Origin of the sequence: Spiroplasma chrysopicola DF-1, from assembly GCF_000400935.1 — a bacterium.
GTDB classification, from domain to species: domain Bacteria; phylum Bacillota_I; class Bacilli_A; order Mycoplasmatales; family Mycoplasmataceae; genus Spiroplasma; species Spiroplasma chrysopicola.
Genome location: NC_021280.1, coordinates 115,343 through 173,013, shown reverse-complemented (window position 1 = coordinate 173,013; position 57,671 = coordinate 115,343). Strand labels below are relative to the sequence as shown.

Here is a 57,671-nt window from a genome sequence, read left to right as displayed (position 1 = left end):
TTTTGGCTTTCTTGCTTTATTGTCATCAACAATGACTTCAATAATTTCTTCTTCTATAATAACTTCTTGTTCAAAATCTTTGTTATTATCAATTTTTACCATTGCCGTTACCTCGTTTCCTTATGTTTCGTATGTTTACCACAGGTTTTACAAAATTTACTAATTTCTAATCTTTCTTTTTGAGTTGTTTTATTTTTAAATGTCGAATAGTTACGTTGTAAACAATCAGGACATACTAAAATAATTTTTTCGCGCATAATATCACCATAATTAATTATAGTATATTAATTATAATAATGGTAGTCAAAGATTAACAATTTTTTGAAATTTGTTTTACTTTCCGGATAATTCGTTGCATTGCATTATCAACTTGGCGATAATTAAGTTCTAGTATTTGACTAATTTTAGTAATGGAATAGTCAGCTAACCATAAATTAAAAATTTCGGTTTCTAAAACAGATAATCTTGCTTTAATTGCCATAATAAGACGTTCTTTTTCTTCTTGGTCAAGTAAATCTTGAACAAAATTATCAGGACTGGCAACATCAAATCCTTCTTGGGCCTGATAGTTGGCACAGTAATTAAGAACTTTATGTTTAGCACTTAATAATTTACGAATATGCTTATGGATATCTCAAACATAACGTTGAAAAATATAATCTTTTAATTTCTTTTTTACCCGCATATTGTAATTACGAGCACTTTCTAAAATTGATCAGTATTTTAAACTTTCTAAATCATCTAATTCCAATGGAATTAAAAAATACTTATAAAACGTTTGGCGTTTTACAATTTCTAATTCTTTTTGGTATTTTTGATACAAAGTAAAAATGGCTTTTTCATTCTGCTCTTCTTGATATAAATAAACTAATTCATATTCATTAATAGCTATCTCACTGCCTTTCTAATCTGCTATAATTCTTGCTGAAGCATTTTAATCTGGTAAATTAAAACTGCTGTTGCAACAGAAACATTTAAAGAATCTAAGTGACCAGTTGTTGGAACATAAACATTAAAATCAGCATGTTTTAGTAATTTTGGACTAACCCCTTTTCCTTCATTACCAACAATTAAACAAACCGGGGTATCATATTTTAAATCTCCCACTGGAACTGCTTTTGCCGATAACTCAGTCGCATAAATTCAAAAACCACATGTTTTTAAATACTCAATCGCATTTGTTAAATTATTAACTTCACTGATTGCAACATGAGCAAATCCCCCTGCTGAAGCTTTCACTGCACTCGGGGTTAGAGAAACTTGGCGTTTATTTAAAATAATAACCCCATCAACATTAAACATATCACAAGTTCGTAAAATTGCACCAAAGTTCTGGGGATCAACAATTTGATCTAAAACTAATAGAAATGGATGATCTTTTTTTAACGATTGTCCAACTAATTGTTCAATAGTAAGTGTCTTTGGCATTTTAATAGCTAACAAATAGTTTTGATGATTGCTGCTATTAGCCAATTTTGTTAATTGTTCTTTTGTACAATAGTTTATTTTCAAAAACCGTTTTTTTGCCAAGCTTAAAATTGTTTGGTTTTCATTACCATTTTGAACAACATATAATTCCGCAACAAAGATTTTATCATTTTGTAAACTTTCAACAACTGGATTGATTCCATAAATGTAAAGATATTCTTTCATACTTTTCCCTCTTTTATTCTGTTTTATTTACTAATAACATTTTTAACTCTTCCTAATTTTACACAATTAATTATTGTTTAAATGATATTTTACAACAATTTCTTTTATTCTTATAATTGCCCGTTCATAAATTGCTAAATTTTTTGTTTTTTTATCACTAAAATTACCATTAATTGTTGGTAATAATCCGATATTTGCTTTCATTGGTTTTAAAACTTTATGCTTTGGATTTGTTACATAATTTAATAACGCCCCTAAGACAGTTTCATTGGGGAATTGAATTAATGGCTGGTTTGTTAAATATTGATAAATATTTAATGCACAAGCTAATCCACAAGCCGCAGACTCTAAATAACCTTCAACACCAGTAATTTGCCCAGCAAAAAAGATATTACTATTAGCTTTATATTGTAAATAAGGATTTAGTAATTTTGGGGAATTAATATAATTATTTTTATGTAATACCCCATAACGATGAATCACAGCTTTTGATAAACCAGGAATATAGTTATTAATAATCCGTTTTTGTTCTGGCCAAGTTAAATTTGTTTGTCAACCGACTAAATTATACAATGAATCATGAACATCATCTTGGCGCAATTGCACAACAGCATATGGATCGGGGTGACCATCTTGGGCTAAGTGATTAGGGTTCATTGGGCCATTTAATAAAATCTTTGGGGAAGTTTTCGCCAGCACTTCAATTGGTTGGCATCCTTTAAAATATTTTTCAAAACTTGTTAACCCAACAGTCTCTGCTGTTACTAATTGTTGATGAAGTAATTCAAATTCTGTTTTGGTCATTGGACAAATCAAATAATCTTTTTCTTGATTATGGCGATTTTGATAATAAACTTTTGTAAAATCAATCCCAACTTTGTTAATAATTGGTGCTGAACCATCATAATAATAAAAATTTTTCTTCCCAATGATTGTTTCTAATTGTTGCTCTCAACTTGGTGAGGATAATGGCCCTGTTGCAATCACTGTAACTTCGCGCGGATTTATTGTTAAGAATTCTTCTTCATAAATAGTAATTAGCGGGTGGTTTTTTAAAAAGGTTGTAATATCGTTTGAAAAATTAACTCGATCAACTGCCAACGCATCATCAGCTGGTAATTGATTTTGTCTGGCCATTTTTAAAATAAAAGAATCTAATAATTCCAATTCATACTTTAAAATTCCCACAGCATTTTCTTTTGACTTACTACGAAAAGTATTCGAACAAACTAACTCAGCAAATGTAGCTAATTTTTGAACTGGATTTTGGCGAACTGTTTTTCCCTCGTATAAATTAACTTTGATTCCGCGCTTTGCTAATTGATATGCAATTTCACACCCCGCTAGCCCAGCACCAATTATATTAACCTCTTTTATTTTCATTTTAAAGAATATTCTTTTCTACTAATTGTGTTCGAATTTTATCAGCTTTAACAAAATCCTGCACAGCTTTGGCATGTTGTCATTCTTGTATTAATCCTTTAATTTCTGGGGTAATCACTGGTAAGGTAAAACTAAAATTTAACAGGTTAAAAATAATATTATAAAAATCACCAACAATTGTTAAATCAATTTTATTATTACGTAACTGTTGATTAATAATTTTTATCATATCATTAATAATTGATAAAACATTAGGAGTATTTAAATTATTATTTAATTGTTCTAAAGCTTTTCCAACAAATTCCCCTTTGATACTCAAATCACATTTTAAATCATTTGTTGCTAAGAAAAGATTAATGGTTTTTAAAATATTAAAAATTTTCGCAGTTTCTTTTTGTGCAAAAGCAATAACTGTTTGGGTTACATTTAGTGGTTGAGAAAAATTAGTAGAATAAAATAAATAACGTAAAGTTGCTGGGTCATATTTCGCAATAAAATCGCGGACTAAAATCGTATTGCCCAATGATTTACTCATTTTTTGCTCTTCTAAATTTAAATGGCCATTATGAAGTCAAATTTTAGTAATTTCACAATTATTTTTTGCTAAATATTGAATTCGTTCATTTTCATGGTGGGGAAAGACTAAATCAATTCCCCCTAAATGAAAGTCAATTGTCTGATGACTAAAAAACTTATCAATTAATAAAGCACACTCTGTATGTCAACCTGGGCGTCCTTGCCCTCATGGTGAATCAAATAAAATACCCACTATTGTTTTTTTTCAAAGCGTAAAATCATTAACATTACGTTTATTTGAATCAGCTTCAACTCGTTCTCCCGGGTTCAATTCGGCAATGGTCTTATTCCCTAATTTACCATATTCTAGTAAAAACTGGTCAATTGCAAAATAGACATTTCCATTACTTTCATATGCTGCTCCCCTTGCCATTAAATCAGCAATAAAAGCAATAATATCATCAATATAATTACTAATTGCTAGCATCTTATTTGGTTTACGAATATTTAATGCTGTAACGTCTTTTTCAAAGGCATCAATATAAAAAGCACTAATTTCTGCTTCTGTCTTGTTTTCAGCAAGCGCTTTGTTAATAATTTTGTCATCAATATCAGTATAATTTTGGATGTAATTAACTTCATACTGTTGAAATTCTAAAACGTTAACTAATAAATCAGCATTAATAAGTGCCCGTGCATTACCTAAATGAATATAATTATAAACTGTTGGACCACAAGCGTAAATATTAAATTTTGTTTGGTTAATTTCTTCATTTTTTCGCGTTAACGTATTATAAACTTTCATCTTAGTGCTCCTTAATTATTAAGTCCATACCCAATTTTTTTTAAATGAAATAATAACATTTGAATATCAGCCGGAGTAATCCCCGAAATTCGATTAGCTTGACCAATTGAAACTGGTTTAATTTTTTTAAATTTTTCCCTGGCTTCTAATGCTAAATTTTCAACTAAGTCATAGTTTAAATCCCCAGGAATCTTTTTATTTTCTAATTTGATTGCTTTAGCAACTAACTCTTTTTCTTTATTAATGTAACCTTCAAAACGAATATTGATTAATAAGTTTTGTTTTAAAAATGGTTTTAAATTTTTAAGCGCCTCAATTTCTGCTTCTAAATATTTTAAGTCAAGATCTGGACGTTTTAATAACTCATATGCCGTTACTTTTGTTGCCGTAATTTTAATTCCCTTTGCATTTAAATTTTTTACAAAATCAGAATTAATTGTATAAGTTGTTGCTTTTAAAATTTCAATAACCTCTTGCATTTCAGCTAAATTTTTCTGGTATTCTATTCATTGTGAATCAGAAAGTAAATTAAATTCTTTGGCATAATGTTTTAAACGTTCTTCGGCATTATCATTTCGTAACAATAAACGATGTTCAGCACGAGAAGTTAAAAGACGATACGGTTCATCTGTTCCTTTTGTTACTAAATCATCAATTAAAACACCAATGTAAGCTTCATCTCGACGTAAAATAAATGGTGGTCGTCCATCAATACTTAAACTAGCGTTAATTCCGGCCATTAAACCTTGACAAGCTGCTTCCTCATAACCACTTGTTCCATTAATTTGCCCAGCAGTATATAAGTTTTTAATTTTTTTAACCTCTAAAGTATGGTGCAGTTGTGTAGGAACAACAGCATCATATTCAATTGCATAAGCTCATTTTAAAACAACAACATTTTCAAAGCCAGGTAATGAACGGAGCATTTTATCTTGAACATCAATTGGCATTGAAGTTGAAAACCCCTGAACATAAATTGTATCTAACTGTTTTGATTCGGGTTCTAAGAAAATTTGGTGACGAGGTTTATCGGCAAAACGGGTAATTTTATCTTCAAAACTAGGGCAATAACGCGGTCCTGCCCCTTTAATGTTTCCAGAATACATTGCTGAAGCTGTTAAGTTTTCTGCCACAATTCGGTGTGTTAATGGGGTTGAATGAATTAACCAACACAATTCTTGTTCTGCTAACGGCTTAAATGTTTTTGTTGAATAAGAAAAAGCTAATTCCATCGGACTTCCTGGTTCTTCTGTTGCCTGGGAATAATCAATTGAAGTATTTAAAACTCGTGCTGGGGTTCCTGTTTTTAAACGGAATAAGTGAATCCCTAATGTTACTAATTGCCCTGACAAACCGGTTGTTGTTACTTCACCATCTGGACCTTCGGAAATCTTTTTTGATCCTTGTAATACTAATGATTGCATATAAGTTCCAGTTGTTAAAATTACTTTTTTTGCTTTAATGATAGTTCCATCAGCTAATTTAACACCACAACAAAAATTATTGTCTTCTATTACCAAAGCGCTAACAGTTCCTTCTTTTACTGTTAAACATGGTTGGCTTTCAACAACTTGTTGCATGTATTTTGAATATTCAATTTTATCAGATTGTGCTCGTAAAGCCCAAACAGCTGGGCCACGTGATGAATTTAATAGTTTTATTTGTAAAGCAGTTTGATCTGCTGCTTTGGCCATTTCGCCCCCAATTGCATCAATTTCGCGCACAGCAATTCCTTTTGCTGGTCCCCCAATTGAAGGATTACAAGGCATTAAAGCAATTTTATTTTTATTTAGCGTTATTAGTAAAGTTTCTTTCCCCATCCGAGCGGGCGCCAAAGCTGCTTCAACTCCCGCATGGCCAGCACCAATAACGATTACATCATATTCCATTTAAACTCCTCCCTATTTATTTAAATTGGTAATTTCATCTTCAATTTTAAGACGTTGAAAGAGAATTTCCCCTTTTGTGATTTTTTTATTAAACTGAATATTCTTAATATCATTAATATTATCAAATGATAATGTTGCTAAATCAACCCCAAATTGATTGGCAATTTTTTGACTTGTGTCAATTAAAATTGGTTGTAGTAAAAAAGCACTAACAACAATTGCATACGCTAAAGTATATAAGACCCCTTGTAATTCTGCTTGTTGACCGTTTTTTGCCAATTCTCATGGTTTACTAAATTCAATAAATCGATTAGCATTTTGGCATAATAACAATACTTTGCCAATTGCTCGTGAAACATTATATTTGTCCATATAAAATTTAAAGTTAGTAACTGTAATTTTTATTTCATGAATTAAAGCATTATCAAGATTTTCAATAGCTGGTAATTGTCCCTCAAAATATTTTTCAATCATATTAGTAACACGTGAAGATAGGTTTCCAATATTATTAGCTAAATTAGTATTATAAGATTCTAAATATAAATCATAAGAAAACTTCCCATCATTATCGGTTGGGATTTCAAATCCTAAATAAAACCTTAAAACATCCCGACCAAATTTATCAATTAATACTAACGGATCAATGACATTTCCTAATGATTTTGACATTTTTGCATCCTTAAATAAGATTCATCCATGTGATAAAATTTTGTCTGGCTGACGTAACCCTAAACTTTCTAACATGCTAGGTCAATAAATCGTATGAAATCTGGCAATTTCTTTCCCAATAATTTGTAAAATTTCAACATTATCATTATTTCAAAATTTATTAAATAATGTTTCATCATCTGATAAATAACCTAACGCTGTTAGATAATTTGACAATGCATCAATTCAAACATAAACAATATGTTTTGAGTCTTCAATTGTTGGAATCCCTCATGAAAAAGATGTTCTTGTGACTGATAAATCAGTTAAACCAGGGTAAATAAAATTATTAAGCATTTCATTCTTTGTTGTTTCTGGTTCAATAAAACCTTGATGACTATTATAATAATTAACTAAAAAACTACTATATTTTGAAACTTTAAAAAAGTAAGTTTCTTCTTGAACTTTTTTTGGCACATTTTGGCAAACTAAACATTGACTAGTTTCACTATTTAATTGACTTTCTGTTAAAAATTCTTCACAACTAACACAGTAAATTCCCTCATAATGGCCCTTATAAATATCACCTTTTTTATATAATTTTGAAAAGATTTTTTGAACCGCTTTTTCATGATCATGATCGGTTGTTCGAATAAATTTATTATATTCTACGCCTAATTTTTCTCATAAATGTTTAAAATTAGCAATAATCTTTGTTGTAAATTCATATGGAGTAATACCATCTGCTTTTGATTTTTTTTCAATTTTTTCGCCATGTTCATCACTACCAGTTAAAAAAAACGTTTCATAACCATCCAATTTCTTATAACGATTAATAATATCAGCTAAAACAGTTGTATATGAATGGCCAATGTGTAAATGAGCACTTGGATAATAAATTGGTGTTGTGACATAGAATAATTTTTCTGTTTTCGACATATGGTACTTCCTCCTTTGGAATTTACTGTTATTTTAAATTACAATTTCTATTATACCGAGAAATGATTAATTTAAAAAGAATGTTTTTAAAAAACAACAAATAGAAATTTGTTGTTTTTTAAACTGTCACTTCTGATAGTTTTCGTGATGAGATACTCATTAAAGCTTTTTGTAATAAAATTGTCATATGATATAAGATGAAAATAAAATCAATGTCTTTTAACTTATTTCCATATGTATCTTTTAAAAACTTTTTACTTTCTTCTTCTAAAATAACATAATAACTTTTTGTATCAACTTTTTCTTTAAAATAACTATACGCTAACTCACGAATCGAAGTTAATAATCCACTAATTCTTAATGATAATGTTTTATAAGAATCCGCCAAAATAATATTTAGCTTATTTGTAAAATCAGTTACATCAACAACTCGTCCTGAATAACGTAAATTTTGTAAATGTTCATAAACAATCATAATCGGATTTGTTGAATCAGTAATTTTTTCGTTATCAATAATTAGTTTTAGTTGACTTTTAATATCTTCATACATCTGTTTTATATTTTGCTGTGACATTGTTTAATATCCTCCAACTCTAATTTTTAATACTTACTTCCGTCATGTAATCATTTTAACATAAAAAAAGACCTTATTATCAAAGGTCTTTTAAAATATTTTTAGTTATTTCTTAAAGTGATGCAAAGTGAACGACTGTTCTTACTAATTGTGATACATATGACATTTCATTATCATATCATGCGTATACTTTAACTAATTGTTTTCCATTTACTTCAATAATTTTTGTTAATGTTGCATCAAAGATCGAACCATGTGATTCTCCAATAATATCTGTTGATACAATTTGTTGTGTGTTGTAACCAAATGTTTCATTAGCAGCCGCTTTCATTGCAGCGTTAATTTCTTCAACTGTTACATTTTTGTTTAATTCAACTGCTAAGTCAACAATTGATCCTGTAATTGTTGGAACACGTAATGCCATTCCATCAAATTTTCCTTTTAATTGAGGTAATACTAATGCAACTGCTGCTGCTGCTCCAGTTTTACTTGGAACAATATTAGCAAAAGCAGCACGAGCACGACGTAAGTCATCATGAGCTAAGTCTAATAATCTTTGGTCATTTGTTACAGCATGAACTGTTGTCATGTATCCTTTAACAATTCCAAATTTTTCATCTAAAACTTTTGCCATTGGTGCTAAACAGTTTGTTGTACAACTTGCCCCTGAAATAATTTTGTCATCTTTTGTTAAGATGCCATGGTTTACATTGTAAACAATTGTTTTAATTCCTTCACCTTTGGCTGGCGCTGAAATAGCTACTTTTTTTGCTCCGGCATTAATATGTAATTGCGCTGATGCTTGATCTGTGAATCTTCCTGTTGATTCAATTACAATATCAACTCCTAATTTCCCTCAAGGTAATTGTGTTGGGTCTTTTTCAGCACAAACAATAACTTTTTTCCCATCAACAATAATTGCACCTTCTTCAGCTGAGATTTTTCCTCTCATTCATGATCTTTGTGCTGAGTCTAATTCAAGTAATGTTGCTAATGTTTTAGCGTCTGTTAAATCATTAATTGCTACGATTTCAACATTTTTTTCTTCAAATAGTTTTCTAAATACTAAGCGACCAATACGCCCAAAACCATTAATTGCAATTTTAGTCATTTTAAAACTTCTCCTCTTTCTAAATTCCTATGATAAATAGTCTGTAATATTCATACCATTGCGAAAATGGTAATATTGCATACATATAATGATTTTACAACCTGTTATTTTATTTTGCAAGTTATTTGAATGCTTATCTAAAATTATTATTTTCTTTTTTGAAAAAATCCCCCTTAACGACGGCTTTCTCCCAATAGTTCAAATTCCGTTGCTAAGCCTTTAATCCGATCAACAATTCGCAAAGTTTTAATCTTATTAATATTTGGGTCCATATTTTCTCCTTTAATATTAGCATAAATTAACAATAACTGATTAATTGAAAAATTTGAAGTAAAGAAAACTGGTTTATGGCGACTAATGCGATCGTTTAAAACACGAAATAACAAATCATCACGAACTCATGGAGAAACTGCTTCCCCACCAATATCATCTAAAAATAAAACATCAGCCTTTAATAATGTTTGAACTAAAAAAGAGTCATCGTTATTAACATTATTAAAAGAATCCTTAATTTTATTAATTAAATTAATAACTGAAATAAAGGCAATTTTAAAATCTTTTTCCGCTAATTTGTTTGCAAAACTAATCATTAAATGTGTTTTACCAATGCCAGGATTACCATAAATATATAATCCTTTCTTGCGTTCTCCTTTAACAAATTTAACCATTTCGGGAATAATTGGTTGAACATTATGAAAATTATAATCCTTACTAATATCTTTTAGGCGTAATTTTAATAACTCGGGAGCAAAATCAAAATACAAATAATTATTTTGTACACGATTAAGTTCTTTAAAAGCTAGCATGTGATTACATTCTACACGGGTTAACATTAAAGCCCCATTAACAAAACTAAAATAATATTTGTAGCCTTTAAAGCTTTGCGGGCATAATTCTAAATTTGGATTTTTATCACAAAAATGATAATTATTTAAATACTCATTAAATAAATCTGCATACTTTTGATAATTATCATCTCCCTGAAATTTAATTATTGCCAAATTTTCTAACAATTCAGGGTTGTGATTAATTTGTTCTAACAATGCCGTTTTTTCCATAAAACTCTATTTTAATTCTTCCTCTCATTTATAAACTTTCTAATTCATTAATTAAAGTTTTTAAATCAACTTTATTATCAATTTTATTATTATTATCACTATTTTGATATAATTGTTCAAAATCTTGAACTGTTAATTTTACTTTTTCTTTACCAACTTTTTTATAATAATTGGCATTAGCACTTTCTTTAATTACTGCTTGTTTTACCCGACCTTTTTGTGTTTTATTATAAGCGTTACGTAAATGATGCATCGCACTTTCCACATTACTAATTTGTAATTGATTAAAAGTATTAGCAATTTTTTCACAATATTTTCGTTCGATCCGACAATTGTTTTTAAATCAAACATATTCAATTAAGCAATTAACAACCCCTGGTTGTAAGTGATATTGAATAATTAAATCACGAATTAAATCAATTTCTAATGGGGTTGGTTTAACATTATCACGCAATAGGGTTACGTACTCAATTGGATCAATTGATGTCATTTCACTAATTTTAACTTCCATCATATTAGATGGGGCAATAATATTATCCGTTGTCACAACTAAGTTTAGTTGTTCTCCTTCTAAATGTTTTTTTAAAACAATTTTTTGGTAAGCATCTGATAATAAATTAGTAAATTTATCATAATTAAAAATTCGTTGGTTTAACTGCACTTCAATACTTTTATAAATATAGTTAGCAATATCTTTTGTTAAAATACCATAATAATTTGCTAATTGAATAATTTTGTCACGATAAGGCAAATAAAGTTTATTATTAGCATTTTTTCCTAATAAATATTTATCAATATAAAGAAAATCTAAGGTAACATTTAAATTACTTTTAATAGTATTTGCGGTTGATGGAACGGTTAAAAATTTATTTTTTAACCGTTTAAATTTATCATCACCAATTTTATTAATTAAAAAATCAGATAAAACAGCATTTTCAAAAAAAGCTGATGCTGAAATTGGTAATTGCGGTTTTAAAATAATACTTTTTTCCTTACTTCGTCTACTAATTTTTAACAAGCCAATTGTTGATAATGTTTCTTTCGCTATTTCTAACTCTTGTTCACTTAACTGTAAAATTACTAAAAAATCCTCAATTTCATATTTTGTATTAAACTCTAATTTGATGCCGTTAGCTGAAAATAGCAAATACAAAGATAAAGCCTTGTGGCCAATAATCGGTTGATATAAATATAATAATATTAAACGATCATCATTACTTAAATTATAATCATATTTAACTAAATATCTTACTTCCTGCTCCATTGCTTTAATTCTCCCCAAATAAATTTTTTGCTATTTTTACTACGACTGTCCCCAATCTTCCTAATATTACAAGTAAACAACTCTAGAGTAAATAAAAAAAGAATAAATCAGATTATTCTTTCAGTTATCCACAAAATAATTTTATTTTTTGCCATTAATAGTAAGAATTTTAATAGTTTTCCACATATAAACAACTTTTTTTAATTTACTATCGGGTATTCTTTTTCGCCTGTTTGTTTAAAATAAAGCTCCCCATGCTTTGTACACCATAATAACATATTATTTTTTGCCATAATTAATTTATAAAGTAAACTAAAAGTTCCTAATGCTAAAGGAATATAGATTAACATTTCAATTGGAAACTTAATTAATTTAACAATAAAAGCACTTCCAACAACGACACTATTTCAACCAATAGAATATAGTCATAACGTATTTAGACCAAAAGAAATTACCATAAATGTTAAAATATAGAAAATAATCGCATTTAAATACCATAGTTTTTTTGCTTGGAATAAAAAAGCCAAACTACCAATAAAACCATATAATACTAAGTTTAATGTAAACCCACCATGATAGCTTCCAGCAATATTAATCATGCTTCCTAGTAAATCAGTTGCAATCCCACTTAAAACTCCTAAAAAAGGACCAAATAGCATTCCAACAACAAAGATTAGAAAATTCCCTAATGCTAACCGAATTCCTCCAAAACCAAAAAATGGCAGACTATAACTAATTAAATTAGTTAGTAAAACTGACAGGGCAACTAAAAAACTCGTTAGTGTAATTGCCAGAATACTAATTTTCTTAATATTTTTATAATCCATCCAAACAGCTAGACCCATTAAGAGCGCAATTCCTAATCATGCACCAATATTTGTTAATAAATATAACATCTTTTTACATCCTTTCTAGATAAAATTTATAAACTAATGGAATAAAATATAATGATCCACAAACCAAAATATTTTTATTCTTATTCTGTTTTAAAAATTGTTGTCATTTTTTAACCTTATTATTAAAAACGACATCATCTATTTCTCAAGCCAAGGGGTTTTTAAAATTAGTAATATATAATTTTGAACCAAAATGTTCTTTTAAAATTGCTAAAGTTCCATGAAAGTCTTTCTTTTTTGAAGCGGCATATAAAACAACGGTATTTTCTTTATCAAGATGCTCAAGTTCTTCAAAAGCCTGAATACATGCTTCAATCCCCTCAATGTTATGTGCACCATCAATAATAAAATAAGGACTTTTACTTAGAATTGTAAAGCGCCCTAGTAATGGTGGCGTTTTAAAAAGATCATAATTAATTGGTAAGTTATTATTTTTTAAAAAGGCAATAACTAACCCAACATTAAATCCTTGAAAATAATTAATGGCGTACTCATATTTTGTTGCCACAATAATTTTATCACTTGGGATAACTTCTTGAATTGTTGGCAGGTATTTTTGACAACTATTACTAATATAAACTGGGCATTCTCCCCGTCAAATTTTAATTTTTGATAATGTAATTTCTTCAACAGTTGGTCCTAAAATTTCTGTATGATCTAAACTAACTGAAGTTAATAATACCCCTCATTGATTAGCAAAGACATTAGTTGCATCTAATTCTCCCCCAATTCCAGCCTCAATTACAGCTACTTCTACTTTTTCCATAATAAAGTAACGAATTGCCATTAACACTCAGATTTCAAAAAAAGTCAACTGATATGCTTTTGCTTCGGCTTGAACTACTTTTCATAACTTCTTTAAATTACGATCAGAAATAAAATCATTATTAATTTTAATCCGTTCATTATGTTTTAAAAAAGCTGGCGAAGTTAATAGCCCAACTTTAGTAAAACTATTCATTAATTGTTTTTGCAAATAGTTAGAAACAGATCCCTTTCCATTTGTTCCAATCACATTAATTACCTTAATTTTATTTTGCTCGTTATTATATTTTTCTGCTAATAATTTTTTTAAATTATAACTTTTGCTAAATAAATTACTTTTAAATATTTTTTTCTTAACGTCCATTATTTTTCCTTTATTTGTTTAAAATTAGTTTTAAATACTGACCAGTAAAACTAATATCACTCTTTTTAACAATTTGCTCTGGCGTTCCAGTTGCAACAACAGTTCCCCCGCCGTTACCACCTTCTGGTCCTAAATCAATAATATAATCTGCTACCTTAATAACATCTAGATTATGTTCAATAACTAAAACACTATCCCCATTATCAACAATCCGATTTAACACGACTAATAAGCGTTTTACATCATCAACGTGTAATCCTGTTGTTGGCTCATCTAGTAAGAATAATGTTTTTCCTGTTGTTCGTTTTAATAAAAAAGTTGATAATTTTACCCGTTGGGCTTCACCCCCTGATAATTCAGTTGCTGATTGACCTAATTTAATATAACCTAGCCCAACTTCTTGCATTGTTAATAATTTTTGATAAATTTTTGGTTGTTTTTCAAAAAATAACGCCGCTTGATCAACGGTCATTTCCAAAACATCATAAATATTTTTTTCTTTAAATTTAACCATTAATGTTTCATCATTATAACGTTTCCCATCACAAACTTCACAATTAACAAAAACTGTTGGTAAGAAGTGCATTGAAATTTTAATAATTCCATCCCCTTGGCAGTTTTCACATCTTCCCCCTGGAACATTAAATGAGAAACGACCTTTCAAATAACCACGTGCCTTTGCTTCATTTGTTCCAGCAAATAAATCACGAATATCGTCAAAGACCGAAGTATATGTCGCCGGATTACTACGCGGTGTTTTACCAATTGGATCTTGGGAAATATTAATAACTTTATCGATGTTATCAATTCCAACTATTTTATCATATGCTCCTGGTCGTTCTGTTGCTAATCCTAAGTTCTTCTTAATTCCTTTTCAGATTATTTCATGCATTAAAGTTGATTTTCCACTTCCTGATACACCAGTTAAGCAAACCAATTTATTTAATGGAATTGTTACATTAATATTTTTTAAATTATTTTCCCGCGCACCTTTAACTTCTAATGTTAAACCATTACCTCCACGGTGGGTTTTTGGTATGGCAATCTCCAACTCTCCCGTTAAATATTTTCCAGTAATTGAATTAGGATTTTTCATAATATCTTCTAATTGCCCATAAGCAACAACTTCTCCACCATTAATTCCTGCTCGAGGACCAATATCAATAATATAATCACTTGCCCGAATTGTATCTTCATCATGTTCAACAACAATTAAAGTATTACCTAAATCTCGTAAACTTTTTAATGTTTCAATTAATTTATCATTATCACGTTGATGTAACCCAATTGATGGCTCATCTAAAACATATAAAACTCCTGTTAACTGACTACCAATTTGCGTAGCAAGACGAATCCGTTGCGCTTCACCCCCTGATAAAGTAGCGGCACTACGTGACAAAGTTAAATATCCTAAACCAACCCGCGATAAAAAATCAAGACGATTAACTAATTCATTGACAATTAGCTTAGCAATTTCTTGTTGATATTCTGTTAAGCGTAAATTTAATACTTGTGATAATTCTTCTTCCACAGATAAATTCGTAAAATCAGAAATACTTAAATCATTAACCTTAACTGCTAAAGGAATTTCATTTAACCGTTGGCCATGACAAGTTGTACATTTTCGGTCTGACATAAACTGCTTATAATATTCCCGTGCTGATTCACTTGTTGTTTCGGTATAACGGCGTTCAATTAACTGGCCAATCCCCTCAATATAATCATAACCACGCATAATATTACCACTAGCAGTTTTAAAATTATAATCTATTGTTTCATCACTTCCGCGTAGTAAATAATTTAACTGCGTTTTTGTTAAATCACTAATTGGTAAATCCAACGGAATATGATAATGATTAGCTAAAACAGTAAATTTCTGTCATTCAATATTAGTTGTATTAATAATATTTTTTAAATAGACTATCCCTCCTTGTAAAACACTCAGGTTTTGATTCGGGATTAAAAGTTCTTCATCAACTTCCAATTTAATTCCTAACCCCTTGCAATCAGGACATGCTCCATTTGGGGAATTAAACGAAAATAGTCGTGGTTCTAATTCTGGAATAACAAAACCACAAATACTACAAGCATAATTTGTTGAAAACAAGGCATCTTTTCCCTGTTCTTGAAACGCAATTTTAACTAAACCATTACCATATTTCAAGGCAATTTCAAGGGCATCATGAATCCGGCTAATAATTTCTTCATTGTTATGAAAAATAATTCGGTCAATGACAATATCAATATTTTGCCGTTTATTTTTATCTAATTCAATATCCTCATCTAAATTACGTAATTCACCATTAATATTTACCCGAATAAAACTTTCTTGGCGTAACTTCAAAAATAGTTCTTTAAAACTACCTTTTTTATCACGAATTACCGGCGATAAAATCATAAATTTTTCATCTTCGTTTAATTGCTGTTTTAAGTTATTAATAATTTCTTTAATTGAAACTGATTTAATAACCCCGTGACCATTAATGCAATAAGGAACTCCTACTCGCGCATATAATAACCGTAAATAATCGTAAATTTCTGTTACTGTCCCTACCGTACTACGAGGATTATTACTTGTTGTTTTTTGATCAATTGAAATTGCAGGGGATAATCCTTCAATTGCATCAACATCTGGTTTTTCATTGCCCCCTAAAAATTGACGAGCATAACTCGAAAGACTTTCAATATAACGACGACGACCCTCGGCATAAATTGTATTAAAAGCTAATGATGATTTACCACTTCCTGATAATCCAGTAAAAACTACTAATTTATCTTTTGGAATTTTAACATTAATATTTTTTAAATTATTTTCCCGCGCACCTTTAACAATAATTCAATCTTTTGCCATTTCTTACTCCTCATTTTTCTAGTTTTGCCTAACTATTATTATTGTATCTATAATTCTATCTTATATTAAAAAAAAGTCTAATACAAATGATTAGACTTAGATTAAATTAGTTTAGTTCAACAAAAAATTCACTTACCTTTGTATCGACATAATGGTTGTATTCTTTAACTAGCTTTTCGCAACCTTCTAGGAAGAACAGAATTTTCATAATTTTTGTCTTTAATTCTGCTAGTTCTTCATCTGAACTAAAACTTTCAATAAAATAAATTTCTACTAACTGCTCAGCAATTTCTTCATCTGCTACTGATTGCTCATAATAATTATTGTAATTTGCTTCATTAATAACTTCACCTAAGAAATCTCTGAAAATTACATCATCATTAATTTTTTCTTTAATTTGTAATAGCAATTCTTTTAATTCTGGTTTCATATGACCCTCCTACTTTATTACACTATATACATTTTACTATAAAAATCGAAATCTACCTAAAAATTTGATTATAATTTATTAAATACTCTTGGTGGGCTTTTTCTATCACAATTAATAACTTTATTAAATTATCAAATTTTAAATTATAAGGTTTTCTATCAGCAACAGTTATTTTTAATAACTGAATGGCAATTAATTGTAATCGAACAGCTAATTCTTGGTCATCTAAACATTCAAAGACGGTGAAATAAGTCTTTTGTAAATTTGAATTAGCTACTTTAGCAATAAAATCATCTCCACTTAACTTTGTTCGATATTTTGTTGCTAAATATTGTAATCTTTCATATTCTTCATCAAAAAAATTATGTTCAATATAGAAATCAAGTTCTTCTTCATATTCATCTTGGTTCCGTTTTTCCCCAAAATTAAACTTCTTTCGTTGATGACCCGTAGTATAGCCTTTCCCTAGTAAATTCCCAAAGTTTGTTGTTAAATCAATGTTTTCTTCTAACTTTGCTTTTAATACAAATAAAAATCGTAAAGCATAACTGGCAAAAATCATATTTTGTTTATCATCAAAATCATATTGTTTAAGAATTTCAAGACAACTCAAAATATGTTCTTGGAAGCTTTGTGAAGAATACTTATTATAAAGATGGTTTAATTCCTGGACTAATTCTGTTCTAATTTCCATTCTTAATTCTCCATTCTGATACTTTAATTTTATCTTTTTTTTATTTTATTATCATTAAAATAAACATTTTTTGTCACTAAAAATTTTTCCTTCTCTGGACGAGTTAATTGCTTAAAATGATATTCACGTTGCATTGCTAATGATTTTGTTGGGTAACTTTCTGAATAAATTAACCGAAGTGGTTGGCGCGTTTTAATTCTTGTGTATTTTGCTCCTTGACCATTATTATGAGCCAAAAGTCGTTTTTCTAAATCAACTGTATAACCAGCATATAATGTATTATCTGCACAATGCAAAACATAAAAATAAAATTTTTCGGCCATTACTAGATTAATTTTTCAAAATCTAACACACGATCCGCTCAATTTGTACTGAAATTAATATCATGGGTTGTAATTAAAACAGTTCCTGGAAAAGCTTTAATTGCTTCTAATAATGCTTCTTTTGCTAAAACATCAATGTGATTTGTTGGTTCATCTAAGATTAATAGACTACATGATTGTAATGATAAGGCAGCTAACCGAACTTTTGTTTGTTCCCCACCGGATAACTGGGTCATTTTATTTTGCATTAAGGTGTTTTTAACCCCAAAATTAGCAATTGTACTACGAACTTTGCCCTCTTCCATATCAGGATAAATATTTTTCAAATATTCAATTGGGGTAAAATCATTGACATTATCAATTTGATGAAAATATGCAATTGAAACATTATTTCCTAGTTCAAATTCTCCCGCGAGTGGTGGAATCACCCCTGCAATTGTATTTAAAAAGGTTGTTTTTCCAATTCCGTTATATCCACGCACAATACATTTTTCCCCATCCCGAATTTTAAATGTTAAAGGTTCAATTAAAGGGAAACTATAACCAATTGCTAAATTATTGGCACTAATAATTACTGTACTTGAAGGTTTTTTATATTTAAAACTAAATTTTGGTTTAGCCAAAGTTTGTTGTTTATCAAGAACCTCAATTTTGTCTAATTTTTTTTGTCGTGATTGTGCACTTTTTGCTGTTGATGCTCGGGCGGCATTTTTTGCAACATAAGTTTCTAATTTTTTAATTAACTTTGTTTGCGCTTGCTGGCTTTTAGAATACTGGTCTTGTTTTAACTCACTTAATTCTAAATATTTATTATAATCTCCCACATAACGATTAATTTCTAAATTTTCCACTGCATAAATTATTCGGGCTGTTTTATTAATAAAATCAATATCATGGGATACTAATAAATAAGCATTTTCATAACTTTGTAAAAATTTGGCTAATCATTCAACTTGCTCAATATCTAAAAAGTTTGTTGGCTCATCTAATAATAGAAAATCATTTTTTGACAGCAATAGTTTTGCTAAAATTATTTTACCGCGTTGACCACCAGATAAAGTTGCCAGTTTACGATCTAAATGATCTGAATCAATTCCTAAACCATCAACTAAACTACGAATTTTTTTATCAATAATATCAAAATCATTTTGGTCTAAAAATTCTTGTAACTTTAAAGCTTTCACCAATAAATCTTCATCATATTCAACACTCATTTGTTCATATAAATCATGAATCTTTTTTTCAATATCAAATAAATCTTGATATGTTAATTTTAAAAATTGATCAACTGTTAAATTCCCATCAATTTCTTGATGCTGATCTAAATAACCAATTTTTGCTTTTGGATGAATTTCAATTTCTCCTTGGTCAGGATTAATTTTTCCAGCAATGATATTTAACAGTGTTGTCTTTCCAACCCCGTTTGCCCCAACTAGCGCAATATGCTCACCTTTATTAATTTTAACTGCCGAATTTTTGTATAATTGTTTCCCTCCATTTGCGTGACTTAAATTTTCTATACTAATTAAACTCATTATTCCTCCAATAATATTTTGCTAATAATTTTATACCATTATTAATTATACCGATTTTATTAAAAACTACCAATATTTTATTGAAGATGTTATTGCAATAAAAAAATAGTAAGAATTAAAAATAATTCTTACTATTAAAATGAAAAAAAATAATAATTAATTTCAACCCTATTGGGCTCAAACATCAACAATAATAGTTGGAATTGGTTGAATTAATTGAATTCCAACCCCATTGCCTTGATCATATGAGGGGATATCTCAGATGTATCATTGGGCAATTAAAATTGCGGCAATAATTCCGGCAAATGGAATTCCTAACTCACTTAAAATTGCCCCCACGGCCCCAACTCCAGCTCCTAAGGTATTTTGAACATAATTTAAAGTGGTATGATTTAAAAATAGATTTGAATAAACAAAATAGTATTCAAAATCATTTTTACCATCTTTTAAATTATTATTTGTTTTGGTAATTGGTTGTTCAGTTTGATAAAAACTTTTTGCACTAAATTCTTGCGCAAATTGGTTAATTTCATATTGATGTTGTTTAACAATTTTATTTTGGTTCACTTCCGTTGCTTTATTAACAACAATTGATGAAACTGTTGTTGTTAATAAAAGCCCTGTGCTTAAATAAACTAGTAATTTTTTCATAATATATCCTTCTTTCTGTACTTTGATAGTATTTAAAAAAATTAATTTAGTTTCATTCATGGGACCTGACACCTATTTTTTACTCTTTTTAGAAAAAAATACAAGTACTTTTAAAAAAATAAAAATAGAATTTAACAATTCTATTTTTACCTGATTGTAACTATTTTACTAATTCTAAAAATGATATTGGATCTAAACTAGCTCCCCCAACTAAAGCTCCATCAATATCTGGCTGTGCTAATAATTCTTTGATGTTTGCTGGTTTAACACTACCTCCATATTGGATTCTAATTGTGTTAGCAACAACTTCATCATAAATGTTAGCAATTTCTTGGCGAATAATTGCACAAACATCTTGGGCAATTTGCGCTGTGGCAGTTTTCCCTGTTCCAATTGCTCAAATTGGTTCATATGCAATCACAACTGTTTTTGCATCTTCTAAATTAACGCCTCTAAAAGCTTTTTGAATTTGTGTTTTAACAACCATTGCTGTTTCATTATTTTCATATTGTCCTAAACTTTCTCCACAACATAAAATTGGTGTTAACCCTTTTACTAATAATTTTAACATTTTTTTGTTAACTGTTTCATCTGTTTCATTGAACATTTCACGACGTTCTGAGTGACCGATTACAACATGAGTGATCCCCAAATCTTGTAACATATCAACTGAAATTTCTCCCGTAAAAGCGCCTTGGTCTTCAAAATGGCAGTTTTGGGCTGCAATAATTAAATTTTTAGAATGTTGTTTTGCTAATCCTAAATTAACAAAAGGTACAGCAACCCCAGCTTCAGCATTTAATTGTTGACATGCTCCATCAACAGCATTTAAGAAACTTACTGTTTCATCAGTAGTTTTAAACATTTTTCAATTTCCAATAATAATTGGTTTACGCATCATTAAATCCTCCGTTTTCTTTACCTTATTATTATACACATCTTAAAGCAAAAACTTAATTAGTATTAAAAGATTACATTAATGAATACCTAAAATAAAATAGACACATAAAAAGTTACTTATGTGTCATAATTTTATTGAAAGGTATTCTTTTATTATGGGAACAAAATGATTTACAAAAAACGAAAAACTTAATATTTTAAAATATTACAAAGAAAATGGTTGAGCAAAAACAATTAAAAAATTTGAAATTTCAACACCAACTTTATCTCGTTGAAAAAAGGCAGTTAAAATTAGTGGAGAAAAAGCGTTAGAACCAAGAAATGGTCTACAATCTAAAGGAATTCGCCGACCAGGGCGTCCAAAAAATCTTAATTTTGAATTAATGACAAAAAAAGAATTAATTGAGTATATTGAAATGATTCAAGATGTAAAAAAGTCCTTGCCCAAATCGAAAAAGAAGAAATTTCAAACGATTTGGTCCTTAAAGAAAAAATACAAGATTAAATATTTATGCAAAATTTTAAATGTTTCTAGAGCTGGTTATTATAAATAATTTAATGCTGGAATGAAACTTTTTAATAAATGGAATAATACAATTGCAAAAATAGTTAAAACGTTATTTCTAACTTTTAAGAAAATTTATGGATATAATATGTTAACACTAATTATTAATAAACTATATAATTGAAATTTAAAACCTCATATTGTCTATAGATATATGAAAAATATGAATTTAAAATCAATTATTAGAATAAAAAAATTTAATTATAAATTATCTTCTGGTAACAAAAGACATGAAAATATCATGAATCAAGATTTTTCAACCACAGATATTAATCAAAAAATAGGAACAGACATAACATATTTATTAACAAGCGACAAAACCTATTTTTTATCAATAGTAAAAGACTTTCATACTAATGAAATTTTGGACTACCAAATCAGTAATAATTTAGAAAAAGAATTTATCTTTAAAAACATAATTAATTCTTGAGTAAAAGCTGGAAAGCCATCAACTTGAGTTCTACAATCAGATCAAGGTTTTCATTATACAAATTCTGATTATGAAAAATTATGCAATTATCTTGGAATTACGATTTCAATGTCCAGACGTGGAAACTCTTATGATAATGCCCATACAGAATCATGATTTGGTACTATGAAAACTGAATTTTTATATCATATAAAAAGAAAAAAACGAACAGCCAAATGAATTATTGAAAATCTACCTAAATATATCTATTTTTACAATAATTTTAGACCACAAGCCAAATTAAAAGGAATGAGTCCTGTTCAATACAGAAAATCATCCCTTCAAGTAACTTTTTAATTGTCTATTTTTCTTGACATATTCATAATACTATCTTTATTAAATTATTTTGTAATAATATGATATAAAATAAATTTAATAATCAACTAAAAATTTTTAATGTTTAACCATCAAAAACTATTTTAAATGTTCTATTATGATTAAAAGTTAAAATTTTTTTTAGAATGTTATAATTACTTTTAGAGGTGAAACAATGTTTTTAACAGCTTTTCAAATGAAATACCAGACTAAATCAGTCAAAAAATTGCCAAAAATTGCCAACTCTAATAAATGACTAATTGTTGATATTCGACCAAAAGAAGAATGAACAGAAAGCCATATTATTAATAGTATTAGCGTCCCCCACCATTTGTTTAAACTAATTTATTATAAAAAAATTGATAAAAGTAAAAAGATTTTATTTGTTTCAAGTGCTGGGCATTCTTATCTAGATCTTTACAAATTATTACGTAAACATAATTTCAAAGTTTATATTTTAAATGGGGGATGAAAAAAAATTCATCAAACAACTGAATTTGATGAATTTTTAACTTATAATCCTATTGATTAATTATGAATTAGCATTAATTGTTGCTAATTTTTTTTCTGGTCCATTAAAAATAACTTTATTTTGGGGTGGTAACATTCCTTTTTTTAATAATAATTCATTCAATCCTCATAAACCAAAGCTAGTTCCTAAAACAATAAAAATACTAATCATTGTTTCAAAGTTTTCTTTAAAAGCAAAGAACATATAAGCAATATATGCTAAGGATAGACTCAAAATCACAATACTAAAAACAGCATAATATCATAATCCTTTAATTTTATTAACTTCAATTTTTCCTGTTTTACGATTAACGCAAACAGCAACAATTAGCATTAAATATAATGTAAAGACTGTTAGAGATGTTGCATTTGAGAACGTATCAACAATTGCTAAAGAATTATGTTTAACTGGTAAACTAATCGCCATCATAATTAACCCGACTGTCACAGTAATTATAATTTGAATTGCTCCGATCACTCACATTTTTAATTCTTTTTTCCCTAGGTAAATTAAGTTTTCTTCACGACTAGTTTGCATTGATGCTGGTGCTACTAATGTCATTGCGTGCAAACTCATCAGCGCTGTAATGACAATAAATCAATTTAAAATTTTACTTCCAATCCCTGTACCAAGAACATTATTAAATAAAGTGAAAACACTTCCATCATTTGTTCCTAAAAATAGTGAAATAACTTCTAATAAATAAAATATTGTAATAAAAATCATTGCCGCAAATAAAGCTTTTGGGACAACATTTTTATTTGATACTTCTTTTTGTAAACTAGCTCCATAAATAAAGCCATCAAATGAAAATAACACTGGTAATAATCCCATAAAGAAATTTCCAAATTTCATTTCTTTAAAAGTATCAAAAACATTACCATCAATTGGATGAATAAATCCAATGAATAAACTGACCAATAACGGAATAAATTTAATAAAAGTTCCGATTGTTTGGATTGCTTTCCCTGTTTTACGGAAAAAGATGTTTGATAAGGCAATTAAAATTAGAAAAATAAAGCCGACAATAACAGTAACAATATTTTTGGTCTCCTCACTGATATTTTGCAAATTAAGGGCTATAAACATTGCATTAACACTAAACATTGCAAAAAATGTTAATAGTGTTGGAAAATATAAAAAAATATAAAAAATTGCATAGTAACTGGCTACTTTACGACCGATAAATAAATTAGCTCAACTGGCTAAGGTTCCATGACCTGATTTTGTATTTGCCGAAGATATCTCAATAAAAACCATAATCATTGCCATTCCTAGAATTCCCACTAAAATTCATAAAGCAATTGCTAAAAATGGATTTTGTGTGAAACCTAAAACGTGACCTGGTTCATTATCATTTTTAAGATAAATTCCAATTCCAATTGTAATTCCAACAGCAGTTGAAAAAACTGATAAAAATTCAAATAATTTAATGTGCTTCTTAGGGTTACCCATTATTATTTCTCCTTATTCTTTTTTTATTAATTTGTAATACATATTGCGTATTATTATAACATAGTTTATTTTAAATTATTATAATATTTTGTCTTTATTTCCCGGAATAAGTGGTTAATTCCTGATTTTGATATCTCAAGATTTTCTTTTTCAAATAGTAAATTTGATAAATCTTGTAATGATGCGTCAGGATTTTCTAATCTTAGTAATGCAACTTTCTGAGTATTATGACCTAGTAAACTAAAAAAATTATGTTCAATTAAATAATTTATCATATTAATTTGTTCTTCGGCAGCTTTAATTGCTTTTTGTTGATTTGAAATCTCAATATTATTCAGGCGATTAATACTATTGGTAATGTCGCGAGAAATGCGAGTATTTTCAAACTCTAAAACATTATTAACGGCATCAATTAATTTTAAAAAGTCTGAAACTAAAATTGCTTTTTTAATATAGCAGACATATTTATCATTACGTTGAATAATCCGAAAAGAAAAATAAAATTTAGTTAATAGTTTTTTAAATGCCAGCGCTGAATCTTCTTCTAAAAATTGAACTTCTAAATGATAATTACTAGTCTCAGGTGAATTAACACTACCACAAGCAATAAAAATTCCGGCAATATAAGCACGCACTTCGCGTTCTGATCAATCACTATTTGGCGCAATAATTTTTTGATTAGTCTCAAAATTATAAATATTTAAATCCGTCAAAATTTTAACCGCATCTTTTTTAATTTTTAAAACAAATGTTTTTGTTTTTTTAAGTTTATTGGACTGAATAATAATAACTTCAATATCTGTTTGATATAGATTTTTTAAAAAGCTATAAACCATTCGGATAATTGAATTACTAATTGAGCTGACTTCAAAATTAAAATAATTATTACTTAATTTTAAATTCATATTATATTTAATAAAACCTGATAAAAAAGATTTTTGACTAGCTAAATCAAAGGATTTTTTACTAATTTCTTCTTTTACATTTAGCGCAAAACTCATTTTTCCTCCTTATGTAAAAAAGTTAATTTTTAGTTTTATCAATTAACCTTTTTGTTTAAATTCGCGAACTTCTTCCTCAACATCTTGTAATGGTTGGTCATTATTATCTACTAAACGAACAACAACATTTGCCAATTTAATTACTACTTCATGGGCAATTGCAATTTGCATATTTTCAAATAATTTTGCTGCTTCTTCAACATAAGCATGTAAGGGATTAGTTTGTGCATAACTACGTAGATAAATCCCACTACGTAATTTACTTGCTTGATCAATATGTTTTGTTCAATAATTATCAAAAGCCATAATAATTGTATTACGTTCAATTTGGGTCATAACTTCTGTTGGAACATCACTAATTCGAGCCATGTAAAAATCAAACATTAAGTTGCTTAAATGTTTTGCCACTTCATTACGGGTCATTTTTTCTAAGTCTTCTTTTATTAATGCCCCTGGGGCTACAACTTTACCATCGACCCCTTTAATTAATTCATCATAACTGATAAATCATTCTCCATGTGATTCATTCCCAAACATCCGTGTTAAATCGTAAGCAGCAGAATATTGCATTTTTTTAATAATTGGTTTTAATTCATTTACGGTTAAAATTTGGTCACGACGTGAATACATTGCTTCACGGTGTTGTGCTAAAACATTATCATAATCTAAAATATGTTTTCGTTGATCAAAATTCATTCCCTCAACTTTTTTTTGGGCATTTGAAATTGCTCTTGTTAACATTTTTGACTGAATAAAATCAGTTCCTAAACGGCCAAAAATTCGACGCAATCTTTCTCCCCCAAAACGTAACATTAAATCATCATCCATTGCGACATAAAAACGAGAAAACCCAGCATCTCCTTGTCGCCCTGAACGACCTCGTAACTGATTATCAATCCGACGGGCTTCATTTCGTTCAACTCCAAAAACTGCTAAACCTCCTAATTCTTGGACTCCAGAAGCTAATTTAATATCAGTTCCCCGTCCAGCCATATTTGTTGCTAGGGTAATTGCCCCTTTTTCACCAGCTTTGGCAATAATGTCAGCCTCACGTTCGTGGTTTTTCGCATTTAACATTTCAAATTTCAAATTAGCTTTTTGCAAATAATGTGAAACAATTTCAGATGACTCAACAGAAGTTGTCCCAATTAAAATTGGTTGACCTTTTTCATGCAATTTAATAATTTCTTCTAACATCGCGTTCATTTTCGCATCACGATTAGCAAACATATAATCTGATTCATCTAACCTTACTAATGGGCGATTAGTTGGCACTTGGATAACGCGCATATTATAAATTTTAATGAATTCTTCTTCTTCCGTTTTAGCAGTCCCTGTCATTCCACTTAATTTATTGTATAAACGGAAGAAGTTCTGATAAGTAATTGTCGCCATTGTAATAGTTTCTTGTTCAATTTCAACATTTTCTTTTGCTTGCAATGATTGCTGTAATCCATCACTATAAGCTCGCCCAGGCATTAATCGACCGGTAAATTGATCAACTAAAACAATTTCCCCGTTTTGAACAACATATTCAACACCATTTTTAAAAACAAAATTAGCTTTTAAAGCATTTAAGACTAAGTGATATAATTCAGTATTTTGAATATCAAACAATGATTTAATAGAAAAAGTCTTTTCGGCCTTTTTAATTCCTGTTGGCGTTAAATAAACTTGTTTTGTTTCCAAATCAATTTCTAAATCCTCATCGCGGTTTAAAGCCTTGGCAAAATTATCCGCAGCTAAGTATTGAGGTGTACGATTTTGGCGCCCCCCAGAAATAATTAACGGCGTTCTTGATTCATCAATTAAAATTGAGTCAGCCTCATCAATAATTGCATAATTTAACCCTCTTTGTACTTTATCTTCAAAGCGTTTGACCATATTATCCCGTAAATAATCAAATCCCAATTCGGCATTTGTTGTATAAGTAACATCCATACTATAAGCCACACGCTTTTGTTCTTTACTTAAACTTCTTAGGTTTAACCCGACTGTTAAACCTAAAAAATTAAGAACTTCTCCGTTGATTTCTGAATCCCGTTTTGATAAATATTCATTAACTGTAATAACATGAACACCTTTACCATCAAGGGCATTTAAATAGGTTGGCATTAAAGCTGTTAGGGTTTTTCCTTCCCCTGTTTTCATTTCTGCCACATCCCCTTGGTGCAAAACAATGCCCCCAATTAATTGAACACGATAAGCATGTAAGTTTAATAAGCGGCGTGCTGCTTCGCGGGCTACTGCAAAAGCATCAACTAATAAATCATCTAATGTTTCCCCACTATTTAGGCGGTCTTTAAACTCGGTTGTTTTTGCTTTTAACTGCTCATCTGTTAAACTTTGCATTACTGTTTCTAATTCAAAAATCTTATCAACAGTTTTATTATGTTTTCTAATTATTTTTTTATCGCTTGCTCCCATTTATACTTCTCCTTAAATTCTTAGCTTATATTTATTAAAATTGGTGTTAATTCAACCATTTTTATTCTATCATAAAATCACCCAAATCTAATGGGGGAAAAGAGAATAAAATAAAACTACACTGATAAATTAGTGTAGTTTTATTGTTTTATTTATCTTGAACAGCAGCAATTCCTGGTAAGACTTTTCCTTCCATATATTCTAAACTAGCTCCTCCACCAGTTGAAATATAAGTAAATTTATCTTTATATCCTAATTGAATTGCAGCAGCAGCTGAATCTCCTCCACCAATTAAAGTAAAGGCATCAGTCAGGTTAGCAATTGCTGCACAAACTGCTTTTGTTCCTTTATTATAGTTTTCAAATTCAAAAACTCCCATTGGTCCATTTCAAACAACTGTTTTTGCATCTTGTAATTCTTTTGTAAATAATTCAACAGTCTTTGGTCCAATATCTAATCCCATGTAACCATCATCAATGTTGGCATCAGGAGTAATTTTTCCTTCAACATCAGCAAATTCTGGCGCTTCAATATTATCAATTGGTAAAATAATTTTATCTTGTCCTTTTGCTAAAAAGGCTTTGGCAACTTCAATTTTATCATTTTCTAATAATGATTTTCCAACTTTATCACCTTTGGCAACAGCAAAAGTATATGCCATTCCCCCTCCGATTAAAATTTTATCGGCTTTATTTAATAAGTTTTCAATAACATCAATTTTATCTGAAACTTTTGCTCCCCCAAGGATTGCAACAAATGGTTTTGCTGGTTGATCAACTCCTTGTGATAACATTTTTACTTCTTTTTCAACTAAAAATCCTAAACATGATTCTGCAATGTTTGAAGCAATTCCAACGTTTGAGGCATGGGCACGGTGAGCTGTTCCAAATGCATCATTAACAAAAACGTCTCCTAAACTTGCTCAATATTTTCCTAATTCTGGATTATTTTTACTTTCTCTTTTTGCAGCTGCTTGCCCTTTGTCATCTAAACAAATTTGACCATTTTCATCAATAATATCAGCAAAACGAGTATTTTGGAATAAAATAACTTCCCCATTTGCCATACTATTAATTTCTGCTTCTAATTCTGGACCTTCAAATGTAGGGACAAATTTTACTGTTTTATTTAATTTTTGTGCTAAGACATCAGCAACTGGTTTCATGTCTAATTTTTTTAAATCATCTTCTACTTTTACTTTTCCTAAGTGTGAAAATAAAATTACTTTTGCCCCATTTTCAATTAAATATTGAATTGTAGGTAAAGCTGCTGTAATTCGATTATCATTTGTTACTATTCCATCTTTCATTGGAACGTTAAAATCAACACGAACTAAAACTTTTTTTCCACTAACACTAACATCTTTTAATTCTTTTTTTGCCATAAAAAATTCCTCTTTCTCTCTTTTTTAATTTTTTCTCTTTTATTTTAACACTAATTATTTAATTTCCTTATAAATTATCAAGATATTCAACAGCAAACTGTCCAGCCTTTGAACCATCACTAACTGCTGTGGCAATTTGACGTAGAGTTGTATTTGTAACATCCCCCGCCGCAAATAAACCTGGGACTTTCGTTGCCCCTTTGCTATCAACAATGACATAATTATTTTCATCCAAAACATCCATTTGTTCTAAAAATTGCGTAATCGGGATTGAACCAATATAGGGGAATACACCACTAACTGCTAACTCTTGGACAGCATTTGTTTTGACATTTTTAACAACCAAGCCATTTACTTTTTTACTGTCAACCCCTTTGATTTCTGTTGATATAGTATCAAACACAAATTCAATTTTAGGGTTATTTTTAGCTTTTTCGACGACATTTTTATCAGCACGGAACTGATTACGACGGTGAATTAAGTAAACTTTATTAGCAAACTTTGTTAAATACATTGCTTCTTCTAGAGCAGCATATCCTCCCCCAACAACAGCAACATCTTTGTTCTTAAATAAAGCTCCATCACAAACAGCACAATATGAAACTCCCATTCCATATAAATCTAATTCCCCAGGAATTCCAATCTTTCGTTCAACTGTTCCTGTCGCAACAATAACAGCACGAGCATAATAACTTTTTTCTGATAATGTTACTAATTCAAATAAATTAGTTGCTGGCTCTTTTTTCACTTCAATAATTTTTTCCCCTAAATAAGGAATTTGTAATTTTTGAGTTTGTTCAAACATTTTATAAGCTAAATCTGGTCCTAAAATTGAATCAAAACCAGGATAATTTTCAATTTCACTTGTTTTAGTTACTTTTCCACCAGGAGCCCCTTTTTCAATCATTGCAATTTTTGCCATTGCCCGGGCTGCATAAATTGCTGCCGTCATCCCGGCTGGTCCGACCCCAATAATTAAAATATCATAAATTTCATTAGTATTGTTTTTCATATAGTCATCCACCTTTTCTTCATTTTTTAACAGAAATAAATTGGGCAAAAAACACTAAGGCTGCCCCTAATAAAATCATTAAACTAATAATAATATAATCTAATACCCGCGCATTTTTAATAAATAAATCTTGATCTGTTCGCTGTACTTCTAAAATCAGACGAATAATATTATAACCAAAAATATACATTCCTGCTTGGACCCCACTACGTAAAACAATTAAATTATGGGGATTTTGAATTTTTTCTAATTTTTCGCGATTTGCTGTAAAAGTTTGTTTAATTCTCGCACCTCAATATTTTAACCGAATTTTAAATCGTTCTCAACGGGGTAACTTATAAATATTTTTAAAATAAATTTTCTTTAAATTTTCTTGCTGTGATAAGTTCCGTACCATTTGTTGGTCAGGATGAACATCATAATACCACTTATCTCAAACTCCTTTGTAAGATAATGTTGCAAAATTTGGTTCTCTTTTTTTAAATTGTCAGTAATAACTATAACGGAATATTGCGGGAACTAAAAAAACAATGACTGCTCATAACATCACATTAGCAAATGATTCATATAAGAAAATTGGCTGAAAATATTGAATTTTATTTCAAAAATCAGGATTATTTGGATCAAATGGAATATGCCCTCCCGCTGTTATCACATTTGTCTGTGGGTCAATAATCCCATTCGGATCAATATATCACTTAAATAAATTATCGCGAATAAATCTTGGCAGTCACATTAGCGCACTTTGATCAACTGGCGCTCCTAATAATTCATGGTTAAAAAAGTTTCCCCAACGTCCTAATGCTTGGGCAATTAAAATATTTGGGATAATTAAATCAGCATAAACTCAGATTGAAATATTAGTTTTACGTGCTTCATAGCCAAATCATACTCAACCAGCAATTAAACCAAACAATAATCCCCCATGGATACTCATTCCAGGTAACCAAAACATAAATAACTGATAAAACTGGACAGGGTGAATAATATCTAATTTTCCAAAAATACTTGCCCCAATTAAAGCAAAAGGAGTTAATAAAAAAATCGCAATATAAAGACTTTGGGTTGGAATATGACGTCTTTTAAAACGAAATCATGAAATTAAAATAGCAATTAAAAAACCACAAAAAATAAAAAGTCAGTATGGCCGGAACCACCCTCAATACATATCCTGGGCTACTCATGTTAATAAATTCACTTAAAAATCTCCTCTATTCTTCTGAATATTTTTTAAACTGTTGTTCTAATAGTTTAAGGGATGAAAAACCAGCTTCTTCTAGTTTTAATTTTGAAACAGCAGTTTCCACTAGTTCACTAACACTACGTCCATAAGTAACTGGGATTTTAATAATTGGTACTTTTGTTTCAAGAATTGTTGTATAGTTATATTTTGCCCCTAAACGGTCAATTGTTTTATATTCTTCATTATCTAATAAAATTAATTCAATCACTAAATCAACGGTTGTTTCTTCCAATAAGATTTGTAAACCATAAATTTTACTTAAATCTAAAATTCCTAATCCTCTTACTTCAATTAGGTTTTTTAGAATTTCATGTGAACGACCAAAAAGCTTATTATTACGTTGTTGAATAACAATCCGATCATCACCCACAAACAAGTGATTTTTTTTCACTAATTCTAACGTAATTTCTGATTTCCCAATTCCTGATTTCCCAATAAGTAATACCCCTTTCCCAAAGATATTAATTAATGAGCCATGCTCTTCATATGTTGGTGAAAAATATTCATCAAAATATTCTAACAAAGTTTGATATAAACGACTTGTTGTAATCCCAGTTGCCCTTGCGACTGGACACTGATGTGTTCTAGCAATTTCTAATAAAAGCGGATCGGTAAACTTTTCTGTTAAAATTACCAACGGAATATTTTCATTTAAAATAAACTCATAACGCGCACGGCGGATTTCTTCACTCAAGGTCTGAACATACATTTGTTCTTTGTTCGACAACAAAATTACCCGGCGATTTAGATTATCTTTTTCCGGATCAAAACCTGCTAATTCTAGTCCTGGGCGATTTATTCCATATACTTTAATTTCTCGGCTTAAATTATCAGCTCCAACCAATAATTCATATTTAAACTTATCCATAATATCTTGCACTGTAAACTTTGCCATTTTTCCACCTATTCTGCAATTTTATTTCTACTTATATGTTCTCATTATTCCGCTTCAATTTCAAGAATGATATCTCTTAATTCTGCAGCCTTTTCAAAATCTAATTTTTCACTAGCTTCATACATTTGTTTACGTAAATCATTCAATAAACCATCTTTCGCTGTTTTATATTCTTTTGAATTTTTATTTTTAATTTTATGTAATTTTTGATCTTGAATCCGAATATTAGTATAATCACGAATTGCTTTAACAATTGTTTGGGGTTCAATATTATACCTACTATTATACGCTTCTTGAATTGCCCGACGACGTTGCGTTTCTTTAATGGCTTGTTTCATTGCATCAGACATTTTATCAGCATAAAGAATAACATGACCATGTGCATTTCGCGCCGCACGCCCAATTGTTTGGATTAAACTTCGCGCATTACGCAAAAATCCTTGTTTGTCAGCATCTAAAATACAAATCAAGGAGACTTCCGGAATATCAATTCCTTCCCGAATTAAGTTGACACCAACAATACAATCATAAACACCTTTCCGTAAATCTAGCAAAATTTGACTACGCTCTAATGTTTTTAATTCACTATGCAAGTATGCCACTTTAATATCTTGCTCTTGTAGATAACTTGTCAAATCTTCAGACATTCGAATTGTTAAGGTGGTAATAAATACCCGTTCATTTTTTGCCCGACGTTCTTTAATTTGTACAATAATATCATCAATTTGCCCAACTGTTTGTTTAACTTCCACGGTTGGGTCTAGTAATCCCGTTGGTCGAATAATTTGCTCAGCGACTTGATGATTTGCCAATTCTAACTCATACTCGGCTGGTGTTGCTGAAACATAAATTGTATTTTTTAATTTACCATTAAATTCTTCAAAATTTAATGGTCGATTATCTAAAGCACTTTTTAATCGAAAACCGTAATTAACTAATGTTTCTTTCCGGCTACGATCAGTATTATACATTGCTCTAATTTGGGGAATTGACATATGAGATTCATCAATAATCGTTAAAAAATCATCGCCAAAAAAATCAATTAAAGTATATGGGGGTTCCCCTTCTTGGCGTAAATCAAGATGGCGTGAATAGTTTTCAATTCCTGAACAAATCCCACTTTCACGGAGCATATCTAAATCATATTCTGTTCTTTGTTTTAAACGTTGAGTTTCAACAATTTTTCCTTCACCCTTTAATTCTTCCAAGCGAACAACCAATTCTTTTTCAATTAATTCAATCGCTTTTGTTAAACGCTCTGGAGAAGTAATATAATCTTGGGCCGGAAAAATTGTTAAGGTTGATAAACGTTGAGTTACATCCCCATTTAATCCATCAATATAACAGATATCATCAATTTCATCCCCAAATAAATCAATACGAATAAATGTTTTAATATTTCACCCAGGAACAATTTTAATGACATCTCCTTTTGCACTAAAAGTCCCAGGAATTTGTTCTATATCATTGCGAACATAACCAGAAGAAACCAAATAATTTGTTAATTGTTTTTTCCCAATTTTTTCACCACGATTTAATTGAAAAAATGATTTTTTATACTCATTGGGATCTTGAGCCCCATAAATTGCCGCAACAGACGCAACAACAATAACATCTTTACGCATAATTAAAGCATTAAAAGCACTTAATCGCATCATATCTAATTCCATATTTTGTTTAGCATCTTTATCAATATATAAATCCCGGCTCGGAATATATGCTTCTGGTTGATAAAAGTCAAAGTTAGAGACAAAATATTCAACACGATTATCGGGAAATAATTCTTTTAATTCAACGTACAACTGCATTGCTAATGTTTTATTATGGGCCATTACCAACGTTGGTTTATTATAGTGTTCAATAATATTAGCCATTGTAAAAGTCTTCCCGGTTCCAGTGGCTCCCAGTAATACTTGGTTTTTTTTATTATTTTTTAGTCCTAATAATAAATTTTCAATTGCTTGTGGTTGATCACCAGCTGGTTGATAATTGGAAACTAATTTAAACATTTCTTCACCCCTTCATAAAACCTCTTAGATATATTTTACCTTAACTATGGTAAAAAAAATAAGTCTTTCTTCTTAGACTTATTTTTTCATTAATTTAATTAATTCTTTAATTTTTTCATTATATTGTGAATAAACATCTGATAAACTATTTTTATTAACAACCGCTGCAATCATATTACCAATTAATTCAGCAATTGAAATAACTTCTAAACCAACAAAACGACGTTCGGGAACAATATCAATTGTATTTGTTACAATAACTTTTTTAACAATTCCTTCTTGAATTAAAGCTGATAATCTTTCACAAGCTGGTGGTGAAAAAACACCATGACATGCTAATAAATAAACTTCTTTAGCCCCACTTTCTTTCAATGCTCGTGCCGCATTACAAATAGTTCCAGCGGTATCAATCATATCATCAACAATAAAACAAACACGATCTTTAACTTCCCCTAAAACAAATTGGACTTCACTAACATTTGGCTGTGAGCGCTTTTTATCAATAACAGCAATATTAACAGGTAATCCCGTTAATTTATCAGCAACTTCACGAACACGAACTAAACCACCGTGGTCAGGTGACACAATTGTAATTTCTGAAGTAATTTCATTTGCCTCAATTTCGCCAATAATTCTTTTCACAAATTCTTGTGTTGAACGTAAATCGTCAACAGGAACATCAAAGAATCCCATTGATTGTGGGGAGTGTAAATCAATTGTCATCACTCTTGTTGCCCCTGCTGTTGTAATCATATTGGCCACTAATTTACAAGTAATTGGTTGACGTCCTTTTGCTTTGCGATCTTGGCGGGCATAACCAAAGTATGGAATAATAACATTAATACTATTAGCACTTCCTCTTTTTAAAGCATCAATTGCAATTAATAATTCCATTAAATTTTCATTAACTGGATTTGAAGTTGATTGGATAATATAGATATCCTTCCCTCGCACTGAATTAACAGCTCTTGTCAAAATTTCCCCATCCGCAAAACGAATAATTTCCATTTCTTCTCTTTTAATATTTAACACTTGGCAAATTTCATCTGCTAACTTTCCACTAGCTGATAAGCCATAAACACTAAAGTTCTTGTTTTCCACCATTAAAATATTTACTCCTTTTTTTAATATTTAGTCCTTAATTTTATTATATAACTTATCTTTTCGTAAATAAAGAAACTTTTTAAAGAAATTGTCGAAATAAGATATAATATTTAAAAGTAGGTGAATGAATGGATAAAAATGCTCAAGCAAAAGATATTATTGATAATTTACGCCCTTATATTAATCAAGATGGCGGTGATATCGAATTTGTAGAATTAAAAGATGATATTGTTTACATTCGTCTTGGAGGAGCATGTGTAAACTGTGGTTTAATTGACATGACAGTTAAAGATGGTGTTGAGCAAATTGTTAAAAATGAATTACCCGAAATAAAAGCAGTAGAAGTTGTAATGTAACTTTCCACTGCTTTTTAATTAACAAGTAATGTCTTCAATTTGATTAACTCTTCTAGCATGACGGCCTTCATCAAAGTTGGCTTTTAAAAATGCTTCAACAATTCAAATTGCTTTTTGATTAGCAATTAAACGTGCCCCTAGTGCTAAAACATTGGCATTATTATGTTCACGGGCCAATTGGGCAGTTGTTGTTTCATAGCACAATGCCGCACGAACTCCTGGTACTTTATTAGCAGCTATTGAAATCCCAATCCCAGTTCCACAAATAACTATTCCTAAATCAGCAACTCCATTTGCAACAGTTTGACCCACTTGATGGCCAAAATTTGGATAATCTGCTGCTTGGCCATCATTAGTGCCAATATTAATAACTTCATAACCATTATTTGTTAAGTAAGTTACAATATCATTTTTCATTGCTACCCCTGTATGATCATTTCCAATCGCAATTTTCATTTCTTTTCCTCCTGATTGCTATTACCTATAATATAACATATTTTTTTAAGTAACTTATCCTGATGTAATAATATCTAAAATTTTTTGTGGACTCATTGGTGTTACTGTAATAATTAACTTCGCATTTTTTTGAATAACAACATATAAATTACCTTTTAAATCATCTAATTTAATATATAAATAATCTCTTGTTTCAATTCGATCAGAAGAATTGTCAATCATTTTAATTATTTTTTCTTTGACTATTCATTCATTTTCATTTTTAAAATTAGCAATTCGCTCTTTAATTCTTTGGAAACCATGGTCGGAAAAAGCCAATTTATGTTGATAATAATATCCCATCTTAAAAACTCCTTTTATAATTTACTCTAATTATACCGGATAATTAGAGTAAGGTCGCTAATTCCAAAAGAAATATTGAAAAATATAAAAGTTGTAAGGTACCATAGACATTTAAGACCAGTTAGTCTTTTAAAAATTTTAACACAGCTTCAGCAGGTGTTAAAAGATTTATGCTCTTATGTCGTCGAATATTGTTATAATAATTTAGAAAGATTTTAATTTGTTTTTCAATATCATCAATTTCCTTAAGATATCTTGGTAAATATTCAAAAAACTTATTTCAGTTACGATGAAATCTTTCAATTTTCCCATTTGACTGTGGGGAACGCACTGGAGTTGTCTGATGAGCAACTCCTTTTTTATTTACTGCTTTTGTAAATTCACTTTTTCGATGAGCATAATTTGAACGATGATTATATACATATTCAGTTCCATTGTCTGTTCGAATTCTCTTAATGTTAATGCCAATATTTTTAAATTCAAAATAAGCTTTTTCAAATAGTTTAGCAGCAATATCTTGTGTTTTATGCGCAGAAACATAAGCCACTGCATAACGTGATTTTTCATCAATGTAATCAAAAATATACAAATCTTTTTTGTAACCTGTCATATTTTTAGTTAATATTTTAACATCATGTTGAACATGTCCTAATTCGGGCATTTCATAACGTTGATATATTTTCTTTATATTTTTACGCTTAGAATAATTATTAAATGTTTTATCTCATTTTATTAATGTTTTAATGTTATGTTTAATTGGCATATTTTGGTAGGTAAAATAATTTGCTAATGTTAAATTATAAAACTCATATATCCCTGTGCCATATTTTTCTCGGTATGTTTTAATCATCTTAGCAATTTTTCTTTTATATATTTTACTATAATGATAATGAATAGTTTTTGGTCGTGTTGAAGTCTTTTTAAATCATTCAAAATCATAAGAATTTAATAAAAATTCTTTAATTTTATTTGATCATGTATAAAATGTTTGTTTGCCTTTATAAAATAATTTAATTAACTGGTTTAATGAGTGACTTTTTAAATAGTATTTATGGCATAAATTAAAATAATTTGACAAATGATGATAGATATAATTTGTTTCTTTAGTTGGTTCAACACGCCCATACCACTTTTTAAAACCACGATGTAATTTATATAATTCATTTTCAGTAATAATACTTGTTATCATTTTTAATCCTCCTAAATTTATTCTAAAGAATTTAGTGGTCTTAAATGTGTGTGGTTTTTACAGAAAAATATAAAAGTTATCTTTACAGATACAGGGCTATTTGTTATAATCATTCTGGGTCTAATAGTTAGCAGGAAAGAAGGAGAAAACAATGGCAAATATTAAGTCACAAATTAAAAGAGTTAAAACTAATGAAAAAGCTAATTTAGCAAATAAATCTTTTAAATCATCAGTTAAGACAGCAATTAAAAAAGCGGAAAAAGCCCTTGTCGAAAATGACGTAAAAGCAAATGAATTAGTAAACGAAGCAATTAGTTTAATTGATAAAGCAGTTACAAAAGGGATTTATCATCAAAATAAAGCTTCAAGACTAAAAAGTAGTTTAATGGTAAAAGCTAACTAGCATTAAAATTAGATTAGTATCAAAAATAAAAAAAAGTTCAAAATTGAACTTTTTTTTATTTTTCTGATGGTGGTTTAAACGGTGAGTTATCATCTTTAAACTCTTCATCAAACAATGTTGGATCCATTTCATATTTTTGTCCACTCATTTTAGCCATTACTGCTTTTTGATATTCTTCATTTGCACGAACTAATTTTTGGCGATCTAAGCGTGGAGCATAAATACATAAAGCTAATGTTAATATAACAGCTACTAATGAAACTGATAAAGCAATAATACTAAAGATTCTTAAAGCCTGATAACGTGCACTACTACGAATTAAACTAATAATTTCATTTAGTAACTTTGGCAAATCTTCAGATGGAAGAATTGCTCCCCCGTTTGCCCCAGTTTTAGGCATCCCTCAACTATTAACTATATTTTCTAAAGTACTTGGAATTAAAAGCGGAACAATTGTTAATGCTGCTCATGCTAATAAAACAGCAGAAAGAACTACTGATAAAATTCGTACAGTATAATTATCACGACGAAATTTTTTTGTTCCTAATAATTCATATCCTAAAAATAATCCTGGTAAAATTGGCATAATAATATTAAATAAAGCTGGTGTTCCTGGCGCGGCACCGAATTTATACATTAGACTAGTTAAAAAATCATATCCTAAGGTTCCAGCTGGCTCTGGTGGTTGCCCAGATCCCCCAATTCAACCTTGTGATTCATTACGTCATATTCAAAATCCATCTTTTGGATAAACTGTAATTGGTAAAAAACTCCCTAAGGCTCATACTAAAACCAATAACGCTGCTGCAAAGATTACAAAACCAGCAACAACTTTTTTTAATAAAAGCATGTGCTTTGGCTTTGTATTATAAGGATAAAAACGTGGATCAAGACGAGGATGAATTGGCATATCAGCCATTTGTTGCATCATTTTACTCATATCCATTTGTGATGGATCAAATTGTGGCATTCCTGCTCCCATTCCAACAAATGGCGCCACTCCTGGTGCTTGATTTGTTTGAACAGTTTGGGCAGAAGGTTGTAGTTGACTGGCACTAATCTCTTTCGCTTTTGCTAATGAATCTTCTTTATTAACAAAATCTGCTGTTTTATCAATTATTTCTGCTGAAATTGTTACTTCTTTTATAATATCATCACGATCAAATTTAAATCTTTGTGTAATATATTGTACAAATTTGGCATGCTTTTCATCTAAATCACTAAATTTTGCATTATCTTTTTTTTCAATTTTTGCTGATTCATTCGTAATATCAGCTAAAACTTGGGCAAAAGCAACAGTGTATTTTTCACCATTTAGATCTGTCTCAAAATCTTTTTCTAAAGTTAACAAATTGCAAATTTCTTGAATAACTAATTGCTTAAATTCCTTATCAATAATTATTTCTGCTTTTAACGTATCGTCCTTAAAGGTATGATACAAGCCATAAACAGTCTGGGCATACAATTTCTTTTCTTTCATTTTTTCACCTCACTAATTTTGATAATAATTGCAAAATAATTAACGATTAATATTAAATAATTTAATAAAATATAAATCACTATCTATTTCTCTGTTAATTATACCTTTTTTAATATTATAATCAATTGAAAATAAATTTAATATTAAATCATTGGCCTTTTTCAAACTGAAATTAGAAAGAATTTCTGATATTTTTTTAACCCGAAATGGGTGAACTTTTAATAAATTTGCAATTTCGGATGGTGTTTTTTTTAACATAGATAAGACAATGATGTCACGGGTTAAAATAACATTATTTGTAATTAAAGCAATCAAGGCAATATCGCTTAATCCTCGTGCCTTTAAATAATGATAATTACTTAAAAAGTTATTTAAATCATTGGCTAATAAATAATTTACAACTTTAAAAATATCTGTATCAAGGTATTTTGTTAAATTATGCTCAATTAATTCTTTGGTAATGTTATTGCTAATTAGTAATAACTTATCAAGTTCATTCTTAATAATATACAAATTATTTGGCAGATATTCAACTAAACTATTAATTAATTGATCGCTAATAGTACCATTGTTTTGCTGAATATAATTAGCAATAAATCTTGTTAATTCATTATACGATAAGTTAATTGCTTTTAAAACACTAGTTAATTCCAACATTTTTTTTGTAATTTTTAACCGATTACTAATATTATTTACTGGGCAAATAAAAATGATAAAGGTATTAGGATTAGGATTTTCTAGATATTCAATTAATTTTGGTAAGTAGTCTTTATTGTCAATTTTTGCCTTAATTTTTTCTTCGGTTAAAAAATAACTATCATTAACTAAAATAATCCGCTTTTCGGCAAACATTGGAATTGTATTAGCATCATTTAAAATGTCTAACAGCGAATCTTCTAAATAACTGTATTCATCAAGACTATATACTTCATTAATATTAATTTTCTTTAAAATTTTTTCTTTTTGCAAATTTATTAAATATGCATCTTCCCCATAGATTAAGAACATGTTATTACCTCTCTTAAGATGTTTTTTATATTATATCCTACTATCTTAAAAATTAATAACCTTGGTTTTGAAATTATCAAAAAATTCTACCTGCACATTTTGCTGACCATTAGTTTCATAATTTTGACAACCAACACTATGAAGATTTTTCAATGTTTCGGGAGCTAAAATTTTCTTATGGGGGCCATCAGAAATAAAACAAATCTTTGGTTTAATTTTTTTTAAAAATGAAATATGTGATGAAGTTTTTGACCCATGATGAGCTACTTGCAAAAAATCGATTTGGGGCAAGGATAAATCTAACATTTTAAGTTCTTCTTCTTTTGTAATATCACCTGTTAATAATAAGTGATAGTGATTAATCGTAGCTAAAACAACCAAGGAATTACTATTTTCGTTTTCCGCCCCAACTGTTTTATGGAGGATTAAGAATCCCAGCGCCCCAAACTTTCAGTAATCTCCAAGTGTTTGATTATCAATTATTTCCCCCAGATAAAAATTAGTTTTTACTTGCGAAAGATTATTATAATGGTCTAAGTGATAGTGAGAAATAAAAACAGCATTAATAAAGTTAATTCCTTGTCATTTCAAATAATCCCGCACAAGATTTTTACTCTTACCAATTTCAACACCAACATCAAATAAAACTGTTTTAAAATTTAACTTATCTGTTATAACAATCGTTTGACCATTACCAACATTAAGCATTGTTAAACTATAGCGTGGACTAGCCATCCAGTTTAAAAAAATTAGGATAATACTAAAAAACAATACTCCTAACATAATAAGTTTTTGAAAATATCCTCAATTTAAATAAGCAATAATTAGTAGCCCATAATAACTTCATACCAATCAAAAATTAAAAGCTCCAGTATGCCATACAACATTAATTTTGAGTAATACTTCCGAAAAATTATTCAACACAAAAAAGAGTCATTGATAAATAATATGTAATGGTTTAATAAAAATAATCATAAAACTAAAAAGATAAGTTAATTCAATAAAGGGTGTTAATATGATTGTGACAAGAATACTAGTGAAATTAATAGCATAATTATAATAAGCCGTTAAAATTCAACTAACAAGAAAAATAATTAAATTGTATATCAAGATTTTTTTGAATAAAACTAAGTGTTGTAATCTTAATTGGATGACTATTAAAACATAGGAAATTACAAAACCAAAAGTAAACCCACTATTTAAAAAAGCATAAGGTTTTAAAGCTAGCACTAGAAGTAATGTCATTGTTCAAATCATTGTTTTACTAATTTTATCCCATGCCAGTTTATTTTTTAAAGTAAACAAAAACATGAAAATTCCAGCTCGTAAACTTGCTAAATTAAAATTTAAAAGATAAATATAAAAAAACACGATCAGAAATGATAATAGAAAAGTATACTTAAAACAAAAAATTTTACAACAAATAGTATTAATAATTCAAAAGAAAAGATTAATATGAAAACCAGAAATAACTAATAAATGGATTATTCCTAATTGCACAAACTTTTCATATAATTCACTAGCCCCTTTTGTTTTCACACCAAAAAAAATCAATTGAATAAAATCAATATTATTTTCATCAGCTAATAAATAGTGTTGAATAATTGCACGTAACCCTTGACTAGCCTTTTGACTAGTAATTTTAGTTAAATTAAACTGCCATGTTATCCCCTGACCTTGTAATCACTTTGCCTGGTTAAATTCATAAATATTAATTGCAGCTTTTATCTTTGTAAAATTTCCATACGCCCAAACATTATCATCTAAATGAAAAGTTTCTTGGGTTGATAAGTAAAAAGTTTGGGTACCATTTTTAATAAAATAATATCCTGCCCCTTGATAAATAATTTTAAAATTAATTTCTTGATTTTTATTTAGGGTAACAGATGAAGATGATCTTAAAATTATTAAATGAATTAAAAAAAGAAAAATAATAATTAAAAGCCAATAAGTTTTTTTACCTGTCAAAAAAATACTTAAACTTAAAAAAGGAATAGGGAAAAAGAATCAATAATTTTGTTTAATAATTGCTAACCCCAGAAAAATTGCAATAAAAACATAATTTAAATAAGATTTTTCTAATTTAATTAGACAATCTTTTAAAAAACACAAAACATTTTTAGCAGCGTAAAATATTTTTTATATCCTCCCTTTAAGTAATCAGCTAAAATTTTTTCATAATTAACCCCCAAGGGCGTAATTAATTTTAAAATATTATTACAAATTATTTCCGGGATATTAACTTGTTCTAAATCTTGTTTTGATAATCCTCGAAGAGGAATTCATCTAATATATTTAGCAATTGGAGTTAATTTAACTGTCATACTTTCAGTAATTTTTTTATCTAAAGTGTTTCCATTAATCTTTTCAAAATTAGCGAACAAAAAATGTTGGTTAATTAAAATTGTTTTAAGATTCTCGCCAAGATTAGAAGGTCCTAAAATAATAGGTTTAGGAATAATTTCTTCATCAATTAACGGTAAATTATATTCATTAAGAAAATTAATTTGATGTTCAATTAAATTAATTTCTTTCGAACTGTTGTTATTTGTTTTACTCATTTTGCTAAAAATAAACCCTCCTAGGGCAACCAACACTACTAAGCCAAAAAGTAAAAAATAAAGTCAACGCTTCTTAATATTCTCACCTCATTAAGTTATCCCAAAATTATCCAGTTTTTCTTTTAAAAAAATAAAAGTTTCGTTAAAAATAACAAAACTTTTATCCTTAATTTTTTCCAGCAATTAAAACATTATAACGATCAACCATATACTGGTCTAACTTTGTTACTGTAAATGGACCATCCGATAGCCTTGGTTTTGAAACGTATTGTCCTTTTTGGTCAATTGTACAATCGCCAGCACTAATTTTTTCATCAGTACATAGTTTTCCAACTGGAACATAGTTTTCTTGGTAATTAATCATTTCCCCTGAATCAGGGTCAACATCATTTTGATAATAACCATAATTTGTTTCAAAATCCATTGTTTGTTGATATGGTGAAGTATAACCTAACTCTTCTGATAAAATATTACTATTTTGAATAATATAATTCATAAATTTATAAGCTAATTCTTCATTGCCAACTGATTTCGATAAAACCATATTATCACTTCAAATGTTTGTTCCTTCAATTTGATTTGCTTTTCCGGTAGGTGTTGCATTTGGGTGCACAATCATAATTTTATTATTGCTTGCTTCTTTGCCACTGGCTGCAAATAATTGATCAGCATAAATTCCATCCCCATTGTACATAAAGGCAAAATCAAATTCTCCATCCCCAACTGCATTAATTAATTCATCGTTCATTAAGGCAACATTATTGTATTTAAATAATGTTTCTAAATCTTGGAAATTTTGATCAACTTGGGCTTTTGTTGTTGGAATTGGACTAAAATAATTTTTTTGATTTGCTAACATAAAAATATTACGATAGTCATTGTTTAATAAGACTTTTTTCTTATTTTGGGCAGCTTTTCATAAAATATCTCATGATAAACCATTTGTTTCAACCTCATCATATTGGACAGTGTTTAAAACATATTGGTCACGCCCATCAACTCATGGTTGTTTAGTTACTCCATATTGTCCTGTTACTGTCGATGGTAACTTTTGATTTAATTCATCAAAGATTGTTTGTAAAAACTGTAAATTACTATCCGTTGGACGAATCAATAATGACACATCACCTCAAAAATAAGGAAGACTATAATTAGCAATTGTATTATTGCTTGTGTTATCCAAATCTTCCATCACACTTACACTATTTTTATTTAAAATACTTAACAGTCCATTATTTAATGAGGCAACATTATTTTTATTTAAACAGTATGCCACTTCCGGATTAGGATTTACCACACATTGTTGATAAAATTCTGGATTTGCTTTTTTAACAACATCAATATCAATATTTTTATCATTAAATAATTTATTACCAATTTGATATCCTGTTATATCTCCATTGAAATTTGAATTTGGTTTAATAATATTAAATTCTTTATTAACAGCATTTAATTTTTCATAATCAATTGGTTTAATTTTATTAGTTTCCGCAAACTTAGCAACCATATAATCACTTGGTACCATTACATCATATCTTGTTGTATATAATTTGTTATCTAACGTTTCATTACTATCATAAACAGTATATTTCACTTTAACATTATATTCTTTTTGAAAATTAGTTAATAGTTCTGGGGTAATATATCCTCCTCAGTTGGCCACAATTAAATCATAGGTATTATTAACAATATAAACCCCTGTTAATAATCCAATTGATCCTACCGTTACCAAAGTTAATGATAACGGTTTTCAGCTTTTCGCAAGTCAACGGAAATTTTTCCGTGATATTTTACTAATGTTTTCTTTTTGCTGTTGGCGTTCAATAAAACTTTCCCGTTTATTTTTAACCCATAAAACAGCGCGTTCATATTTATTTTCCCAACGAATAATTTTTCAGCGTAATACTTCTTTTTGTTTTTCAGTTTTAAAAGTATTACGATTTAGACAATGATATCAACGGGCTAATTTAATTTCATAGCGCATAATATCTTTATCTTTATAAGTTCCTTTTAACATTTCTTTTCGGAATTTTTCATGTTGAAGCTTATACAAATTTCAACCATTTCAACCAATAATAACAAAACCAATAATTGCAATGCAAATAGTTCCAAAGGCATTAATAAATGGTTTAATGCGCTTCATTGTATAAATGAAAGTTGCAACATTAACATCAGCTCCCCCCGTAAAATAAGAAATAATGAAATCATCAAAACTCATTGCAAAAGCAATCGCTGCAGCAGCAATAATTGCTGGTTTTAATACTGGTAAAATTACTTTTCGTAATGTTTGTGATGGCTTTGCACCTAAATCTAACGACGCTTCAATTAATTTTTGATCAATTTTTCGTAAGCGTGGTAGAACTGTCATAATTACAAAAGGAATATCAAATGAAATATGAGCTAAAACTAATGTTAACAAACCAAAATTAGCTCCCATCGCAATAAATAGCATCATTAAAGCAACAGCAGTAATAATATCAGCGTTAATTAAAGGAATATTTGTAATTGACAAGGTCATTTTTTGGGTTACTTTGCGAGCTTTACTTAACCCTAAAGCAGCAAAAGTTCCAATAATCGTTGAAATAATTGTCGCAATAACAGCAACAAAAACTGAGACAATAATACTTTGCAAAAAGGCTTGTTGATGAGCTAGTTCTTTATATCAGCGATCAGAAAAGCCATTAAAAATACTCATACTTTCTCCACTGTTAAACGAAAATAAAATTAAAATCATAATCGGAACATAAATAAAAAGCATTACAATTCCCATGTAAGAAGATTTAAGAAAGTTTTTCATATCGACGCCCCCTTTTTTTTGTTTCAAATTGTTTTGAAATTCAACCAGAAACAACTATTAATAAAAAGACTACTAAGGCTAAAACAACCGAAATGGCAGCTCCTAAACCAAAGTTTCCACCTTTAAAGAAGTATGATTCAATTACCTCAACAATCATACTAATTTGACCATTCCCCATAAATTTAACAATTAGTAATGAAGTTGCCGCTTGTACTAATAATAATGTTCCCCCTGCTAAAATTCCGGGAATTGAATGACGAAAAACAACTTTTCAAAAAGTTTTAAATCAATTTGCTCCTAAATCACGTGACGCTTCAATTAATGATTTATCAATTTTATCTAAGCTATTATAAATTGGTAAAATTACAAAAGGTAAAAAAGCATAAACCATCCCAATGACAATTGAAACCGGTGTCCCTAATAATCCTGGGGCAATTAAATTAAATAATGTTTGTAACCCAATTATTTTTAATAACATGTTAATTCAAATTGGTAGGGTTACTAAAATTCAAATATTTTTTGATAGTAATTTTGAGCGGCAAAAAGCCATTACATAAGCAACTGGGTAGGCAATAATAATTGCGATAATTGCAGCAATGAATGAGTAACCCAAGGCTAATAATAATGAAATAACAAAAGCTTTTTCCGAAAAAAAGTTAACAAAATTCTCAAAGTTTAATGCAAATACTAAATTATTCCCCGTTGGTTGAATAAAAGAATACAGTAAAATTATTAATAACGGAATCAAAATTAGTAGAATCATTAAAACTAAATATGGCCATAACAATGGGTTAAGTCCTTTTTTAAACCACTGACTCTTTTTAACTTGATAAGAAACTGCTAAACTTTTACCGCGAAATCAAGCGGTTGTTTTATGGAATCCATTTTTAATACTGCGATTAACTTTTTTTGTTGTCTTTTTTATTTTTGTTACAAAATTATTTCCTTTTTTATTTTCCATCACAATCCTCCTTTCAATTTAATCATCAATTTCTTTTCACATAACATGAATATCTTCAACATTTCAGTGTAATCCAACTTTTGTCCCCTCTTCAACTATATCTGTTGAATGGATTAAAAATTTACGTTTTGGGCATTGAACAATGATTTCTCAATGGACCCCTTTAAAAATTATTTCTTCAACAACACCAGTAAAAAATCCTTTTGTTGGTGAAACAATATCAATATCTTCTGGACGAATAATTATATCAATTTGATTACTATCTTCACCAAATCCGCGATCCGAACAAACAAATTCTTTATCATCAAAAGCCACTAAATTATCCCGAACAAAAACAGCATTAGCAATAATATTTGATTCACCAATAAATTGGGCGGTTCAAATATTTTCTGGCTCATTATAAATTTCTGTTGGCGTACCAACTTGTTGGATTGCTCCTCCGTTCATTACAATAATACGGTCTGACATACTTAACGCTTCTTCTTGATCATGGGTAACCAATATAAAAGTAATTCCAATTTCTTCTTGTAAGGCTTTTAATTCCCCTTGCATTTTTTTACGTAATTTAACATCTAAAGCTGCCATTGGTTCATCTAACAATAATACTTTTGGACGATTAATTAAAGCTCGAGCTAAGGCAACCCGCTGACGTTGTCCCCCTGATAACTGTTCAACATTCTTATCTTCAAACCCAGCTAATCCAACTAGATTTAAAAACTTTTTAACTTCGCTTTCAATATAATCATATTTTTTCCGTTTAATTTGTAACCCATATGCAATATTATTAAAAACATTTAAATGTGGAAAAAGCGCATAGTTTTGAAAAACAGTGTTAATCTCACGCTTATGAATTGGAGTTTTTAACAAATCTTTTCCTAAAAATAGTAATTCCCCACTATCAGGTTGTTCTAACCCACCAATAATTCTTAACGTTGTTGTTTTGCCGCATCCTGATGGCCCTAATAACGTTACAAATTCTCCTTCTTTAATATTTAAATTAATCCCTTTTAAAACTACTTTCCCTTCATACTGTTTTGAAACATTACGTAGTTCTAAAATATTTTTTTCCATCTTTTTTCCCCCTTAAATTAATCCTTTAAAAAATTGGTGGTGTCGAAATTCATAGAATCTCTGCCACATCATTCGTAACATTCTTTAAATAATGTTGATTATTGCCATATAAATAAAAACTATCCTGTGGATTGGCCCGTTGTGTCCTTGAGCCAGAGATAACTTCAATGTTTCCCTTTAAAACATAACCAAAAATTTCTCCTTCAAATGGTAATAACCGTTGTGATTCCCCATATGGTTTTAATGATAATAAAATTGGTTCTAACTCATTAACATGGGCATTTGGAACAAGTCATTCAATACTATATTGTTCTTGTTCCACAACATAACGATCTTCTGGTTTGTAAACAAACTGGCGATTTTTCTCTTGCTTAAAAAAGTCCCCTAAAGTTGTTCCCAGCACTTCTAAAATATTTTGCAGTGTCTCAATACTTGGGGAAGAAATATCGCGTTCTAATTGACTAATATAACCTTTTGTTAATTCACAGCGATTCGCTAGTTCTTCAATTGTTAAATTATTTTTTTGACGCAATAATTTTAATTTTTCTCCTAACCCCATCTTTTTACTCCTTTGTTTACTAATACTAAACTTTTTGTTTGTAATAAACTTACTTGTTAATTATAAAAAAAAACAAAAAAATATCAATACTTTTCAAAAGATTTTTTTGTTTTTTATAATATTCAAGATAACAACTAATTATGGTGATTTTTATTACTATGTGGAAGATTATTAAACTGTTTCATTAATATGCTAACATTATGATCAAATTTTTTTTGGTTGGCAAATTCACCACTTATATAATTTCCGGTAAAATAAACCAAAATTACTAGTAAAACAGTAATAACTGTTAAACTAACAAATAAAATAATAACTGTTGTTTTTAATATTTCAAGATTAAAGTTAGCAATCGGCATATTTCAGTCAATAATAACACCATTAAAAATCCCAATTTGTTTTAAAGCGGCACTATGAATCCCAAATTGAACAATAAAACCACTAAAAGCGTTAATTGCTGAGAAAAATCCAGTAATTGGTCGATTTTTAACACGTGAGTTTCACATAATAATTAAACTAAATAAAATCCCTAATAATGCTCCCAAAATAAAACCATTTAAGATTTGTAATACTAAATATAATTCTGGTATTTGGATTGTCCCAATTAAAAGAAAATAACCTGCTCAAATTGCAAAAGCTCCAATTAAACTATTTTTAATCCCAACTTTTTTGACTACTAATGGGTAAATAAGAATTGCCCCTAAACCCTGAGCAATTCATCAGATTTGTTGGGAAAAATGTAGAAAACGTTGAATAGCTTCTAATCCAAATCCACGCTTGTTTAAATTCTGAGCAATTATTAGGTTTAGTAAATCACCCTGGCTCAGTTCGCGTAAAATTGCGACACTAAAAATTAATAACAAAATGATCGAAACCTTATTTCATTTAAAAGGGCTAATAACAGTTAAAATCTTTGTATCAAAAACCCCAAGATTTTCTTTTTTTTCTTTAATAAAAAAACTACAACCAAATGAAATTAATAAAACAACTAGCATTACAGAGAAAATTATTAAATGAAAAAATGCATCGTTTGTAATAACTACTTTTAATCCTAAAAAAATACTATTGCCCGTAACACCTGCTAAACCAACTGCTGGTAATACGCTAGCTGATGTTAAAAACGGATTACTTTGTTCCAAAAACTGTTCATTAAAAAATAAAAACCATAATGAATTTGTAGAAATTCCAAAACCAAAAGCCAGGGCAGCAAAAATTAGGGCTCCCAAATTTTTTGGAAAAATTAATAAAATAATAATTGCAACAGCTATCAAAAAATATGAGCAATAGAACCAAATTTTCCGCGATTTTAGTAACCCCGTGATTCAAGAGGCCGGAATAAAAAAGATTGCGGCATAAAATAAACTGCTAATTAATAAAATTAAACCAAGATTAGTAATATCTTTTAAAATATCAAAACTAATAAAATTATAATTTAAGTTTAAAACTATTGATAAAGCTAATCAAAAAGAAAAATGTTGCAAAATAAAAATTCATTGTTGGAATTGATTAACCTTTCTTTTTCCTAAAACAATAAAATATCCTACAACTAAAAAAAGCGAAACAAGAGGAAATAAAATTAAACTATCTCAATTACTCATTTTTATTAATAACCATTATTGTATTTTAACATGTTTTTCAATTGCTTTGGCAACCCCTGATTTTTTATGATGAGCTGTCACATCATTCGCAATTGCTTTTACTTGTTTCTTTGCATTTCCCATTGCAATGCCTAACCCAGCTCATTTTAACATTTCAATATCATTTGAGCCATCTCCCATTGCAATTATTTCTTCTGGGGCAATATTATATTTCTTGGCAATAAATTCTAAAGCATGCTTTTTATCACTTGTCACAGGACAAATTTCCAAATTTAAATTACTTTTTGAAACATACGACCAATCAAAAATATTACATTCAAAATTATTTTCAATTGTTTTACGAAATGAGAAAACATTCGCTTTTTTTCCACTAATAACAAATTTATAAATTTGATCATTAAAATTTTTAACTTGTGAAAAAACTCTTGTTTTACGATGGGTATGAAAACTCATTCATTTAACCATTAAACTATTTTTATTATTGATATATGCTAACTTATCATTTGAAACAGAATATGCTCATAATGACACTTTATCTTTTTTTGCTTGTTCAAAAAAAGTAATAGCTTCTTTTGTTTCAAAATAATTATGCTTAATAATTTTATCATTTTTAACATCATAAATAACTGAGCCATTAAAACTAACAACTGGCATATTATATTCCGCTAGTTTTAATTTTTCAATAACTTTACGCATTGCTCCTAAACTACGTCCTGTTGCAATGACAACTTTAATGTCATTTTCTAACGCTCATTTAATTGTGCGTTGGTTTTTTTTCGAAATTTTATTTCGGCTTTTAACTGTTGTTCCGTCTAAATCTAGGGCAATTAACTTGTATTTTTGCATGACTTTACTCCTTGTTTCTTTCTATCAGTATAACGAAAAAATTATTCAAATGATAGGTATTTTGCTAAATCATGAATTTTATCTAATTGTTCTCACGGTAATTCTTGATGACCACGGCCAAAATGACCATATACCGCTGTTTGACGATAAATTGGTTTGTTTAAGTGTAATTTCATAACCATTTGTTGGGGACGAAAATCAAAATTTTCCTTAATTGCTAAAAGAATTGTGTCATTGGGAATCCGATTAGTGCCAAATGTCTCAACAAAAATTGAGATTGGTTCTGAAATTCCAATTGCATATGATAACTGAATTTCACAACGATCAGCTAACCCGGCGGCAACTATATTTTTGGCGACATAGCGGGCCATATATGCTCCACTACGATCAACTTTTGTTGCATCTTTTCCTGAAAAGGCTCCCCCACCATGACGAGCACTACCTCCATAAGTATCAACAATAATTTTGCGACCAGTTAAACCTGTATCACCTTTTGGCCCACCAATCACAAAACGGCCAGTTGGATTAATTAATACCCGGAAATCTAAATTTAAATGATAATCACTAACTACTGGATTCATAATATTTTTTTGAATATACTTTTTAAAAGCTGTTTCATCAATATCATCATCATGCTGAATTGACATTAATATAGTATCAATCACAGGGTGTTGGGGGTCTGTTAAATCTAATGTTACTTGTGATTTCATATCGGGACGAGCACCAATAAATTCTTTCTTTAGACGTAATTGACTAGCATGACGAACTAAATCATGAGCAATTGAAATTGCTAAAGGCATATAATTAACTGATTCATTTGTGGCATAACCAAACATAATTCCTTGGTCTCCGGCCCCAAAACGATCAACGCCAAGGGAAATATCGGGGGATTGGGTGTTAACTAAAACTTTAATTTCACAAGTATTTCCATCAATTCCTCATTCATCATTATCATAACCTATTTCGGTTAATACTTTCCGAGCTACTTGGGCATAATTAACTGTTGCTGTTGTTGTAATTTCTCCCCCAATTAGTAAAAAATTAGAGGTAATAAAACATTCACATGCTACACGAGCATTTGGGTCTTGACGTAAACATTCATCTAAAATTGCATCTGAAATTTGGTCACAAATTTTATCAGGATGACCAGCTGAAACAGATTCTGAAGTAAACAAAATTTTATTTTTCATATCATTTTCCTTTCCAAAATAAAAACCACATTAAATAATAATGTGGACTAAATATGATTCTTAAGCATTATAATTAGGGGTTTTTCTTTTTCGTAGAATCCAACTAATAAGTCTTATTGATAGCAATCATATCGCCCTGCTAAAAGCACCTTCTAAATATAGGGTTGCTAGTGGATCATCGTTTAGCATACTAACCACTTCAAAATAAGTTTAGTTGTCATAAAACAACAAATTAATTATATCGTAAAATTTATAAAAATATAAAAGTAACTTTAAAATATTTTAATAATTTAAATAAAAAGAATCAGGAAATCCTGATTTGTTATTTAAGATATTGCTCCATTTTTATCATAATTGCCTGTTTATCTTCTTTCCCTAAATTATTTGCAAATAAATATTGATATTCTTCTTTTACAAGTAAAACTTCAACCTTAGGATTTTTAATTTTTGCTAGTTCTTTTTCCTGATAAAATCGATTATTTGTATTTGTAATTAATAATGTTGGGATTTGCAAAGCATTAAATTCTTTTGCTAAATAGGCATTTCTGCGATGAAACCGTAAGATTTGATTTAAATAATAGCGTTTTGGCGATTTTGTCATTGCAGTTAAATATTCTTCGTTGTTTGTGAACACTTTATAATCAATTTTAACATTAATTGTTAAACGACTATTAAAGAAAAAACCTCAGACTAAAGCAATTTTACTTGCAATTGAAAATTTAATTACTTTTTTATTAGTAACTGGATTTAATAAGATTAGTGACTTTATAAAATTATTCTTTTTAATAATTGTTTGTCCTAAAAAACAACAATAACCTTCTAACAATAAAACAATTTTTTTATTTTCATATTTATTGCTTAAGGCTAATAACACATCATTAATATCATTAATTAACATTCCCAAATCTTGAATCTTTGTTCCATCTTTTGCTTGGATTATTCTCTGATCAAATGTAATAACCACCGTGCCTGGCTTTAACTGCTTATTATTAACAAGCGCTTGAAAGTTTTCTTTTTTTCCATAAATATCATGAACTGCTAAAAGGATTGTTTTTGTTTCTGGTGTAATTGTTCCTAGTGTTGCTAACTGATAATGATCACTGGCAATAAATCATTTATCATTAATATATTCTGGCAATTGTAAATCTTGTTCTTTACGTTTTTTGCCAAAAAACAAACGGAATCGTCAAATTAAATAAATTAATATTAGGAAAATTACAACTGCTAAAATGATTTTTCACAGATAGCCATTAATTAATAAGTTTCCCATTAGTGATAATCCTCATCATTATGCAAATGAATTAAAATTCGCTCAATTTTTTCAGCTTTATTATTATCCTCATTAATTGAAATTACAACCCCCGAAAAAATTAAATCAGATAAATCTTCGGAAGGCGTAAAACGTGCTGGCAACCCAGTTTTTTCCTTAGTGATAACTTCTTCTGGTTTTGCCCCAATGATTGAATTAAAACTACCACACATTCCCAAATCAGTAATATAGGCTGTTCCTTTTGGCAAAATGCGATTATCGGTTGTTTGGACATGAGTATGGGTTCCAACTAAAGCGGTAATTTTACCATCAAAACTTCAAGCAAAAGCTAATTTTTCTGCACTAGCTTCGGCATGAAAATCAACTAAGTGAATATCTGAATTATCATTAGCAATAATTTCCTCAAAAATTGGATAAGGATTATCAACATGGTCCATAAAACTACGACCCATTAAATTAGTTATCCGCACTGTTTTATTTTTAACTGATACAACAGTTGTCCCTGGACCAGGAGTATATAGACTCATGTTCGCGGGTTTTAACAAATCCCCAACTTCATCAATATATTTACTAACTTCACTATTCTTAAAAATATGATTACCTGAAGTAAAAATACTAACTCCGATATCTTTTAGTTCATCGTAATGTTGACGTAAAATTGATTTACCATGCGTTACATTTTCCGCATTTGCAACAACTAAATCAATTTGATATTCTTGAATTAACTGCGGTAAAACTTTTGAGACAACTATTCTTCCCGCACGGGCAAAAATATCACCAATCATTAAAACTTTCATTCCTGTTTTCTCCTATTCACTATCAATTGCTTGTAATTCTAAAATTATTTTTTCATATTCTGATATATTTTTAAATTTCTGATATATTTCATCACGTTGTTGCTGTTTTTTTAATAAATGTAAGCGCTTTTCAAATTTATCTAACGCAACTGTAATTTTTAGTAATGAATCATAAACGGCATTACGACTCACACCTTTTTCATCTGCAATTTCACTTAAAGAATAATCATCAAAGAAATATTGCTCAAAATAATTTTGTTGTTTTTCGGTTAATAATTGATGGTATAACTCATACAACATCACTAGGTGATTTGATTTTTCTAAATCTTTCATCTTAACCCTCTTCATCTTCATCTAAAAATAAGTCTTTTGTTAAATTATAAATATATTGTTCAATATCAAACTCTTGTAAATCATCTGGTTGTTCACCTAACCCAATTAATTTTACTGGAATATTTAATTGATCTTTAATGGCCAAAACAACTCCACCTTTAGCTGTCCCATCCATCTTAGTTAAAACAATCCCAGTTATGTCAGTTACCTCTGAAAAAGTTTTTGCTTGTGAAACACCATTTTGACCAGTAACAGCATCAATTACTAATAATGTTTCATGTGGTGCATCAGGAATCGCTCTTTTAATAATTCTGTTAATTTTTTCTAATTCATTCATTAAATTAACTTTATTTTGTAATCTTCCTGCTGTATCAATAATTACAATATCATAATTCTCTGCTTTTGCCTTTGAAATTCCATCAAAAATTACACTAGCTGGATCTTGTCCTACTTTATTGGGAACAACAATCTCCGTCTTTAATCGTTGTGCTCATTGATTTAATTGCTCAACAGCCCCAGCCCGGAACGTATCACCTGCCACCAATAAAACTTTTTTATCTTCTTTCATAAATTGTTGTGTTAATTTTGAAATTGTTGTTGTTTTACCAGCCCCATTAACTCCAACCATTAAAATAACATTTAGCCGATTATCTTTGATATTCAATTTATTTTGTTTACTTTTTGGATCATCATACAAATCCATAATTACTTTCACTAAATAATCATTTGTTTCATCAATGCTTCAACCTTTTTGAACCTTTTTCCGAATTGCATCGGTAATTTGCAAGGTCATATTAATTCCCATATCACTTGTAATTAAAATTTCTTCTAACTCTGCTAAATACTCATCATCATAAGTTTTATATTTACTAGCTAATTTCTTAATATTAGATGAAAAAGATAGCCTTGTTTTTTGTAAGGCCTTTTCTAGTTTTTGTTGTTTTTTTTCTTCGCGACGTTCTTTTAGTTTTTGAAAAAAAGCCATAATTATCATCCTATTCTATTTAATAAAATTATTGTAATTAAATTATAACAATAAAATAGTTGTTAAATTATAATTTAACAACTATTTTAAATAAATCTTTATTTTTAAAAGCATGGTAGGCAGTTAGAACCTCATCCTTATCATAAATCTGACTCACAATTTTGTGGGGGGCAATTTCTTGGTTTTCAATTTTAGCTAATAACTCTGGTAAAGTATAGACATTTAAAATTCCCGTATGAATTGTAATATTTTGATATCATAATTCATTAAGGAAAAATGTAACTGGGTTTTTAAAAACACCAATTGTAACTAATGTCCCATTAAATCCTAATAGTTGTTGCGCTGCTTCAAATGTTCCCCGATCATTGCCAACACATTCAACAACTAAATCATATTTTTTCTGATTAGTTTTGTCTATTGTTGTAAAAGTTTCATAAGCCCCATTTGCTTTAAAAAAATCTAATTTTACTTGGTGGTGGCCATAAATATCAACTTTAACTCTGTTATTTATCAAAAATAAGAATGTTGATAGTCCAATTGGACCATCTCCAATTATTGCTGCTGTTTTAATTTTTGCAAAATCAACTTTTTTAATAACATTTTCATACGCGGTTGGTAAAACATCACTTAGCATTACAACATCTTCTAATGCCAAATTAGTTGGGATTTTAATAACACTATTTTCCCCATATGGGACGCGAACATATTCAGCATGTGTTCCATTTTCTGATGTTCCTAAAATAAAACCCCCGTTTTGACAATTAGCATAATTTTGGTTAGCACAGTCAGAACAATTATTACAATGAATAATACATCCAACAGCAACACGATCACCAATTTTTAATGTTGTAACAGCTGTTCCAACGGCACTAATAACACCAACTGCTTCGTGACCCATAATTGTATTTGCTTTAACACTATCATCTTCACCAAGATATGGACGATAATCAGCATGTGAAAAAGTAAATCCTTCTACTTTAACAATAATATCGGTCGGATTAATAATCTCTGGGTTAGCAAATTCTGCTCATTCAATTTCCCCTTTTTTGCGATAAACTAATGCTTTCATTTTTTTAAAACTTTCCTTTCATTTAATAATTTGTGCTTTTATCATAGCATAAATTAGCAAAAGAAAAAAAGGAAATTAACATTTGTTAAAAAGTTAATGTTCCTTTCTCAATTTTTTCTTTTATTTCTAAATCAATTAAATCAGAAAATAATTTTTGGCGGGGCATTTTAATACTAAAATACTGGCGAGCATTTTTGCGAATTTGTTCTTGCTTTTCAAAAGAAATATTTTTAAATACTCAGGCATCAGTACAAAATGCTAAATTATTAAACATCACAACTTCGGCGGCATAGTTTTCAGCCACTAAAACACAATCAGTTTTATTGGTTTGGTCAAAGGGTACTAAAAATTCTTCTTCTAATTCTTCAATCATTTCAATTGAAGGATCATTTGCTGCCCCTATTGCAATTTTAATTTCCTTTGCGGCATTATACTTTTCATATAAACTGTAGTTAATAATTTTAATCGTTGTATTAATGTAACTGATCATATCAATTAAATAATCTAATTGTCCTTCATCACTATATAAAGCTAAATAAATATCTTGATGACGTTTAAACCCAACTAATTTATCTGATTCTTGCAAAGCATTAGTAATAATTTCATCGATACTTTCAAAAATTCACGCATCTTCTGGCTGATTATAAAACTTTTTTAACTCTTTGCAATTAATTAAACGAACAACAATTGAAGAAAATGATTGCTCTGGATTTTCACGAACATAAAAAGATGGTAATTCAATATTAGATAATGCTACCCGGTTG

At 29.1% G+C, this 57,671-nt stretch carries 55 protein-coding genes (2 of these 55 running past the window's edge); 5 read left to right on the top strand and 50 right to left on the bottom strand.

Features of this window, described 5'->3' with window-relative positions:
• From secE to tpiA, 21 genes are all read right to left on the bottom strand, one after another.
• Positions 1 to 102, bottom strand: the 5' end (the start) of a protein-coding gene (gene secE, locus SCHRY_RS00760) for a preprotein translocase subunit SecE (RefSeq protein WP_016338562.1). It extends 399 nt beyond the left edge of the window; only the first 102 of its 501 coding nucleotides appear in the window; it begins with the start codon at positions 100 to 102; its stop codon lies off the left edge, out of view.
• 5 nt (positions 103 to 107) lie between these two features.
• Entirely contained in the window at positions 108 to 257 is a 150-nt protein-coding gene (gene rpmG / locus SCHRY_RS05310; protein WP_083932347.1) for a 50S ribosomal protein L33, read from the bottom strand.
• A 53-nt stretch (positions 258 to 310) separates the two neighbouring features.
• Complete coding sequence (locus SCHRY_RS00755) at positions 311 to 823, bottom strand: hypothetical protein (RefSeq protein ID WP_016338561.1); 513 nt, start codon at positions 821 to 823, stop codon at positions 311 to 313.
• Between the two features lie 89 nt (positions 824 to 912).
• Entirely contained in the window at positions 913 to 1,653 is a 741-nt protein-coding gene (gene rlmB / locus SCHRY_RS00750) for a 23S rRNA (guanosine(2251)-2'-O)-methyltransferase RlmB (RefSeq protein ID WP_016338560.1), read from the bottom strand.
• A gap of 66 nt (positions 1,654 to 1,719) precedes the next feature.
• Entirely contained in the window at positions 1,720 to 3,036 is a 1,317-nt protein-coding gene (gene trmFO / locus SCHRY_RS00745) for a methylenetetrahydrofolate--tRNA-(uracil(54)-C(5))-methyltransferase (FADH(2)-oxidizing) TrmFO (RefSeq protein WP_016338559.1), read from the bottom strand.
• 1 nt (position 3,037) lies between these two features.
• Positions 3,038 to 4,357 carry a cysteine--tRNA ligase gene (gene cysS / locus SCHRY_RS00740; RefSeq protein WP_016338558.1) on the bottom strand — a complete coding sequence of 440 codons (1,320 nt, stop codon included), beginning with the start codon at positions 4,355 to 4,357 and terminating at the stop codon, positions 3,038 to 3,040.
• Positions 4,358 to 4,368: 11 nt separating this feature from the next.
• Complete coding sequence (gene mnmG / locus SCHRY_RS00735) at positions 4,369 to 6,246, bottom strand: tRNA uridine-5-carboxymethylaminomethyl(34) synthesis enzyme MnmG (protein ID WP_016338557.1); 1,878 nt, start codon at positions 6,244 to 6,246, stop codon at positions 4,369 to 4,371.
• A gap of 12 nt (positions 6,247 to 6,258) precedes the next feature.
• The gene (metG, locus tag SCHRY_RS00730; protein ID WP_016338556.1) at positions 6,259 to 7,833 is read right to left on the bottom strand and encodes a methionine--tRNA ligase; all 1,575 of its coding nucleotides are present in this window, start codon (positions 7,831 to 7,833) and stop codon (positions 6,259 to 6,261) included.
• Positions 7,834 to 7,951: 118 nt separating this feature from the next.
• The gene (locus SCHRY_RS00725; protein ID WP_016338555.1) at positions 7,952 to 8,407 is read right to left on the bottom strand and encodes a hypothetical protein; all 456 of its coding nucleotides are present in this window, start codon (positions 8,405 to 8,407) and stop codon (positions 7,952 to 7,954) included.
• Between the two features lie 112 nt (positions 8,408 to 8,519).
• A complete protein-coding gene (gene gap / locus SCHRY_RS00720) occupies positions 8,520 to 9,518 on the bottom strand; it encodes a type I glyceraldehyde-3-phosphate dehydrogenase (protein ID WP_016338554.1) in 999 nt (332 codons plus the stop codon).
• A gap of 173 nt (positions 9,519 to 9,691) precedes the next feature.
• Positions 9,692 to 10,576 carry an ATP-binding protein gene (locus SCHRY_RS00715; RefSeq protein ID WP_016338553.1) on the bottom strand — a complete coding sequence of 295 codons (885 nt, stop codon included), beginning with the start codon at positions 10,574 to 10,576 and terminating at the stop codon, positions 9,692 to 9,694.
• Between the two features lie 28 nt (positions 10,577 to 10,604).
• The gene (locus SCHRY_RS00710; protein WP_016338552.1) at positions 10,605 to 11,840 is read right to left on the bottom strand and encodes a DnaD domain protein; all 1,236 of its coding nucleotides are present in this window, start codon (positions 11,838 to 11,840) and stop codon (positions 10,605 to 10,607) included.
• A 200-nt stretch (positions 11,841 to 12,040) separates the two neighbouring features.
• Positions 12,041 to 12,736, bottom strand: coding sequence for a folate family ECF transporter S component (locus SCHRY_RS00705; protein WP_016338551.1), 696 nt, complete (start codon positions 12,734 to 12,736; stop codon positions 12,041 to 12,043).
• Positions 12,737 to 12,740: 4 nt separating this feature from the next.
• A complete protein-coding gene (locus SCHRY_RS00700) occupies positions 12,741 to 13,865 on the bottom strand; it encodes a bifunctional folylpolyglutamate synthase/dihydrofolate synthase (RefSeq protein ID WP_016338550.1) in 1,125 nt (374 codons plus the stop codon).
• 10 nt (positions 13,866 to 13,875) lie between these two features.
• Positions 13,876 to 16,716: an excinuclease ABC subunit UvrA gene (uvrA, locus tag SCHRY_RS00695; RefSeq protein ID WP_016338549.1), complete on the bottom strand. Its 2,841-nt coding sequence runs from the start codon at positions 16,714 to 16,716 to the stop codon at positions 13,876 to 13,878.
• Positions 16,717 to 16,822: 106 nt separating this feature from the next.
• The gene (locus SCHRY_RS00690; RefSeq protein ID WP_016338548.1) at positions 16,823 to 17,146 is read right to left on the bottom strand and encodes a hypothetical protein; all 324 of its coding nucleotides are present in this window, start codon (positions 17,144 to 17,146) and stop codon (positions 16,823 to 16,825) included.
• A gap of 52 nt (positions 17,147 to 17,198) precedes the next feature.
• A complete protein-coding gene (locus tag SCHRY_RS00685) occupies positions 17,199 to 17,840 on the bottom strand; it encodes a hypothetical protein (RefSeq protein ID WP_016338547.1) in 642 nt (213 codons plus the stop codon).
• 29 nt (positions 17,841 to 17,869) lie between these two features.
• On the bottom strand, positions 17,870 to 18,163 hold the full coding sequence (locus SCHRY_RS00680; protein ID WP_016338546.1) for a GIY-YIG nuclease family protein: 294 nt from the start codon (positions 18,161 to 18,163) through the stop codon (positions 17,870 to 17,872).
• A gap of 2 nt (positions 18,164 to 18,165) precedes the next feature.
• The gene (locus SCHRY_RS00675; RefSeq protein ID WP_016338545.1) at positions 18,166 to 19,698 is read right to left on the bottom strand and encodes an ABC-F family ATP-binding cassette domain-containing protein; all 1,533 of its coding nucleotides are present in this window, start codon (positions 19,696 to 19,698) and stop codon (positions 18,166 to 18,168) included.
• 168 nt (positions 19,699 to 19,866) lie between these two features.
• On the bottom strand, positions 19,867 to 20,349 hold the full coding sequence (locus SCHRY_RS00670; protein WP_144060280.1) for a hypothetical protein: 483 nt from the start codon (positions 20,347 to 20,349) through the stop codon (positions 19,867 to 19,869).
• A 160-nt stretch (positions 20,350 to 20,509) separates the two neighbouring features.
• Positions 20,510 to 21,247, bottom strand: coding sequence for a triose-phosphate isomerase (gene tpiA, locus SCHRY_RS00665; RefSeq protein WP_041611847.1), 738 nt, complete (start codon positions 21,245 to 21,247; stop codon positions 20,510 to 20,512).
• Positions 21,248 to 21,404: 157 nt separating this feature from the next.
• Here tpiA and SCHRY_RS05485 point away from each other — a divergent pair, with 157 nt between their 5' ends.
• From SCHRY_RS05485 to SCHRY_RS00655, 3 genes are all read left to right on the top strand, one after another.
• Positions 21,405 to 21,803, top strand: coding sequence for a hypothetical protein (locus SCHRY_RS05485; protein ID WP_236607995.1), 399 nt, complete (start codon positions 21,405 to 21,407; stop codon positions 21,801 to 21,803).
• Positions 21,804 to 21,815: 12 nt separating this feature from the next.
• Complete coding sequence (locus tag SCHRY_RS00660) at positions 21,816 to 22,580, top strand: IS3 family transposase (protein WP_236607994.1); 765 nt, start codon at positions 21,816 to 21,818, stop codon at positions 22,578 to 22,580.
• A 193-nt stretch (positions 22,581 to 22,773) separates the two neighbouring features.
• Entirely contained in the window at positions 22,774 to 23,130 is a 357-nt protein-coding gene (locus tag SCHRY_RS00655) for a rhodanese-like domain-containing protein (RefSeq protein ID WP_016338542.1), read from the top strand.
• On the opposite strand, the gene SCHRY_RS00650 is transcribed toward SCHRY_RS00655, so the two are convergent.
• From SCHRY_RS00650 to SCHRY_RS00610, 9 genes are all read right to left on the bottom strand, one after another.
• Positions 23,131 to 24,564, bottom strand: a complete 1,434-nt coding sequence (locus SCHRY_RS00650; RefSeq protein WP_016338541.1) for an APC family permease — start codon at positions 24,562 to 24,564, stop codon at positions 23,131 to 23,133.
• A 65-nt stretch (positions 24,565 to 24,629) separates the two neighbouring features.
• A complete protein-coding gene (gene whiA / locus SCHRY_RS00645; protein WP_016338540.1) occupies positions 24,630 to 25,565 on the bottom strand; it encodes a DNA-binding protein WhiA in 936 nt (311 codons plus the stop codon).
• Between the two features lie 42 nt (positions 25,566 to 25,607).
• Positions 25,608 to 27,992: a preprotein translocase subunit SecA gene (secA, locus tag SCHRY_RS00640; protein ID WP_016338539.1), complete on the bottom strand. Its 2,385-nt coding sequence runs from the start codon at positions 27,990 to 27,992 to the stop codon at positions 25,608 to 25,610.
• 148 nt (positions 27,993 to 28,140) lie between these two features.
• Complete coding sequence (locus SCHRY_RS00635; protein ID WP_016338538.1) at positions 28,141 to 29,376, bottom strand: phosphoglycerate kinase; 1,236 nt, start codon at positions 29,374 to 29,376, stop codon at positions 28,141 to 28,143.
• Between the two features lie 67 nt (positions 29,377 to 29,443).
• Complete coding sequence (gene trxB, locus SCHRY_RS00630) at positions 29,444 to 30,388, bottom strand: thioredoxin-disulfide reductase (RefSeq protein ID WP_016338537.1); 945 nt, start codon at positions 30,386 to 30,388, stop codon at positions 29,444 to 29,446.
• Positions 30,372 to 31,586 carry a prolipoprotein diacylglyceryl transferase gene (locus tag SCHRY_RS00625; RefSeq protein WP_016338536.1) on the bottom strand — a complete coding sequence of 405 codons (1,215 nt, stop codon included), beginning with the start codon at positions 31,584 to 31,586 and terminating at the stop codon, positions 30,372 to 30,374. Before SCHRY_RS00625 ends, trxB begins: the two co-directional genes overlap by 17 nt.
• A gap of 13 nt (positions 31,587 to 31,599) precedes the next feature.
• Positions 31,600 to 32,526: an HPr(Ser) kinase/phosphatase gene (gene hprK / locus SCHRY_RS00620; protein ID WP_016338535.1), complete on the bottom strand. Its 927-nt coding sequence runs from the start codon at positions 32,524 to 32,526 to the stop codon at positions 31,600 to 31,602.
• A gap of 44 nt (positions 32,527 to 32,570) precedes the next feature.
• Positions 32,571 to 34,535 carry an excinuclease ABC subunit UvrB gene (gene uvrB / locus SCHRY_RS00615; RefSeq protein ID WP_016338534.1) on the bottom strand — a complete coding sequence of 655 codons (1,965 nt, stop codon included), beginning with the start codon at positions 34,533 to 34,535 and terminating at the stop codon, positions 32,571 to 32,573.
• Between the two features lie 78 nt (positions 34,536 to 34,613).
• Positions 34,614 to 35,639 (bottom strand): ribose-phosphate diphosphokinase, encoded by a 1,026-nt coding sequence (locus SCHRY_RS00610; RefSeq protein ID WP_016338533.1) that lies wholly within the window; start codon positions 35,637 to 35,639, stop codon positions 34,614 to 34,616.
• 128 nt (positions 35,640 to 35,767) lie between these two features.
• Between SCHRY_RS00610 and SCHRY_RS00605 the strand changes: the two genes are divergently transcribed.
• Complete coding sequence (locus SCHRY_RS00605; RefSeq protein ID WP_016338532.1) at positions 35,768 to 35,995, top strand: NifU family protein; 228 nt, start codon at positions 35,768 to 35,770, stop codon at positions 35,993 to 35,995.
• Between the two features lie 18 nt (positions 35,996 to 36,013).
• Here SCHRY_RS00605 and rpiB read toward each other — a convergent pair whose 3' ends face one another.
• The 3 genes from rpiB to SCHRY_RS00590 all read right to left on the bottom strand — a co-directional run bounded on the left by rpiB (position 36,014) and on the right by SCHRY_RS00590 (position 37,982).
• Positions 36,014 to 36,451 carry a ribose 5-phosphate isomerase B gene (rpiB, locus tag SCHRY_RS00600; RefSeq protein WP_016338531.1) on the bottom strand — a complete coding sequence of 146 codons (438 nt, stop codon included), beginning with the start codon at positions 36,449 to 36,451 and terminating at the stop codon, positions 36,014 to 36,016.
• Positions 36,452 to 36,505: 54 nt separating this feature from the next.
• Positions 36,506 to 36,793, bottom strand: coding sequence for a hypothetical protein (locus tag SCHRY_RS00595; RefSeq protein WP_016338530.1), 288 nt, complete (start codon positions 36,791 to 36,793; stop codon positions 36,506 to 36,508).
• A gap of 121 nt (positions 36,794 to 36,914) precedes the next feature.
• The gene (locus SCHRY_RS00590; protein WP_016338484.1) at positions 36,915 to 37,982 is read right to left on the bottom strand and encodes an IS481 family transposase; all 1,068 of its coding nucleotides are present in this window, start codon (positions 37,980 to 37,982) and stop codon (positions 36,915 to 36,917) included.
• A gap of 151 nt (positions 37,983 to 38,133) precedes the next feature.
• Here SCHRY_RS00590 and rpsT point away from each other — a divergent pair, with 151 nt between their 5' ends.
• Positions 38,134 to 38,385: a 30S ribosomal protein S20 gene (gene rpsT, locus SCHRY_RS00585; RefSeq protein ID WP_016338529.1), complete on the top strand. Its 252-nt coding sequence runs from the start codon at positions 38,134 to 38,136 to the stop codon at positions 38,383 to 38,385.
• Positions 38,386 to 38,440: 55 nt separating this feature from the next.
• On the opposite strand, the gene SCHRY_RS00580 is transcribed toward rpsT, so the two are convergent.
• The 17 genes from SCHRY_RS00580 to SCHRY_RS00500 form a co-directional block, all read right to left on the bottom strand.
• Positions 38,441 to 39,865, bottom strand: coding sequence for a hypothetical protein (locus tag SCHRY_RS00580; RefSeq protein WP_016338528.1), 1,425 nt, complete (start codon positions 39,863 to 39,865; stop codon positions 38,441 to 38,443).
• A 39-nt stretch (positions 39,866 to 39,904) separates the two neighbouring features.
• Complete coding sequence (gene holA, locus SCHRY_RS00575) at positions 39,905 to 40,873, bottom strand: DNA polymerase III subunit delta (RefSeq protein WP_016338527.1); 969 nt, start codon at positions 40,871 to 40,873, stop codon at positions 39,905 to 39,907.
• A gap of 45 nt (positions 40,874 to 40,918) precedes the next feature.
• The gene (locus SCHRY_RS00570; RefSeq protein ID WP_236607993.1) at positions 40,919 to 42,841 is read right to left on the bottom strand and encodes a ComEC/Rec2 family competence protein; all 1,923 of its coding nucleotides are present in this window, start codon (positions 42,839 to 42,841) and stop codon (positions 40,919 to 40,921) included.
• Positions 42,842 to 42,972: 131 nt separating this feature from the next.
• Positions 42,973 to 43,434 (bottom strand): hypothetical protein, encoded by a 462-nt coding sequence (locus SCHRY_RS00565; RefSeq protein ID WP_016338525.1) that lies wholly within the window; start codon positions 43,432 to 43,434, stop codon positions 42,973 to 42,975.
• A 166-nt stretch (positions 43,435 to 43,600) separates the two neighbouring features.
• A complete protein-coding gene (locus SCHRY_RS00560; RefSeq protein WP_016338524.1) occupies positions 43,601 to 46,231 on the bottom strand; it encodes an extracellular solute-binding protein in 2,631 nt (876 codons plus the stop codon).
• On the bottom strand, positions 46,215 to 47,192 hold the full coding sequence (gene potB, locus SCHRY_RS00555; protein ID WP_016338523.1) for a spermidine/putrescine ABC transporter permease: 978 nt from the start codon (positions 47,190 to 47,192) through the stop codon (positions 46,215 to 46,217). The genes SCHRY_RS00560 and potB overlap by 17 nt, the downstream gene beginning before the upstream one ends.
• A gap of 18 nt (positions 47,193 to 47,210) precedes the next feature.
• On the bottom strand, positions 47,211 to 48,263 hold the full coding sequence (gene potA, locus SCHRY_RS00550; RefSeq protein WP_016338522.1) for a spermidine/putrescine ABC transporter ATP-binding protein: 1,053 nt from the start codon (positions 48,261 to 48,263) through the stop codon (positions 47,211 to 47,213).
• A 25-nt stretch (positions 48,264 to 48,288) separates the two neighbouring features.
• Positions 48,289 to 48,822 (bottom strand): helix-turn-helix domain-containing protein, encoded by a 534-nt coding sequence (locus SCHRY_RS00545; protein ID WP_016338521.1) that lies wholly within the window; start codon positions 48,820 to 48,822, stop codon positions 48,289 to 48,291.
• Positions 48,823 to 48,956: 134 nt separating this feature from the next.
• Positions 48,957 to 50,417, bottom strand: coding sequence for an MFS transporter (locus tag SCHRY_RS00540; RefSeq protein WP_016338520.1), 1,461 nt, complete (start codon positions 50,415 to 50,417; stop codon positions 48,957 to 48,959).
• A 15-nt stretch (positions 50,418 to 50,432) separates the two neighbouring features.
• Positions 50,433 to 51,263, bottom strand: coding sequence for a Cof-type HAD-IIB family hydrolase (locus tag SCHRY_RS00535; RefSeq protein ID WP_016338519.1), 831 nt, complete (start codon positions 51,261 to 51,263; stop codon positions 50,433 to 50,435).
• A 41-nt stretch (positions 51,264 to 51,304) separates the two neighbouring features.
• Entirely contained in the window at positions 51,305 to 52,453 is a 1,149-nt protein-coding gene (gene metK / locus SCHRY_RS00530) for a methionine adenosyltransferase (RefSeq protein ID WP_016338518.1), read from the bottom strand.
• A 322-nt stretch (positions 52,454 to 52,775) separates the two neighbouring features.
• Positions 52,776 to 53,723 (bottom strand): hypothetical protein, encoded by a 948-nt coding sequence (locus tag SCHRY_RS00525; protein WP_016338517.1) that lies wholly within the window; start codon positions 53,721 to 53,723, stop codon positions 52,776 to 52,778.
• The gene (locus SCHRY_RS00520; RefSeq protein ID WP_016338516.1) at positions 53,723 to 54,520 is read right to left on the bottom strand and encodes a TIGR00282 family metallophosphoesterase; all 798 of its coding nucleotides are present in this window, start codon (positions 54,518 to 54,520) and stop codon (positions 53,723 to 53,725) included. Before SCHRY_RS00520 ends, SCHRY_RS00525 begins: the two co-directional genes overlap by 1 nt.
• Before the next feature lie 12 nt (positions 54,521 to 54,532).
• Positions 54,533 to 54,853 (bottom strand): YlxM family DNA-binding protein, encoded by a 321-nt coding sequence (gene ylxM, locus SCHRY_RS00515; protein WP_016338515.1) that lies wholly within the window; start codon positions 54,851 to 54,853, stop codon positions 54,533 to 54,535.
• Between the two features lies 1 nt (position 54,854).
• Complete coding sequence (ftsY, locus tag SCHRY_RS00510) at positions 54,855 to 55,838, bottom strand: signal recognition particle-docking protein FtsY (protein WP_016338514.1); 984 nt, start codon at positions 55,836 to 55,838, stop codon at positions 54,855 to 54,857.
• A 67-nt stretch (positions 55,839 to 55,905) separates the two neighbouring features.
• The gene (locus tag SCHRY_RS00505; protein WP_016338513.1) at positions 55,906 to 56,907 is read right to left on the bottom strand and encodes an alcohol dehydrogenase catalytic domain-containing protein; all 1,002 of its coding nucleotides are present in this window, start codon (positions 56,905 to 56,907) and stop codon (positions 55,906 to 55,908) included.
• Positions 56,908 to 56,992: 85 nt separating this feature from the next.
• Positions 56,993 to 57,671, bottom strand: the 3' portion of a protein-coding gene (locus tag SCHRY_RS00500) for a hypothetical protein (RefSeq protein ID WP_016338512.1). Its footprint extends 77 nt past the window's final position; the window shows 679 of its 756 coding nt (coding positions 78-756); its start codon lies beyond the right edge, outside the window; its stop codon occupies positions 56,993 to 56,995.